Below are 57,671 nucleotides of genomic sequence, written 5' to 3'. Positions count from 1 at the left end.
TACACGAAGAAAACGGGTCTCAATCGACTTTTCCTTCATGCCGCGAATATCAGGTTCACCCATCCGAAGACCGAAGAAGAGATGGAAATTAATGCACCAATGGAGTCTAAGCTACAAAAGGCGATTGAACATTTGCGTAAGAGCAACTGATTCATTCTTTATTGGTGTGAGTTGTTAACCAAGGCGAGGGACTGTGTCTCTCGCCTTTTTTCATACTTGAAATATTGGGTGGGGGTAATGGAGAGGAGTTAAAGAATTTGCACTCCTTGTTTTGCCAGCATTTCCCGTAGGGCAATTAATGGCAATCCTACCAGTGTGTTTGGATCCCGGCCTTCCAGCTTATCGAAAAGAGCGATGCCTAATCCTTCACTTTTAAAGCTGCCTGCGCAGTTCAGCGGTTGCTCTCGCTCAACGTAATTTCGGATTTCGTGTTCCGTGAGTTGCCTGAAGTGGACATGGAAAGGTTCACAAAGCACATCACTCTCGTCTGTCTTGGCGTTATGAAGACAAAGACCTGTATAGAAAGTCACTGTCTGGCCGCTGGCTTCCATCAATTGCTGGCAGGCTCTCTCAACAGTATGTGGTTTACCGATGATTTGCCCGTTGATAACACAAACCTGATCCGAACCAATGATAAGGTGATTTGGATACTGAGCGGCACAAGCCTTCGCTTTCGCCTCAGCTAGTCTTTGGACTAATTGCTCGGCAGTTTCATATGGTAGCGGTGTTTCGTCAGTTTCAGGGCTGGCGGTATCAAACGGGTAATGGAATTTATCCAATAAAGCTTTTCGAAAAGGAGAGGTTGATGCTAACAGCAGAGGTTGTGTCATAGTGTTACACGGATGGTTTTAGGTTGTGTTAGTCTAACGGGCAATTGGTATTGAAGCTATGGTCGGTTTTTATTGTTTTGATGGAATCTGACTCGGTGAAATATCATCGGGTATTTATTCAGTATCCGCCATACTGAAAGTACGCCGTGGCTGAATAGTTGCTGGTCGTATTTTGGTCATTTTTTGTGTGTTATTTGTTCATTGTGATGGTTAAGATCAACTTATTGATTGTCAGGCAGATAATAGACAAAAAGGCGGAAATGTCTCCGATTGACGCAAAGCGCTTTATCGTGAACAGGTGAATTGACTAATTGCTGTTAATTCGCGCACATTTCCTTTGACTCAAACTGATTAGAAGGCTAATATTCGCGCCCTATGCAAAAGGTAAAATTGCCGCTAACGGTTGATCCGGTTCGCGCTGCTCAGAAAAAACTCGACTATGATGGAATCATCAAAGCCGAGCTTCTTGAGCGTCTGGCTGAGTCAACACAGAGCGTAACACGTGATGCAAACGTCACCTTATCATTTGACTTTGACCAACGTCACCTTGCATTTATGCGCGGTTGTGCAGATGTTGAAGTGATGTTGACCTGTCAGCGATGCCAGGAAGAGTTCAAACACGAATACCGTGTTGAGTTCTGTTATAGTCCGCTCCTCAAACCAGAGGAAGCAGATGATTTTCCGGAAGCTTATGAGCCGGCTGACGTCGACGAAAATGGTGAGATCAACCTGATTCAAATCGTTGAAGACGAGTTGATTCTGGAACTACCTCAAGTCGCTATGCATGATGAAGCTGACTGTAAAGCCAGCGGAAACATGACTTTTGGTGAGATCCCCGTTGCTGATGAGCGTCCGAATCCGTTTGCAGTATTGAAAAATCTAAGTAAGTAATTTAACAGGAGTAGGGTTAATGGCCGTACAAAAGAGCAAAAAATCACGTGCAGCACGTGGTATGCGTCGTTCTCACGATGCACTGACAACTGCAGCTGTATCTGTAGATTCTGCAAGTGGTGAAACTCACCTACGTCACCACGTGACAGCTGACGGTTTCTACCGTGGCCGTAAGGTTATCAACAAATAAGGTTGAGCCTTGAGTGGTCTAACCGTTGCACTTGATGCAATGGGAGGGGATTTCGGTCCTCAAGTAACAGTGCCTGCCTCCGTGCAGGCACTGTTACAATACCCGGAGCTAAAAGTTATTCTTTATGGTGATCAGAGTGCGATCACATCTCAGCTGTCTCTTCTAAACCAACTTCACCATCCTCGAATTCGCGTCGTTCATTGCGAACACGTCATCGCTGACGATACACGTCCGTCCCATGCTTTGCGACACAGCAGAGGCTCTTCCATGCGCGCTGCTTTGGATGCCGTTGCGAATAAACAGGCTGATGCCTGTGTAAGCGCAGGGAACACAGGGGCATTAATGGCATTATCCCGCTATACCCTGAAACAGCTTCCCGGCGTAGATCGTCCGGCACTGGTATCTGCTATTCCTACCAAGACCCGGGGAAAGACCTGGCTTTTGGATCTCGGGGCCAATGTATCGTGTGATGCCGATACGCTTTTTCAATTTGCGGTGATGGGAGCTGTGCTGGCCGAACAGAGGAACGGAGTTTCTCCGCGGGTTGCTCTGTTGAACATCGGTCAGGAAGAGATTAAAGGAAATGATTTAGTCAAACGCTGTGCTGAAATGCTGGCAAACTCTCCCGACATTAATTATATCGGCTATCTTGAAGGTGACGAACTTTATAGTGGACGTGCCGATGTTATCGTGTGTGACGGGTTTGTCGGTAACGTGAGCCTGAAGACCAGTGAAGGGGTAGCGAACCTGTTTATAGGCAGTATCAAGCAAGCTGTTACTAACAACCCGCTTAAGCGACTCGTTGCTAAGTGGTTGTTTAATGACCTGTTTGAGAGCTTAAAACAGCTGAACCCCGACCAGTATAATGGTGCAAGTCTGTTAGGATTGCGCGGTATTGTGGTCAAAAGCCATGGAAGTGCTGATATTTCCGCTTTCTCTAATGCTATTGGCGAAGCGGTACACGAGGTCAAACGGCAAATACCGACAAAAATCAGTGACCGTTTGGAAGAAGTCTTACTCGAGAGGCATTATTAGTCTTCATGTATAGCAAAATTTTAGGTACCGGCAGCTACTTGCCTGAACAGATCCGCTCCAATGCCGATCTGGAAAAAATGGTAGATACCAGCGATGAATGGATCGTTGCCCGTACCGGTATTCGTGAGCGTCGCATTGCATCTGCTGATGAAACAGTTGCAGTAATGGGTTATCAGGCTTCTTTGAACGCTATTGAAATGGCGGGTGTTAATAAGGAAGACATTGATCTTATTATTGTAGCGACGACAAGCCAGAGCCATTCATTCCCATCTGCAGCCTGTCAAATCCAGGGAATGCTGGATATTAAAGGTTGTCCGGCCTTTGATATTGCCGCTGCATGTTCTGGTTTCGTTTACGCCCTTGGTATTGCCGACCAACATATCAAAACTGGCATGGCAAAAAATGTGCTGGTTGTCGGTGCTGATGCACTTTCTCATAAGTGTGATCCTGATGATCGCTCTACGATCATTCTGTTTGGCGATGCGGCTGGCGCCGTTGTTGTCGGTGCAAGCGAAGAGCCGGGAATTATTTCAACCCACCTGTATGCCGATGGTCATTTCGGCGGCCTGCTGAGCCTGGCTGTGCCAGATCATGGTAAAGAATTCAGCGCAGATAAGTGGCTGTATATGGCAGGTAATGAGGTATTCAAGGTTGCCGTAACTCAACTTTCCCGTCTGGTTAAAGATACGCTGGCTGCCAATAATATGGACAAGTCTGAACTGGACTGGCTGGTTCCTCACCAGGCCAACTTACGTATTATCTCGGCAACGGCGAAGAAACTGTCGATGCCGATGGATCAGGTGGTTGTGACTCTTGACCGTCACGGCAACACCTCGGCAGCAACCGTACCAACAGCACTTGATGAAGCGGTACGTGATGGCCGCATCAAGCGCGGTCAGACTTTGCTGCTTGAAGCCTTTGGTGGCGGTTTTACCTGGGGCTCTGCTCTGGTTAAGTTCTGATTTTGCTCAAGGGCAGTTAAACTGCGCGCATTATCGGAACTGCTAAAGTTGTAAGTAAAATTAGGTAGCTATCCGCATTGTACTGTCGTCCTTGAGTAAGGTTTTGTCAGTGAAGTTTAAAGCTGCGGGTAGTTCGTTGATATGCTGAATTATCAGTAACAAGAATAAGGATTCTCGAATGTCTAAGTTCGCGATTGTTTTTCCTGGCCAGGGTTCACAGACTGTTGGCATGCTGGCAGAACTGGCTGAGAAGTTTGACGTTGTAAAACAAACGTTTGCTGAAGCATCTGAAGCTCTGGACTATGACCTGTGGGCATTGGTTCAGAATGGTCCGGCTGAAGACCTGAACCAGACTCACCGCACACAGCCTGCACTGCTGACTTCTTCTGTAGCAATCTGGCGTGTATGGCAAGAGCAGGGCGGTGAGCAGCCAGCAGTACTGGCAGGCCACAGCCTTGGTGAATACTCTGCACTAGTTTGTGCTGGTGTTATCGACTTTAAAGAAGCGGTGAAGCTGGTTGAGCTTCGCGGTCAGCTGATGCAAGAAGCTGTTCCGGCTGGCGTTGGTGCAATGTCTGCAATCATTGGCCTGGACAATGATGCGATTGCTAAGGCATGTGAAGAAGCTGCACAAGATCAGGTTTGTTCACCAGTTAACTTTAACTCACCAGGCCAGGTGGTTATTGCCGGTAATAAAGAAGCAGTAGAGCGTGCAAATGTTCTGTGTAAAGAAGCGGGCGCTAAACGCGCGCTTCCGCTTCCTGTTTCTGTGCCTTCTCACTGTGAGCTGATGAAGCCTGCAGCAGAAAAACTAGCTGTTGCGCTTGAGAGCATCGAATTCAATGCACCGGCTATTCCGGTAATTAACAACGCCGACGTTGCGACAGAAACAGATCCTGCCGCTATCAAACTGGCGCTTGTTAAGCAGTTGTACGGTCCGGTTCGCTGGACTGAGTCTGTTGAGCGTATGGCTGAAGAAGGCATTGAGACCCTGCTTGAAATGGGCCCGGGCAAAGTGCTGACTGGTCTGACAAAACGTATTAACCGTGCGCTTGGCGGTTCTGCCGTAAATGATTCGGCAAGCCTGGAAGCAGCCAAGTAAACTTGCAGTCTGTTTTTGTGAGCTTGGTAACTAACCTTCTCCGATAAACAACTGACTGCATGCTATTTTATAAGAGGAATGACAATGAGCCTTGAAGGTAAAATTGCTCTGGTAACCGGTGCGAGCCGTGGTATTGGCCGTGCTATTGCAGAAATTCTTGTTGAGCGTGGCGCAACAGTAATTGGTACTGCGACATCTGAAGGTGGTGCTGAAGCAATTAGCGCATACCTGGGTGACAATGGTAAAGGTATGGCGTTGAACGTAACTTCACCAGAGTCTATCGAAGCAGTATTGAAAGATATCAAAGCACAATATGGTGACATTGATATTCTGGTTAACAACGCTGGTATTACTCGCGATAACCTGCTGATGCGTATGAAAGACGACGAGTGGCAAGACATTCTGGATACTAACTTGACGTCTATTTTCCGTCTGTCTAAAGCTGTATTACGTGCAATGATGAAGAAGCGCTATGGCCGTATCATCAACATCGGTTCTGTTGTGGGTACTATGGGTAATGCTGGTCAGACTAACTACGCAGCAGCAAAAGCAGGTCTGGTAGGCTTTACCAAGTCAATGGCTCGTGAAGTGGCTTCACGTGGTATTACTGTAAACACGGTTGCTCCAGGCTTTATCGAAACTGATATGACAAAAGCCCTGAACGATGAGCAACGTGCTGCTACACTTGCAGGAGTTCCTGCTGGTCGTCTGGGTGACCCACGTGAAATCGCTGCAGCTGTTGCATTCCTGGCATCAAATGATGCTGGTTATGTAACCGGTGAAACCCTGCATGTTAACGGCGGCATGTACATGATTTAACCAAAAAAGTTGCATTACTTGATGATGCAGGTCAAACTCAACTTGTTTTAGCACCAAATCGTGGTTTGACCAGCACCTTATGTATTGCAACTTTTGCAGTAATGAATAAACTACAGCAAATCGCATTAGCGAATTCTTGTTTTAAGGAAATAGATTAGTATGAGCAACATCGAAGAACGCGTAAAAAAAATCATCGTTGAGCAACTGGGTGTAGACGAAGCTGAAGTTAAGAACGAAGCTTCTTTCGTTGACGATCTAGGTGCTGACTCTCTAGATACAGTAGAACTAGTAATGGCTCTTGAAGAAGAATTCGACACTGAGATTCCTGACGAAGAAGCTGAAAAAATTACTACAGTTCAAGCTGCTATCGACTACGTTGTTGGCGCTTCTGAGTAATAAGAACTCCCTCCAGGCGGTCTCCATGACCGCCTGATTTAATTTCTAACTTTTTTATCCTCAATTCCCGGAGAAATAATCGTGTCAAAACGTCGCGTAGTTGTTACTGGCATGGGTATGTTGTCACCTGTTGGCAATAGCGTTGAGTCTTCTTGGAAAGCTCTTCTGGCCGGCACTAGCGGTATCAGCAATATTGAGCACTTTGATGCTAGCGCATTTGCTACTCGTTTTGCTGGTATGGTCAAGGACTTCAACTGTGAAGATTACATGACCAAGAAAGATGCCCGCAAAATGGACTTGTTCATTCAATACGGTATCGCAGCAGGCGTCCAGGCATTAAAAGACTCTGGTATTGAAGTAACTGAAGAAAACGCACCACGTATTGGTGTGGCTATTGGTTCTGGCATTGGTGGTCTGGGTCTTATCGAAGCCAACCATCAGGCACTGATGGAAAAAGGTCCGCGCAAAATTAGCCCGTTCTTTGTTCCTTCAACAATCGTAAACATGATCGCGGGTCACATGTCTATTATGCATGGCCTACGTGGTCCAAACATCGCTATCTCTACGGCATGTACAACTGGCCTTCATAACATTGGCCATGCTGCACGTATGATTGCTTACGGCGATGCTGATGCAATGCTGGCTGGTGGTGCAGAAAAAGCATCTACTCCGCTAGGCATGGGTGGTTTTGCAGCGGCTAAAGCCCTGTCTACCCGTAACGACGATCCACAAGCTGCTTCTCGCCCTTGGGACAAAGACCGTGACGGTTTCGTTCTGGGTGACGGTGCCGGTATGATGGTACTGGAAGAGTATGAACATGCGAAAGCTCGTGGTGCGAAAATTTATGCAGAGCTTGTTGGCTTTGGTATGAGTGGTGACGCTTACCACATGACTTCACCAAGTGCTGACGGCTCTGGCGGTGCGCTTGCTATGGAAGCGGCAATCCGTGATGCTGGCATCAATGCTGAAGAAATTGGTTACGTGAATGCGCACGGTACATCAACACCTGCTGGTGACGTTGCTGAAACTCTGGGCATCAAGCGCGCTATGGGCGCTGCGGCAGACAAAGTACTGGTTTCTTCAACTAAGTCTATGACTGGTCACCTGCTGGGTGCTGCTGGTTCTGTTGAATCCATCATCACAGCTATGACTCTGGTTGATCAGGCTGTACCGCCTACAATCAACCTTGATAACCCTGATGAAGGCTGTGATCTGGATTATGTACCAGGTGAAGCTCGTCAGGTAAACCTTGAGTACGCACTATGTAACTCATTCGGTTTCGGTGGTACTAACGGTTCGTTGCTATTTAAGAAAATTTAACGATAACCTGTTATCATAAGACGGCTCGGTGTTATGCACCGAGCCGTTTTTTTATAGATAATGGGCGTGAAAACAATGATTCTGGTCAACGGCAGAGAGCAAATGCATGTGCCTGTTTCGGATCGGGCCATGCAATATGGTGACGGCTGCTTTACGACTATTTTAGTGGAGCAGGGAAAGCCGAGGCTTTGGGCGTTGCATCTTCAACGACTACAAAAGAATGTGGAAGCGTTCATGATTACGCCTCCTGACTGGTCGTTGCTGGCAGAGATCGTTTTCCAACTGGCTGCACAGTATCCTGAAAAAGGCGGAATTAAGATATTGCTAAGCCGCGGAAGCGGAGGGCGTGGTTATAGTCCTTCCGGTTGTTGTGACACTCAGGTTGTTGTTTCTGATTTTGCATGGCCTGAACATTATATCCGGTGGCAATCAGAAGGTATTGAGCTGGGGGTTTGTCGGCAACGTCTTTCACTTTCTCCTATGCTGTCAGGTTTTAAGCACCTGAACAGGCTGGAGCAGGTGCTGCTCAAACAAGAAGCGGAACAAAGCGGCTGGTTAGACGCTGTTGCTCTGGATGTGAATGGTCACGTTATTGAAGCAACTGCATCTAATATTTTTTGGCGTAAAGGTGATACCATTTTCACGCCTGAGCTTGATATGTCCGGTGTTCACGGGGTGATGCGGGCTCATGTGAACGAGCTTATTGACGATAGCCCGTATTGTCTTGAGTTTGTCAAAAAGCCGCTCGATGTATTGCTTTGTGCTGATGAAGTCTTTATTACTAATGCTCTGATGGCATTAGTTCCAATAACACAAATAAACGGAAATCTGTTTTTGGCGCGAGATGCGCTGACATTGCTAAACAAGAGGTTGTACACGTGCTAAAGAAGTTGTTAATAGCAGTTGTTCTCGTTGGCCTGATTGCCGCTGGTGGAGCCAGCTGGGTATATCAACAGGTGAAAACATTATTAGAACAACCCGTTACCAACCAGACTGAGGTATTGGTTAAGGTACAGCCGGGCACATCTTATCGTGGTTTGGTGAATCAGTTGGTTCGCCAGGACATTATTCCCGCTTCACGCTGGACCCGTTGGGCTGTTCGCTTAGAGCCCGAACTGGCGCACATCAAGACAGGTTCTTACCTAATTCCGAATAACGGTACTTTGAGAGATGTACTGGCACTGATTGCTTCCGGTAAAGAGCACCAGTTCGCGATTACCTTACTTGAAGGTGATCGCTTCGTTGACTGGCTGAAGCAACTGGCTGATGCACCAGAAGTCGTCCATAAAACAGAAGGAATGTCTGAAGCAGAGATCGCTAAGGCAATTGGAGCAGATGTCCGTAAATTAGAAGGATATTTGCTGCCAGAAACGTACCATTACACAGCTGGTACAACAGATCTGGAATTGCTTAAACGTGCCTATAACGAGATGGCTTCTGTGTTAGATAAAGCATGGCAGGATCGTGATGCTTCTATTCCTTTGAAAAACCGTTATGAAGCATTGATCATGGCATCGATTATCGAGAAGGAAACGGCTGTTGATAATGAGCGTGCTACTGTTTCATCGGTTTTTATGAACCGCTTGAATAAGGGAATGCGCTTGCAAACCGATCCAACTGTAATTTACGGGCTGGGCGATAAGTATGACGGCAATATTCGCAGGCGTGACTTACGTACTCCAACGCCGTACAACACTTATACCATCTTCGGTTTGCCGCCGACTCCTATTGCCATGCCAAGCAAAGCTTCGGTGTTGGCTGCGGTCAGACCTGATGATAGCAAGTATTACTATTTTGTGGCTGATGGTAAAGGCGGTCACAAATTCTCTAAAACGCTGAATGAGCACAACCGTGCTGTTCGTGCGTACCTAAGAACACTAAAGAAAAAATAATGACTGGTAAATTTATCGTAATTGAGGGCCTGGAAGGGGCCGGAAAAAGCACGGCCATAAAACAGGTAGCTAAAGTCCTCGCCGAACATGGAATAGACTCTCCTGAACTAACTCGTGAACCGGGCGGTACGCCACTTGCTGAGCAGATGCGTAAGTTGGTTAAAGAAGGGCACCCGGATGAGCCATTGACCGATATGGCTGAACTTCTATTGCTATACGCTGCCCGTATTCAGCTTGTTGATAACGTTATCAAGCCAGCATTGGATTCAGGGCGCTGGGTCGTCGGTGATCGTCATGATATGTCATCGCAGGCTTACCAGGGCGGTGGTCGTGGATTTGACAAGGCATTGATGGAGAATCTTCGTGATACTGTGCTTGGAGATTTCCGCCCGGACTTTACTTTGTACATGGATATCGATCCTGTGCTTGGCCTTGAGCGGGCCAGAGGCCGTGGCGAGCTTGATCGTATTGAACAGATGAATATCGACTTTTTCCACCGTGCCCGTGCTCGTTTCCTTGAGCTTGCTGAAAACGACCCATCGGTCGCTATTATTGATGCGAGCCAGTCGCTTGAGGACGTTACTGCTGATATCACCAGGGCGCTGCAATCCTGGTTGGAGCAAAACTAGTATGCTCTACCCATGGCAACAGACATTATGGCAAAACTGGCAGCTGTTGCTGGGCCAGAAGCGTTTGCATCATGCCGTGTTATTGCTGGCGGAAAAAGGCAGCGGGCGTGAAGTGCTAGCGAAACAGCTTGCCAGGACTGTACTTTGCCAGAACTGTGATACAGAACCTTGTGGAGTGTGTCACAGCTGTAAGCTGTTTGAAGCAGAAACTCACCCGGATTTCCACTATGTCGCACCAGTTGAGGAAGGAAAGCAGATAGGGGTTGATACTATCCGACAGTGTAATCGTTGGGCAGTGGAAACATCGCAGCTTGGTGGCCAGCGTGTAATTCTGATTGATCATGCGGATTCATTAGGTGAAGCGGCAGCAAACGCCTTACTTAAAACGCTTGAAGAGCCGCCTGCAGATTGTCAGTTCATTTTGACGGCGCAGTCACTGGATAACATGCTGCCGACAATTAATAGCCGTTGTAACAAGTGGCGTCTGACAATGCCGAACGAAGATGATACCAAGCGTTGGGTCGAGCAGCAGATGATGCAGTCTATTAAGCTTGAAGCGGTAAGATTAAATAGTGGGGCACCACTAGCGACGCTTCAGTTTGTAGAGCAAGGACAAGATATTCGGCATGGAAACCTTATTGAAGCCTTTACGGCTTTCATTCAGCCACCGTTTACCGGTATCTATGAAGTGGCGGGCCTCTGTACTAGTGAAGGGCGTGCCAGCTTGAAATGGCTGAGTTACTTCCTGGTTGATTGTATTAAGTACCAGCAAGGCGTCAGTAACTGCTTTGTACATAGTGAGTCTTTAAATAAGGTTCAGGCAGTGGCTGCTGCTGTGAATCTGGCTGTATTGTTGAGTCAGGTACGCAAAGTAAATGAACTCCATCGACAGCTTGAAATGCATTCAGGATTAAACGAAGAGTTGCTGATTGTTGAGTGGCTGACTGGTTTTATCAGCCACGGATAAATGAATTAAATTGAGGAAAAAATTGTGTTAGTTGATTCACATTGTCACCTGGACAAACTGGATTATGAGCAACTTCATACAGGAATTGATGATGTGTTAGCCAAGGCAAAGGCACGAGGTGTTGAGTATTTTCTCTCTGTCGGGGTAACGTTGAAAAGTTTTCCGACCATGATGGAAATGATTGCGCCGCATGACAATGTGTTTGCGTCTTGTGGCGTACATCCTTTGGATATTGAAGCTGGATTTGACTTCGATAAGCTGAGGGAATATGCCCAACATGAGCGAGTGGTTGCGATTGGTGAGACCGGCTTGGATTACCACTATCAGCCAGAGCTGGCGGAACAGCAGAAAGAGATTTTCCGTCAGCACGTACGTCTGGCGGTTGAGCTGAAAAAACCGCTGATTATTCACACCCGGATGGCTCGTGAAGATACGATGCAAATTTTGCGTGAAGAAGGTGCTGAGAAATGTGGTGGTGTATTGCACTGTTTCACTGAAAGCCTGGAAATGGCGCAGGAAGCAATTGAGCTTGGTTTCTATATTTCTATTTCTGGTATTGTAACTTTCAATAAGGCCAGTGATCTTAAACATGTGGTCAGTAATTTGCCATTAGAGCGCTTGCTTGTTGAGACAGATTCTCCGTACCTAGCACCAATTCCATATCGCGGGAAACAGAATCAGCCTTCTTATGTTCGTGAAGTCGCTGAATATATTGCATTATTAAAAGGTGTGTCTGTTCAGGATGTGGAAGAAATCACCACGAATAACTTCTTTAGGCTTTTTTCGCAAGCCGAACGTTAATTGAATAAAAAAGGAGCAATCGCTCCTTTTTTATTATCTATCACTTATCTTCCCTACCATGCTTTGTTGCTTAACCATCTGAATAGGGTGATATTTAAGCGATATTGGCTTAATGTAATTTCGTTACGTAAAGAAACTATACTTACAGAAGTGAAATAATGCTACATGCTTAGTGTTTAATGTGATTTGTGTGTTTTTTTAAACAAAAACATGCATTTAACTTAATTTGCGGCTGATATTTAGCGTTTTTGTGATTGTGATCTATATTTTATTTTGAAATTTTATTTCACGGGGCATTGGTATTTTTGATAGTCATCAAGTTATATTTATCAACGCATTTTATACTTAATGCCGTAATAAAAAATAAAAGTGGTGCTAGCATTATGACTACGGGGGTAGGTCTGCTTGCACTGACTTGATATCTAATTAAAACATCTCACTCAGGAGCACAGTATGTTTAAAAACCTTTTTGCTAACCTGCAGAAGGTCGGTAAGGCACTTATGTTGCCTGTATCGGTTCTGCCGGTAGCGGGTATTCTGCTGGGGGTTGGTGCCGCTAATTTTAGTTGGCTTCCAGACGTTGTATCTCACATCATGGAACAAGCCGGTGGTTCGGTATTCGGCCAGATGGCATTGTTATTCGCTGTAGGTGTGGCTCTTGGCTTTACCAACAACGATGGTGTAGCAGGTCTTTCTGCTATCGTTGGTTATGGCATCATGGCGGCAACGCTGTCAGTTATGGCTGGCGTGCTGGGTGTTGAAAAAATCGACACTGGTGTATTGGGCGGTATCCTATCTGGTGGTGTTGCTGCTTGGGCATTTAACCGCTTCTTCCGTATTCAGTTGCCAGAATATCTTGGTTTCTTTGCCGGTAAACGTGCAGTGCCAATCATCACTGGTTTTGTGTCAATTGCACTAGGTATCCTACTTTCTTTCATCTGGCCACCTATTGGTTCTGCAATTGCTGCATTCTCTGATTGGTCTGCAAACCAAAACCCAGTAACAGCATTCGGTATTTACGGTGTTATTGAGCGTTCTCTGATTCCATTTGGTCTTCACCATATCTGGAACGTACCGTTCTTCTATGAAGCAGGTAGCTGTGTGAACAGCGCTGGTGAGCAAGTAAATGGTATCATGACTTGTTTCCTAACTGCTGATGATGCTTCTCGTGCTGCTGGTAATGGTTTTGGTCAGCTAGCGGGTGGTTACCTGTTTAAGATGTTCGGTCTGCCAGCTGCTGCTTTTGCAATTGCTCACGCTGCTAAGCCTGAGAACCGTGCAAAAGTAATGGGTATTATGGCTTCTGCTGCGTTGACATCATTCCTGACTGGTATTACTGAGCCAATCGAATTCTCATTCCTGTTTGTTGCTCCTGTTCTATACGGTATTCACGCAATCCTTGCTGGTCTGGCGTATGTACTGACTAACTCTCTGGGTGTTGTACACGGTCACACGTTCTCTAACGGTTTCATTGACTTCGTTGTACAGTCGCCACGCGCTGATAATATGCTGCTGTTGGTTGCTCTGGGTATTGGTTATGCTGTGCTTTACTACGTTGTATTCACTGCGGTAATCCGTGCTCTGGATCTGAAAACACCAGGTCGTGAAGAAGAGGAAGAGAAGGGTGCGGTTGCTACTGGTTCAGAACTGGCTAAAGAGCTGGTAATGGCATTCGGTGGTAAAGAGAACATCACTGGTCTTGATGCATGTATCACACGTCTGCGTGTTGCAGTAGCAAGCGTTGACAATGTAGATCAGGAACAACTGAAGAAACTGGGTGCAGCTGGTGTTGTTGTTGCCGGTGGTGGTGTTCAGGCAATCTTCGGTACTAAGTCTGACAACCTGAAATCTGACATGGATGAGTGGATCCGTAACAACTAATACGGTTCTGTAAATCACTCTGTTCTAAAGGGAGGCTTCGGCCTGTCTCTTATACACAAGTCCCCCGCCTCATGGCGGGGGACTTTTTTTTGAACTCTTTTTCTTTATTGCGATCCGATCTTACACAATATGAGTAAAGTTCATCATCATGATAGAGAATTCTACTTTAGAATGGGCTCAACAAACCTTTTCGCATGCTTAGATGTACGCTTTGCCCAGATTACGATTAAGGTTCCGGCTAATAAATGTGGTAAGTCACTTTCTCTGTATTATGTTGGTTGTAAAGAGCAAGGTGATAGCAACGAGAAATTGGAGTGCCACTTACTGACCTCAGAGCCAGTGACAACGACAGCGCAAGCCCAAGAGATAATCAGTTACTACGAACAGCGCTGGTTGGTTGAAGAGTTCCACAAGGCGTGGAAAAGCGATGGAATCGACGTTGAAGCACTACAACTTCAGTCAAAGGATAATCTGGAAAGGGTCGCAGTCATTCAAGCGTTTATAGCTATCCGCTTATTACAACTTAGAGCTAATAGCCGAAAGCAAGAAAACAGTAGCTGCGAGTCTGTCTTGCCCGGAATATGCTGGAAATTATTGTGGGTCAAACAAGAAAATAAGCCCTTACCATCGACAGCCCTACAGAGTACACAAAACAAGAATAAAACGAGAGCTGTCGGACTCTCGCTCTAGGTAATGATGAAATTATAGAGAAAGGAAAAATAGGATTAGTACCGGAACCAGCAGGCTGAGAATAAAGCCGCTGACGATGGCTACTGGTACGCAGCGTATACCACCGCAGTTTTGAATGACCGGGAGGGTAAAGTCCATTGCTGTTGCGCCAGCATAGCCAATTGCGGTGCTTGGAAAGCGGCTTATTAGCATAGGGATGATACTCAGTGCGATCAGTTCTCTTAGTAACTCATTTAAAAATGCTGCGCCACCAAAGACAGGGCCTAGGCTGTCGCCAATCAAGATGCCGGTTAGAGAATACCAGCCAAAGCCGGATGCCATTGCCAACCCGTGGGTAAGAGGCAGATCCAGCAGGATAGCTGCAATTACGCCACCAGGTAATGATGTTGCGACAATCAGCAAGGCGATGGTTATTCCTTTGCGGTTTAGCAGGATCTGGCGTAACGTCATTCCGCTGTTACGTAGCTGGATACCGATTAAAAACAACAGAAGGAGTAGAATCACTTCACTGGCCTTATCTACCCAACTTAAGTCTATGCTAGCCATTAGACCGACAATCAACCCTGCAGCGACAACCAGAACAAGCCTTACAGATTCCATCACCATTTTTATGAAAGGAAGTTTACGATGATCCTGACTGGTATCTGTTGGCCAGAGTTTATCAATAATGGGTAATGCGATCAGGTTACAAAGGCTGATTGAGGTGAAAAATACAAAGGTATAAATCAGGATTTGATTGAGGTTTTGTCCCAGGTTATCAAGTCCGGCCAGGCTGAGGCCCATTAGAGAAAGGATAACCAGTACCAGGCGGCTGGTTTGGGTATTTATAAACTCCACTACAGATGGCTTATCGACCTGGATCAGATAGCCAATAACCAATGGCAGAAAGATATAAAGCATTCCCGAAAACATGTGTGTCCTTACGCTTGTTGTGCTGGTACTGTTTAAAGCTGTATGAGTATTGCCGGAGCCTGCTTGGTATCAGACTGGTAAATAGTCAGAAAAAAGCTGCCTCTTGCAATGCAATCGGCAGCTTATCAGTATCAATGAGAAACGGTCAATATCTGTTCAATGATGTTGTAATGAATTAACCCGGATACTTAAAATCCGCTATTTTTGATGATGTTACGAATCTGATAATTAAATTCGTCATCAGGCATGTTGGTCAGCTCGTACATCACTTCGGCTCCCGCAAGATCCATTTCGACGTCGTGATCTTCAATGGCATCATCATTGGTTTTGTAGAGCAGCAGGTGGTTTGCCATACGGGCGATGTCGAGGTAAGAAGTATTCGGACGTGTCCGGTAAGGCATTTCAGTGTTTGATGCGACTTCAAGGTAGTCTTCATCAAATCCCCAGTGTTTCAGAGTCAGAAGGCTGGCTTCCTGGCAGCAGTGCTCAAAAACATATTTGGCAATGTCGAAACTTAGGAAATTGCCACTATCCAAATAATTCTTGTATTCATTAACCAGACTGAACAGACCGATATCAGCGAACAGTCCGGCCAGCAGTGATTTTTCTGGCTCTATATCGATTGGTGTTTCATTGTAGTTGATTAAACCCTGGCTGATTAATGCCATGGTTGCGGCAAGCTGGCGTGAACGGACAGCACTCTGGTGTAGAATTTCATTACAATAAACACCGAAGTTACTCTGGCGTTTCAGTTCCTCAATTGCTCGTGCGGTAACAATATCGCGGACACGAAGAATCCCCAACCGGCTCACCGCAGTTTGAATGTCGTGACACACCACATTGCGGCGATTAAACATCATTGTATTAGAGATTTTTACAATGTAAGCAGCGGTACCGGGATCATCAAGCAAAACATTAGCGACGTCGCGAATGGTTGTCTCTTCTTCCTTACAAAGGGCTTGAAGCTTGGAGAGGACATCCGGAATGGGAGGAAGCGTAAGACGATTCTGTTTTACAGCGTCTTTCACAAGGGAGCAGAATTCAGATTCCAGCCCTTTTATTATTTTGTCATTCTCTGGTTTAAGCCAAAAAAAAGAAACGTGTGCCATTACAATTACTAACTCGAAATCAAGGCGTACATTCTATCTTGTGCCATTGCTGATAAACAGGTTAAAAATGCAAAAAAATGCAAATACTTACTGTGTACGGTTAGATTATATCCTGTGTCGGGAACTCATTGTTATCCAGTAGCTTAAGTAGAAAACGAACCGTCAGTTTCACACTTTCCTGAGTAATTAGCAGCTGCTTGTAGTGTACTTCGAGTGGAAGTATTTCAAGCCATCGCTGACAGACCCAAGTGAGATCATTATAGGCAGGGTCAGGATATAATGCGCCGGTTTCTGGTTGAGAAGAATAGTAAAGTTTAAGCTTTTCTGACAGACATTCGGTTGTGTCGTCAACTAGAGTTGGCTCCCAATGTGGATAGGGGTGGTAATTTGCCATCAGTAGGTCATTATCCGCAATTCTGATCGACAGTAAGCGTACTTTCTGTAGCCCTTCGACAACAATACTCAGCAGGCTGTTTTCATCGGAATCAAAATCGATGATTTTGCATGTGGTCGCGATAGCTGGGAGTTTTTTGATTTCGTTCTGTTCTTCATCTTGGTTTAGCATGCACAGCGCAAAATCCGTTTCTCCTGCCAGCGATTGTTTTACCATCTGGATATATCTATCTTCAGCTATGGTAATAGCGAGTCTCCCTTCCGGAAGGAGATGTCTCGAAAGTGGTAATAGTGAAATCTCTGACATGATATACCCCCCACTTATTAATAATAGCCATAGCACTCACTTACAAGAATAACGATAGGTTGCTGGCGAATTTTTAGTCGTTTTTTGAGAGGTTTCACGCAGAAAGAAATGGTCATTTATTGTCCCTTTTCACTTTTTTTGCAACTCATAATATGCCTCAAATCTCAAATTCTAATGCTATTTGTTTCATATGTGGCTTTTATGCTTTTGATGTGTCAAAGTCAATTTGTTGACGCTTTTTTGTTTGGCGTTACTGGAGAGAAAAACGACCACTAACGTTTAACGGAGGAATGAGTTGTGCGATCGTTAAAGGCTGACTTCTTTAATTATCTTCGCGAATTTGGCAGTTATGATAAACGCTCAATGTTCGGGGGGACGGGCATTTTTATTAATAATGCCATGTATGCAATTCTAACTGATCAGTCGATTTTCCTGCGAGGTGGAGAAGGCCTTGATCAACAGTTAACGGTTCTTGATTGCAGTAAATTTAAGCATATTAAGCGCAGTACTACGGCTGTCGTAAATTACTATGATGTAACTAAACTCTTTTTAGATAATAAAGAGTTATGCAGTGAACTTGTAAAACAATCTATTGAGGTATCGCAAAAGGAAAAGGCTTATAAACAATCAGAACAACACAAGCGATTGCGTGACTTGCCGAATATGCGCCTTACATTAGAGCGTATGGTTAAAAAAGCTGGGGTGCCAGATGTAAACAGCTTTCTTTCGCTCGGGGCTGCGGAGGTTTATCGCAAAGTACGCCACTCACACGGAAAAGATATTGACCTCAAGTTACTATGGATGTTTGCTGGTGCAATTGATGGTTGTCACTGGACACTACTAAAAGAAGACCGTAAACAGGGGCTTTTACGATCTCTTGAAGGTTAAACAGGTTAATTAGCCATCTGAATTAAGGTGGCTTACAGTTTCACTGTTGCCCTGATTTATCTCTGGCCCCTGCATTTAATCTGCAATTAGGTATAAGATGGCGCAGAAATTTGAAATTGAAAACTGACGCCAAATGCGATTACCAAAATTAACCGGCTCTGTACTTTCCGGGTTGCACTGTTTTTTGATTGCTGCTGAACAAATGAGTTTTACTCGTGCGGCTGAGATATTGTGCCTGACTCAAAGTGCCGTTAGTCATAAGATTAAAAACCTTGAGGATAGCCTTGAGGTAAAACTTTTTATTCGTCAGCCACGAAAGTTAGTTCTTACTGAGGAAGGCAAGCGTCTACAAGTTGTAGTGGCTCAAAATTTTGGTGATATTGCTCATGAGATCAGAGATCTCAAGACGTTGGAACTAAGTGGTGATTTTAATGTGGCTGTACCGCCGACATTTGCTCAAAGCTGGCTTTTACCAAGGCTAAAAAGATTTATTGATAAATATCCCGCTCTGCGATTTCATCTTCGTACCCGCAACGAATTGGTGGACTTCCAGACTGAATCTTTTGATTGCGCCATTTATTTTGGTAATGGTAAATATCCAGGCCTTTATTCTGAAAAGCTAATGGGTGAAAGTATGCTGCCGGTTTGCAGTCATGAATACGCGTTAGCTCACGAGTTGTATGAAAATCCTGAAAAACTAATTAGCTGTCTGTTGCTTCATGATGCCGCGCCATGGGCGAGGGCTGGTCGCAATGATGAGTGGCAATATTGGGCTCAACGTTATGATGTAACACTACCCGAAGCTGGCTGTACTTTTGATCGTGCCGATTTGTCTCTGCAAGCAGCAGAACAGGGTATTGGTGTTGCGATGGGGCGTAATTCCTTTATCGTCGAAAAACTTGAATCCGGATGTCTGGTGACGCCATTTGCGATGCCCGTTCAGTCTCCTTTGAATTATTACATTGTGTGCCGACGTGAAATGGCAATGTCACCGAGAATAAAGGCTTTCATTGATTGGCTGACAGTTGAGACTGAAGATATGAAAGACGCTTGAAATCTGAGAATAGAAGCTTAGATATAAGAACGCCCCCTATTTGGGGGCGTTGATATATCTTGAACTCTAAGTTCTTGTGCTTCGAGTACTGGATTACATTTTGAAGCGAGTGGTCAGCATAATCTGATCATCGTAAACATCATTCAGACGGCCCATAATACCGATTGAGAACAGCTCTGTAGCATGGAAGCGAGCATATACATGACCGATTGTTTTTTCATGATCGTCAATGTTCAGGTGTCCTACCTGACCGCCAACTTCTAATTGTGGGCCAAGCCACTGGCGGATACCAATGTTAACTTCCATACCTGTTTTACTGCTTGAGCTTTTCAGTTCTGGCTCATTTTTAGTATTTCGCAGTTTTAGCTCACCGGTAATATCTGCCCAGTTATTTACCGGAGCATGGAACCCAATGCCCAGACCAAGATCCCAATCGTCGTCAAATTCAGTGTCAACATGGCCAATAACATGAGCATTCGGGTGAATCGATTTGCTAATGCCTGCACCATAAGTCAGAGGGCTAATGCCAACACGCGCTTCAGCGTAGTCGTAGCTGAAGTTACTCATGGTTTGAGTGTTAGCATGGGCTGCTGAAATCGACGCCAGAATCAGGCCAGCGGCAAGAAGTGTTTTACGCATGAAAATTAGTCCGTGGAGCCAAAAAATAATGGCCTCATTCTAAAGGACAAAGGGCATCAATCATAGATTTTTGCACCACTATGTTGTTCTTTCGGTTGATATTAGAGTGAAAATGCAGCAAAACTCACAAATAAACGTGATCTGAACCGCGAATGTTGTGCTGCTGGAAGACTGATAGAGATTGGTGGTGTTAGTGATCTGAGAGCTATCAGGCGGGAGTAGACTCCCGCCATCCATAATTATTAAATTAACTCATTACCAGAGATGTCACTTGTACCAAAGAGTGCGATGTTTTTCAGGGTAGTATCGGCGATATTGCCCAGAGCCTCTTCTGTCAAGAATGCCTGGTGACCGGTAAACAGAACGTTGTGGCAGGCAGACAGTCGGCGGAATACGTCATCTTTAATAACGTCGTTAGACTTATCTTCGAAGAAAAGATCCTGTTCATTTTCGTAGACATCAATTCCCAGCGAGCCGATTTTGCCGTTTTTGAGTGCTTCAATGGCATCTTTGGAATTAAGTAGTTCGCCGCGGCTGGTATTGATGAGCATCACTCCGTCACGCATTTTGTCAAAAGCATCAGCATCGAGCATATGATGATTTTCTTCAGTCATCGGGCAGTGCAGTGTGATAACGTCAGCTTGCTGGTAGATTTCATCGAGTGAAGCATAAGTGACGCCTAACTCGACAGCGAGAGGATTTTCATAAGGGTCGTAAGCCATTACGTTCATCCCGAAACCTTTAAGAATGCGAATAGTGGCAATGCCGATTTTACCTGTGCCAATTACGCCAACGGTTTTTCCGTGGAAGTTGAATCCAGTCAGACCTTCAAGGGAGAAGTTGGCATCACGGGTGCGTTGGTAAGCTCGGTGGATTTTACGGTTAAGGCTCATCATCAGGCCTAAGGTATGCTCGGCGATAGCTTCCGGAGAGTAGGCCGGGACACGTACTACCTGAATACCCAGTGATTTCGCCGCATCTAGATCCACTTTGTCGAATCCAGCGCAGCGCATAGCGATAAGGCGAACATTATTTGCGGCCAGTTCTTCAAGCACAGGACGGCTCAAATCATCGTTAACAAACGCACATATGGCATCGAATCCCTGCGCCATCTTTACAGTTTGCTTTGTCAGGCGAAATTCAAAAAAGACCAGCTCGTGCTGATAGCTGTTGTTTATAAGCTCGAATGACTTTTGATCGTACTTTTTGGTGCTGAAGACTGCTACTTTCATGGATCACCTTTTCGGCTGGCTTACATTGTTTATGTGATGAACATAACACTTTCCAAGCTCGCCGAAAAGTTTTGTATGACAAATATCAATAACAGGGCAGATATTACCTGTTAGCTATTAAAGATCAGACAGGGTCAGGCGTCTCTCACTGAGTGCTTTCATTATTCTTGCTGTATCAAGGATTCGTGCCCATGGCATTAGATCTTTTTCATTTTCAATGACGTAGGTGGTCAATTGGTCTATCACTACTTCTTTGAGCTGATTGCCATCCCATGGTTTGGCAATGTAATAATCCAGGCTGGCGTTGTTGACTGCCTGAATGGTTTCTTCCAGCCCGGCTTGTCCGGTCAGTAGAACCCGTCGGCAAAGAGTAGTTTCAGACTGATGTTTCAGCTCAATCAGGAAATCAATGCCGGTTTCACCGGGCATAATATGATCGCAAAGGATCAGGGCTAGGGGGATATGATCCGCAATGGTATCGGCTAGCACTTCCTTGGCCTCATCAACAGACTCCGCCGCTTCAATAATGAAGTGTTCCTCCAGCTCGCTTAAGTCATGCAATACACTGTCGAGCACTTCTCTTTCATCATCAACACATAAGATGAGGTATTTGTTCATACGGCCTCCTTTTAAATTGGTAACGTCACTATCATCCTGGTGAACTGTCCGGGCTCAGATTCAACCCGTATGACACCATCGTGTTGGTGGATGATTTGCTGACAAACAGACAATCCTATGCCTAAGCCGAAGTTGCCTTCTCGTTTGGTGGTGTAATTAAGTTCAAATATTTTCTGTTGTTCCTCGGGTGGGATCCCTTTCCCGTTGTCTTGCACAATAACATCGATTTTTTTCTGGTCAGAGTCCGGGGTAAAACGGGTGCTAATATGAATTTCCCCCGGCTCATCAATAGCATCAAGCGCATTGGAAATTAGGTTAGTCCAGACTTGTTGTAGTGCTATCGGCTGGCAGTTGAGCGACGGCAATTCGGAATACTCTTTAGTAACATGATGGCGCTTTAATCGGTTCTCAAAAATGACCAGGGTATCTTCCAGTCCTTCGTGAAGATCTACACAGTGCACAGTTTCATCATCTTGCCGGGCATAGCTTTTCAGGCTCTTGACCAAATCAGCAATTCGTTGGGCACAGACGTTAATTGACCGCAGGAAATTACCCATTTGATAATAGTTATCCCATTCACCCATCACGGATTTCAGCTGTGACTTTTGCGGTAACAACCAGGATTCAAGATAGTTTTGCTCATCAATACCCATTTGTACCGCTTTGCGGGCAAGCTGGCGATCATTGAGAACAGATTCGAGTTGTTTGGCTCGCTGGCGGGTTTCAGAGGTAGAAAGAGGCCGTGACTGCATTGCTTGTTGCAGGATGAAATTGCCTCTGGTCTGATTTTCGTAACTTAGTTGAGTATCGGTCAGTTTACAGATGGTTTGCTTGAGGGTATCGCTGCCGCGCAAAATTGCGGATACCGGATTGTTCAACTCGTGGGCGACGCCTGCGACCAGTTGTCCCAGCATGGCCATCTTTTCTTTTTCCACCAGCTGGTGGTATGCCTCATCGAGAGTTTTCAGTGTTTGTTGTAACTGCATCTCTGTCTGAATGCTGCCCTGCAGACGACGGTTGAAGTTACGTAGCAGCAAGTTAGTAAACAGGGGTAGCAGCTCACTTCTGGAATTCATCACTTTGTTGAATAGCTGTCGGTCGAGTTTAATGACATTGGTTTTACCTAAAGTGACGCCGGTAGAAAATGAAGGCTCACCAGTAACAAATGACATGCCGCCGACTAAGTGACCTGCACTAACCCGCACCACTTCATGTTTACAGTCATGTTCGTCTTTTTTATAAAGCGCTACTTCTCCCTCTGTGATAAACCACAAGAAGTTGTTCGGCTCACCCTCGACAGTGAGCAGGTGGTTTTCACTGTAAGTCCGACAAGCTCGATCTTCATCGTTGCCGTCGAAGAATTCATACAAGGCATCGGCAACCTGGCGGGCGAGGCTGGCATCATCAAGTTCATTGGTATTTTGGATAAAGCCGGAACGAAAGTTCGACATCTGTCTTTCAATATGAGCGTTGAGGATCCGGCGGTGATCGAGCACCTGGCTGTAGCTCAGCCAGTCTTCTGTCGGGTGTTTGAGCACAAATGTCGTCAGTTCTTTGAGCAGAACCTGATGAAGTTCTTTTCTGTTCCAGGGTTTAGTTAGGCAATAGTGGAGTCGACCTTCATTAACCGCCTGCATGATATCGTCAAGCTGCGGCTTGTCATTGAGTAGGATCGAACGGGCCTGAGCGGAAACTGGATATTGATCGAGTCGAACCAGGAAGTTGACCCCATTATCTTTGCCCAGCTCATTATCGCATATCACCATGGCAACAGATTGGTTGTTCTCTTCAATGAACTGCAAGGTGTCGAGTGCTTCATCAATACTGTACGCATTGCAGATATCAAAGAGCGCAGAAAAGGGCGCCAGATCTTTATTCAGGCGCTCAACAATAATTGGATCGTCATCCAGACAGACAATGACAAAGTTATTCACCCTCGGCTTCCTGTTTTATTGTTGGAGTTATTACTTAGAGTGTATAAGAAACCAACAGAAGAGACTGAGATGCGGCTTACAAAGCTTTATCATTAGTCGTTGATAAATAGAGGTTATGCAGCGTTTGTTTAGCCTGGTGTGTTACACTGTATTTTTCACTCTCGGAGATTGGGATACAGAATGTTAAAACAAGTTGGTGCTGTTGGCGGTGCCGTAGCTATCGCACTGTGTTGGCCGCTAGCAACAGGACAGATTGGTGAGCAGGTTTACCAGGATACAGTTGGTCAGTATGAAAATCCTTATCTGACGATCAGCAACGAAAGTTACGACCGTGGTTACCTGAGTTCTGATGCAGTATCCCGCATCGAGATCAATGAAGAATGGAAGCCGGTTTTTGAAGATGAAGGCCTGCCGACTGTCTGGCATTTACATCATAAAGTCGAGCACGGCATCATGAAGGTGACTTCTTCAAGTGAGCTGGTGCTGGATGAAAATCTTAAGCCGTATGCTGACAGCATGTGGGGCAAAGACGTAGCACCTATCAGCTTTACTTCATCAACCGCTCTGAACGGCAAAACTGATTTCAATATCACGCTCAATCCAATGAACTATAAGAATGATCTTGGAGCTAAGGCTGATATTAAGGCTCTGGTTTTTGAAGGAACGATTGATACCAAAGGTGCTGGTGAGTTCCGCTACAATCTGCCAGAGGCAACCATTATTACCACTGCAGATGAAGCCATGACGCTGACCGGCCTGAAAGGGAGTGGTAAAGGTAAGTTAGACGGTCAGTTCTGGATTGGCAGCCAGGATGTTTCTTTGCAGCATGTGAGCTTCAAAGATCTTAGCAGTGACAAAAGTGTTGAAGTCGATAACGTTGAGCTGGCAATGAATAATGTGCTTGCTCAGTCGGCATCGTCTGAGGAGCCAAAAGCCGATCAGTTGCTGACGAATACCAATATGATGCGCATTGATAAGATCGTGTCGCTGGAAGGCCGAGAGTATCGTGATTTCCGCTTTAATGTGTCATTTGCTGATCTGAACTATCCGGCCATCAGTCGCCTTGGCAATATGGCTGAAGACCTGAATGAGCAGATCACACCTGAACAGGCTGAAGAAGCAGCTCTGGCGCTGGATTTGCTGGTGGCTAAAGGTCTGAAATTCTCTATTGATGATCTTAGTATCGTCACGCCGGAAGGGGATGTGAAGAGCAACCTGAATATGGTTGTGGCTCCGGGTATTGCGCGAGCTTCCCAGAACCTGGCTCAGGTAGCAGAAAAGCTGACCGGGGAAATTAACCTGGTTTTACCGGTTGAACTGGTTGAAGCGGATCCGGCACTGCATCAGAAAGCGACCATGATGGAGCAGAACGACATTATCACAAAGGATAAAGAAAAGTACTCGCTGCATATGAAGATTGAAGGTGACAAGATTATCCTTGCTTCAGGTGACCAACTGCCACTGGCTATGTTGCTGATGCTCTTTATGTAACTAACCAGAGATATTGAATGTTAAAACCCGCTGTCTCGCACAGCGGGTTTTTTGTATCAGAAGTAAAACACGGTTAGTTGATAGAAGATACCTATTGATAAAATTACTTATTTCTATTTAGTAAATTGGGATAAATAGGCGACACTTAATTTAACGGCAACAGGCAGAAGAATATGAAATAGCCTGTTTTTCTAGCATAAACAATGAGTTCAAGGGGGATGCATGGAGTCGTTAAAAGTTAAAGATTACATGAATGCGCGCCCGGTAACATTCGACCCTAAGATGTCGCTATCCCAGGCATTGGACAAGCTACTGACGGCGAAGCAAATCGGTGGGCCGGTAGTTGATGAGAATCGTAAAGTGGTCGGTTTCCTGTCAGAGCAGGACATGATCCATAAGTTACTGAAGGTAGGTTACCACTGTCAGGATACCCACAATGTTGGTGAATGCATGCGCCAGGATGTCCTGACCGTTGCTCCAGATGATTCTATTATTGAACTGGCTGAAACCATGGCGGGTCAAAAGCCAAAAATCTATCCGGTTGTTGATAACGGGCAATTAGTGGGGGTGATCACCCGTCGTGATGTGCTAAGTGCCATCAGTACCCAAATTGGTGACTGCTTTAAACATCCGGTGTAATGCATTTTTACTGAGAACATTTGATTGAGAAAAGGCGCAAACTGCGCCTTTTCTTTATTTACAACAAGCTTTTATCTTCTGTTTAATCAGTGACTTCAAACTGTATTACTGCCTTGCTCATAGCATCACAAATCAGATGAAAACTATTTATAATTCACTTGTTTAGTGATCTGATTCTAAGTTCACGCCTTCATTTTTCTTCACAATGTAACCTGCAAAAGAGCTGTATATCCAAACAATTTCACTAATTCGGATGTGGTATGAGTCCGGCAGTGAGTTCTGAAGTCGTTTGGTTATATATCTGCCAGCAGTAAATCATTTGTTGGCAGTTGCTCATGCTTGAGTGCTATTTCTTCCAATAAGAATTCCCAATAAAAAATAAAGGATGAATACAGGCATGAAGGACAGGTTTTTTTGCTTTAAGGGAATAATCACAACATGCGTCAATATCTGAAGTACATCATACCGATCCTTATACCGCTTCTTATCTTAATTTTGCCTGCATCGGCGTTTCCTGTTGATGGGCTAACCATTATTCAGCAGCGAGTTATTGCTATCTTCCTGTTGGCTGCACTGTGCTGGGTGTTCGAGTCTATTCCTATTTATGCCACGTCTGTTGTGATTATTGTGCTGGAATTGCTGTTGCTGTCGGATAAAGGGCTTTACCTGTTCCGTCGTGCAGAGGGGCAGCCGCATTTCGGTGAACTGCTGAATTACAGCGATATTATGGCTGCCTTTGCCAGCCCAATCATTATGCTATTTCTTGGTGGTTTTTTCCTTGCTATGGCGGCAACCAAATATCGTTTGGATGTAAACCTTGCACGTGTATTGCTCAGGCCGTTTGGTACTCAACCAAAGTATGTGATGTTTGGCCTGATGCTGATCACCGCTGTTTTCTCGATGTTTATGTCTAATACCGCAACTACGGCGATGATGCTGTCGATTCTGGCACCGGTTATCGCTCTGTTTGGTAGTAAAGATCCGGGAAAAATCGCTTTCGCACTTTGTATTCCGGTCGCGGCTAATATCGGCGGTATTGGTACTCCTATCGGTACTCCGCCTAATGCGATTGCTTTGAAATACCTCACAGGTGATAACCTGATCACCTTTGGTGAGTGGATGTTCTTTGGTGTGCCGTTTGTTGCGATATTACTGGTGTTTGCCTGGGGGCTGATAAACCTTCTTTATCCGGCCAAACAGGAAAAAATAGAGTTGACTATCAAAGGTAAGTTTCTCAAAACGCCGAAGGCAATCACGGTTTATGTCACTTTTGCCCTGACGATTATTTTATGGCTGATGGGGTCGGCGCATGGTATGAACGCATACACGGTCGCACTGATCCCGGTAGCGGTCTTCTCATTGACGGGCATCATCAACAAGGAAGATCTCAAGAAGATTTCCTGGGACGTGCTGTGGTTGGTTTCTGGTGGTATCGCACTCGGACTGGCGTTAGATCAGACCGGGCTTGCCCGCCTGATGGTGCACAGTATCCCGTTCGACAGCTATTCGCCATATGTTGTTTTGGGCGGCTCGGCGATTCTGTGTCTGACAATGGCCAATTTCATGTCACATACCGCTACGGCAAACCTCTTAATGCCTATTATGGCGGCGCTAGGAACCTCAATGGTCAGCCTTGTTCCGCTTGGCGGTGAGATCACCTTGATTCTAGTGGTGACCTTTGCTGCTTCATTGGGGATGTCGCTGCCGATCAGTACACCGCCGAATGCGCTGGCGCATGCGACAGGTCATGTTGAAAGCAATCAGATGGCGCGGGTGGGAGTTATTATCGGTGTAGTTGGTATCGTGCTGAGTTTCGTCATGATTTGGTTGCTGCACATGATTGATCATATCTGAGTTCAGAAGAGCCTGGGTTGCAATTAGTTTACGGAGAATACATGTACCAGCCGAAAACACTACAGCGCATCATTGATATTTATTTTACTGATCCTGAACGGGTGATTTCGGTAAAGGCCGGGACGCAGGTGCTGCGCCAGGATGGTTTCAATGACAGGCTGTATTGGGTAAAGCAAGGGGAACTGTGCGGGTATCTGCAAAATGATAATAACAGCCTGACGGCGAGGATATTCCGGGTCCGACAGGGGATGTTTTTTGGTGTTCACAGTTTTTTTTCCCGTACTCTGGTGGCATCAACAACGGTGATTGCAGAAACAGACAGTGAGCTGGCCTGGATCGATCTTGACACCCAGGCCGTTGAACCAGAGGTATACGGTTCACTCAGTGAGCAGTTTATGCCGGTGATGATGCATGAACTTGCACAGCGTCAGGTGCTGGCCGGGATGCAGGCTTTTGAAAAAGAAAAAGCGCTGCAGAAACTTTATGCTGCCGAGCAGATGACCACGCTGGGACAATTGGCAGCGGGTATTGCCCATGAACTCAATAATGCAGTGGGGGTGCTGAGCAGCAAAACCGAAGGTTTGCAGGGCGCAATTTGTCGCTTCTTGCAAGAAAGCAAACCGGAGGTCAGCCACTTCCTTGAACTCGGTATTGATCATGGTCAGCAGGCACCTTCGGCACAAGTGCGTAAAAGAGCTCGTGAGTTACAGGAAATGTACGGGCTAGGACGGGAGCAGGCAAGGCAATTGGCCCGGGCGCAGCCCCAAGGTGAAATCCCTGCTTCCTGGTTAGCAAACCTTGATGAAGCATTGCAGTACTGGGATTTAGGGCGAGATTTGCATGACATGCGCCTGGCATCCAAACACGCTACTTGTATTGTCCGTTCAGTGAAGCAGTTGGGCGGAACTGATAATGTTCGCCAGCCAGATATCGATCTTAACGACACCATCAATAAATCATTGTCATTGCTCCAAAGTAACCTGCGTCGGGTCAATGTCTTGCTTCGGCCCGGTGAGTTGCCATCAATGTCGGCCAGTTCCACCGAACTGGTGCAGATTTGGGTCAATATCATTAAGAACGCCTGTGATGCAATGGAAGGGACACCTGAGCCCCAGCTGGAAATTACAACCCGGCATTCAAGGAATCGTCTGCTTGTCACTATCAGCAATAACGGGCCTATGATAGATGAAGCAACCCGAAGAAAAATATTCCAGCCAAATTTCACCACTAAAAAGGGTGGTCTTTCATTTGGTTTAGGTCTGGGTCTGGCGATAGTCCAGCGAATTGTGCACAGCTACGGTGGCACGATTGCGCTTAAAAGTGACCCGGAGACAACAAGATTTCGGATTAAACTACCAATCACGTAAGGGATGGTCATGGAAAAACTTAATATCATCTGTGTAGATGATCAGAGGGAAGTGCTAAGTGCCGTTTTAAAGGATTTAGCGCCGCTGAATGACTTCTTCAATGTTGAGGATTGTGAATCAGCGGATGAGGCACTTGAGTTGATCGACGAGCTTGATGCAGAAGGGGAGTTTATTGCACTGGTGATTTCGGATCATGTGATGCCGGGAAAAACCGGGGTAGAGCTGTTAACTGAAATATCTCAGGACATGCGGTTTACTCAGACTAAGAAAGTGCTGCTAACAGGTCAGGCAACGCATCAGGATACGATTGAGGCGATTAACCGTGCCCGCATTGAAAGTTATTTTGAAAAGCCCTGGAAGGCCGAGGCATTGCTGACCACAGCCCGCAGCCTGATCACTGAATACATTTTTGACATGGGGCTGGATTATCAGCGCTGGGCTGACATTTTAGATAACAGTGTTGTTTTCAGGCGACTGCGTTAAGAACTTATGCTCTGCCTGCGATGGCTTTGTTGTTATTAGCGATTAATATCCAAACATAACCCAAGCACCGAGGAACGCCTATGTGTCAGGATTATCTGGATATTCATCCGGAAGTAAACAAGGCATTGCAGTCGGGGAGACCAGTTGTCGCTCTGGAATCGACCATTATCTGCCACGGTATGCCGTATCCGCAAAATGCTGAAACGGCTTTAAAAGTGGAACAGATTGTCAGAACTAGTGGTGCGATACCGGCGACTATTGCGATCTTGAACGGGCGACTGAAAATAGGCCTTACCCATGACGAAATCGAATATCTCGCTAAATCCGGAAGGGGCGTTGTTAAGGTCAGCAGGCGGGATATTCCGTATATTGTCAGTTCTAAATCAGATGGTGCGACAACAGTAGCATCGACCATGATCCTGGCAAATATGGCCGGGATTCGTGTATTTGCGACCGGTGGTATTGGTGGCGTTCACCGTGGTGCCTCCGAGACATTTGATATTTCCGCTGATTTGCAAGAGTTGGCTAATACGGATGTGGCAGTGATTTGCGCGGGGATAAAGTCCGTGCTCGATATCGGCCTGACACTGGAATATCTGGAAACGCAGGGCGTGCCGGTTGTCGGTTACCAAACTCAGCAACTTCCTGCTTTCTATTGTCGAGAAAGCGGATTTGATGTTGATTGTCAGTTGGACTCGCCGGAGCAGGTTGCTCGGTTACTGAACACTAAGTGGGATATGGGAATAAAAGGCGGTGTTGTGGTTGCCAATCCTATTCCTGAAGATTACGCCATGGAAAAGTCCCGAATGGACAGCGTAATTACTGGTGCCATTACTGAAATGAATAAGGCTGGTATCAGGGGGAAAGACACTACGCCGTTTTTACTGGCAAAAGTTGCTAATAAAACGTCAGGAGAAAGCCTGAATGCCAATATCGCATTGGTTTTCAATAACGCCATGCTGGCTGCTCAGATTGCGATAAGTTTAGAGAAACTGAAAAAGTGAGCCGCAACCTATTTTGTTCTTGACCTTTGAGTCGACTCCAAGGTTTATAGTTATTGCAAATGGGAAATAATCGCATATAGGAGTAAAACCATGTGTGCTCAATGCAATAACAAAAAAACACATATTCATACCGTTCAGCAAGCAGCAGCAAATGCCAGCTCTGTTCGCGTAGAACATGGGGTGACTGAGTCGTGCTGCTGTTCTGCTGGTACAGCAACCATCTGCTATGCAGATTCAGAAAGCAGCGGCGATCCTGGCTCCGATGATGATCCTGCCGGGCGAAAACCGTCCTTTATTATTAATTCCATCTCGAAAATTATCGGTAATTCTTTCACATTTTCTATTTTCCAAACAGACAGTTCCGCTCCGTCAGAGTCAGTATCACCTTCATCTTGTCGTTCCGATTGCTGCTCTGATCATGTTAATGACGTTGATGAGCAGGAGCTGGAAAAAGAGCTGCTCAAATCATCAAATGGCCAAACCCTGAGCTGGAAAATCCAGAATATGGATTGTCCTAGCTGTGCCCGTAAGCTTGAAAAAGCGTTATCTGTCGTTGATGGATTGCAGAGTGCTAAAGTTTTATTTGCCACCCAAAAGCTTGTGGTAAGCGGTGTTGGTGCTAGTCTGGCAATAGCTGTCGAAGAAAAAGCAAAGGAAACGGGTTTCCCATTGGTTTCTGCCCGCGGTAATAAAGAAGAAACAGAAAATCATAATACCATCAGGCCGTATATACCTGTTTTAACCATTGCTGTCATGATGGCGGTGTCGGTTCTGATTAATCGCAGCTCGGAAACATACGGCCTGATAGCTTTCACGCTGACCACACTAATCGGTCTGATCTCGATTGTTAAACAAGCTATCAATTTAGCAAAGGGCGGAACACCGTTTTCGATTGAGACCCTGATGACAGTGGCAGCAGTCGGTGCATTGTATTTAGGTGAAACTGCGGAAGCCGCAATGGTTCTGTTGCTGTTTTTGATTGGTGAACAGCTTGAAGGTTACGCATCCGCCCGCGCTCGAAGTGGTGTTAAAGCTTTGATGGATCTTGTTCCTGAAAAAGCTTTGGTTATCTGCCCGGACGGCACCAGAGAAAAAGTTGCAGCAGAAGAGCTTAAAAAAGGTGATGTGATTGAAGTGGCACCGGGTGGACGTCTGCCTGCTGATGCCGTTTTAACAGAAACTTCAGCAAGCTTCGATGAAAGTGCGCTGACCGGGGAGTCAGTTCCGGTTGAACGCCTGCGTGGTGAAAAGGTGATGGCTGGCTGTCTGGTTTCAGATAAGCAGGTTCAGCTGAGAATTGTTTCTGAACAGGGTGATAATGCCATCGACCGTATCCTTCACCTGATTGAAGATGCCGAATCCCGAAAAGCACCGCTGGAGCGTTTTATTGATCGCTTTAGTCGTTTGTATACTCCGGCCATGATTGCGTTGGCGGCATTAGTCATCGTGATTCCGCCGTTGTTGTTCGGTCAGGGCTGGAGTGAGTGGATTTATAAAGGCCTAACTCTGTTACTAATTGCTTGTCCTTGTGCTTTGGTTATTTCGATTCCGGCTGCGATTACTTCGGGCCTGGCGGCAGCAGCACAACGTGGTGCCCTGATTAAAGGTGGTGCTGCATTGGAGCAGTTAGGGCATATCGAAACCGTTGCTTTTGATAAAACGGGTACCCTGACTCAGGGTAAGCCAGTTGTGACTGATGTTGTAAGTTGGGATGGTGATGAGGACAAACTGCTTTATCAGGCCGCAGCTGTTGAGGACGGTTCGTTGCACCCGCTGGCACAGGCTGTGGTTAATGCGGCTCAGGCGCGAGGATTAAAGCTGGATGTAGCCGATGAACGAGAAGCTTTGCCGGGTAAGGGCATTCAGGGGGTAATTGGTGGTGATACCTTATTGCTGGCTGCAGCGGATCGCTTGCCTGCATCAGTACAGTTAACAGCAGGACAGAAAACAGAGGCTGAATTGCTGGAAGGTGAAGGCAAAACCCTGGTAGTCGCGGTTCGTAACGATGAACCTGTTGGCTTGATTGCATGGCGAGACAATCTGCGTAATGACACCCGTGAAGCGATTAAAATCCTTAAGGCGATGGGGATTCATTCAGTCATGCTAACCGGTGATAATCCGCGTGCTGCTGCGGCTATCGCCAGAGAGATCGATATTGATTATCGTGCTGGCCTGTTACCCGCAGATAAAGTAACTGAGGTTGAACTTGCTAATAAAAATGCCAAAGTGGCGATGGTCGGGGATGGTATTAATGATGCGCCAGCAATGAAAACCGCATCCATTGGTATCGCAATGGGTGGAGGTACTGATGTGGCGCTGGAAACCGCAGATGCAGCCCTGACTCATAACAGAATTTCAGAGTTGCCGGAAATGATAGCGTTGTCCCGCGCGACACTGAGCAATATTCGCCAAAATATTTTTATTGCCCTGGGGCTGAAAGGGGTCTTCCTTGTAACGACCTTACTTGGCTTGACTGGTCTGTGGGTCGCAGTTCTGGCTGACAGTGGAGCGACTGCTTTGGTGACATTGAATGCATTGAGGTTGTTACGCTTTGAGTCAAAAGTGAAACGTACTTAATGCTCTGATGGAAAAACATTCAAAAGCATCGCCTTGTGCGATGCTTTTTTATTGAGATTAATTTTGTGATAAAGCGCAAAGGTAACCGTTTTTATGTGATCTAGCTCTCTCTGGGGTGAAAAATGAAATTCATACTATTTCTCTTAATGTGACTACAATCACTAAAAACTAAAAATCTATCGGCTATCTTTAGCCTTGTGTTTTGTTAATGCTTTTTTTGAAAGCATTGTCAAAACAACAACTTTTTTAGTTTTTTTAATTATTTGATTCATAGCCGCAGGCCTCGAGCGACCCCCCTTAATTTCGCGGTAAAGTATAAAAAGGATATGACTATGTCTGACAACGCTGTATTCCACCTAGGTGTAACAAAAGAAGATCTGAATGGTGCTGAACTGGCTATTATTCCAGGTGATCCGGCCCGTGTTGAAAAGATTGCAAACCTGATGGAAAACCCAGAATTTCTGGCCAGTGCTCGTGAATATACTGTTTACCGCGCGAAGCTAGACGGCAAATCTGTTGTTGTTTGTTCAACTGGTATCGGTGGCCCATCTACTTCTATCGCAGTTGAAGAATTGGCACAGCTGGGTGTTCGTACTTTCCTACGTGTAGGTACAACTGGTGCGATCCAGCCACACATCAACGTTGGTGACATGATTGTAACTACAGGTTCAGTACGTCTTGACGGTGCTAGCCTGCACTTCGCTCCAATGGAATTCCCAGCAGTAGCAGATTTCAGCGTTGCTACAGCAATGAAAGCAGCCTGTGATGCAGACGGCGCAACAGTACACACAGGTGTAACAGCATCAAGTGATACTTTCTACCCAGGCCAAGAGCGTTACGATACATTCTCAGGTCGTGTAGTTCGTCGCTTCCAAGGTTCTATGGACGAGTGGCAGCAAATGGGCGTGCTTAACTTCGAAATGGAATCAGCAACTCTGCTAACCATGTGTGCAAGCTCTGGCCTACGTGCAGGTTGTGTAGCAGGTGTTATCATCAACCGTACTCAGAAAGAAATCCCTGATCACGCGACTCTGAAAGAAACTGAAAAGCGTTCTATCAAGGTGGTAGTTGAAGCTGCTCGCCGTATGCTGGCTGAGTAATCCCAATCCCTTGTTATTTAATACGATAACTGTGTTGGAAGTGCTCATTGATAGTCTCATCAACTGCGCGCTTCCGCCTTGTTCTCGAATTAAATTCCTACGGGCTTGAGTGTAACAGATTCCAGAGAACCGGCGCATTGCGTCGGTTTTTTTATTATCTCAATTTCTTTATCGGGAATGCTCATTTATGTATATAAACTCCGCGTTCCCTCTTCGACCTTGAGGTAAATTCCTGCGTGCTAGTAAGTTAGCAGTAATGATTATAAAACCGATGCTTAGGCATCGGTTTTTTCGTATGAAGACTTTGTTGGAAGTGCTCATTGATAATCATCAACTGTGCGCTTCCGCCTTGTTCTCGAATTAAATTCCTACGGGCTTGAGTGTAATAGATTACAGAGAACCGGCGCGCTGCGTCGGTTTTTTTATTATCTCAATTTCTTTATTGGGGATGCTCATTTATGTATATAAACTCCGCGTTCCCTCTTCGACCTTGAGGCAAATTCCTGCGTGCTAGTCGTTAGCAGTAATGATTATAAAACCGATGCTTAGGCATCGGTTTTTTCGTATGAAGACTTTGTTGGAAGTGCTCATTGATGGTCATCAACTGTGCGCTTCCGCCTTGTTATCGAATTAATTCCTACGGGCTTGAGTGTAATAGATTACAGATAACCGGCGTATCGCGTCGTTTTTTATGGTTCTAATTTATTTCGCTTATTAGCTGGCACTGTTTAATTCACACTTCTTTATTTGTTTATTGACTAAATCTCCAACCGGATTGTCGGCCTTACTTCTTCTGTCTATATATTAATTACATAGCTCAGGTTTTTACCGGGCATTTTGAATCTTCGGGTTTAACAACCGGTTATTTCGGGACCATCATGACAAGGAATAGCTTATGCGTGCGTTCTTTTTAATGCTGTTGTGTTTGATTGGACTTGGATCCGGTTGTGTATACGCGCAGCCAGCATCGGAAATTGTCCGGCAGTCCGATTTACAAATGCGTGGTGATTCCAGTTACTCTGAAGCAACGATGAGGATTATCCGTCCGAACTGGACGCGCTCAATGAGTATGAAAAGCTGGACTAAAGGGTTGGACTTGTCTTTGGTGCTGGTAACGGCACCGGCAAAAGATAAAGGCAGTGCTTCGCTTAAGCGCCAGCGTGAAATGTGGAACTGGATCCCCAGCATTGAGCGGGTGATCAAAATTGCTCCTTCGATGCTGAGTCAGTCATGGATGGGATCGGATTTCACCAATGATGATCTGATTAACCAGTCTTCCATTGTGGTGGACTATCGTCACAAGATGGTCAGGGATGATGTGTTTGATAAAGATCCTTCATGGGTTATTGATGCCTTTGCTAAACCGGATGCGCCAGTGGTCTGGAATAAGGTGAGGTTATGGATTTCCAAAAATAGTTATTTGCAGCGGAAAGTTGAGTTCTATGATGAATTCGATGAGCTGGTTAATACCATGAATACCTACGATGTCCGAAACCTCGGGGGCCGTCAGGTGGCGACCCGGATGGAAATGTTACCGGCGGATAAACCGGGTAATAAAACGGAAATCATCATTCATCAGGCGCAGTTTAACTTTCCGCTCAAAGACGGGTTTTTCTCCCTGAGTCAGATGAAGGCATTGCGCGACTAACGCTACAGGAGCCTTTATGTTACTAAAACTGGCCTGGCGTAATTTATGGCGGCAAAAACGGCGCACAATTCTGACCGCATCAGCACTCGCTTTAGCTCTGGCGTTATCCCTTTTCATGCGTTGCCTGCAGGAAGGCACCTATGCCAATAACATAGAGAATGCCGCTCGCTTTTATACTGGTTTAATACAAATACAGCATCCAGAGTTCTCTGAAAGTCAGAGTATTGATGACCTGCTTCCTGCTAGCAACGCATTTATCACTCCAGTCAGAAACCATCGAAATATCAATCAAATATTGCCGCGCATTGAGTCTTTTGCCCTTGCAGCGGCGGGAGAAAAATCAAAGGGGGTGATGGTATTGGGTGTAGCCCCTGAAAAGGAAGATGCGTATTCCGGAATTGCAAACAAGGTAAGCTCCGGTGAATTTCTCCGTGCGGATGATGACCAGCTCTTAATCGGTGAAGGATTGGCGAAGTTTTTCGGACTTGAAGTAGGGGGTGAGCTGATCCTTTATGGGATGGGCTATCGGGGACAAACAGCCGCGGGGCTATATACCATCAAAGGATTACTCGATTTTCCGATGCCACAGCTTGATAACCAGTTGGTTTATATGCCTTTAGCTTTGGCACAATCACTCTACAGTACAGAGCAGCAGGTAACCTCCTGGGTGCTGCATACCAAAGACTTAGCTGAACTGCCCCAAACCGTTACTGATTTGACCCGTGAATATGGCGGGCAGGCGCAGGTTCGTGATTGGGAAGATCTGTCGCCGGAAATGTCGCAGCAAATTGTGATGGATAAAGTCAGCGGGATCATCATGATGTACTTGCTTTATGGGGTCGTCGGTTTTGGCTTGTTTGCCACATTGCTGATGATGACGCTGGAGCGCCAGCGTGAATTTGGGGTGATGCTGGCAACCGGTCTGCTCAGAAGAAAGCTGATTCTGTTGATATGTATTGAGTCTCTGTTTATCGCCATCATTGGCGTCGTTATCGGTTTGTTGGTGGCAACACCGGTTCTCATTTGGTTCTACTACAACCCAATCACGCTGACCGGTGAAGTTGCAGAAATGATCCTTGAGATGGGCTGGGAGCCTGTTATGCCTGTTATGCTGGCTCCCTGGCTTTTCATTGATCAGGTCGTCACTGTACTGGTGTTACTGGCGCTTTGTATGTTGTACCCGATCTGGCGGATCTATCGCTTGGATCTGGTAAGTGCACTTAAGGGAGGCGGTTATGCTGGTTAAACTGGCCTGGCGCAATCTTTGGCGCAATAAAATTCGTACCGGCATTATGCTCAGTGCCATGGTGTTTGGTCTGATTGGCGCAGTGAGCATGATGGGGTTTGTGACTGGTATGTATGCCAGCATGATCCATAACGCCATCGCCTGGCAGACCAGCCACATCCAGGTTCATAACAGCCGCTATCTTAATGATCCCGACATTAATGCAACCATTGTCGATGCATCTCAACTGCAACAAGCGATTGCCGAATTGACGGATGTGAAGGCATGGTCAGCTCGCTTTGTCGCAGATGGGATGGTTGCGTCTGCTCGCAGTGCCCGCGGAGTGAGGATTACCGGTGTTGAACCGGATGCTGAAGCGCAGGTGACACCAATTGTGGAAAGTATTGAGCAAGGGGAATGGCTATCCGACGAGGGGCGAAATCCGGTATTGGTCTCGGTCAAAATGGCGGAGCGCCTGAGGTTGAAGTTGGGATCGAAAGTTGTCTTGACGCTGACCAGTGCCAGCGGTGAGGTTACCGGTGGCGCTTTTCGTGTTCGCGGAATATTTAAAACCCCGTCATCGGCTTTTGATGACGGAAATGTATTTGTCCGGCGAACAGATTTAAGTGCTCTGGCTGGCATCGATGGCGTTCATGAAGTCGCAATTCTGCTGGGAAATGATAATGATGCTTTTGCTTTCAAAGATGAATTGCAGGCTCAGATATCATCGCAGAATACGGTTCGCGACTGGCAAGAAGTTCAGCCAATGCTGGCCTCCATTATTAAGCAGATGGGGCCGAGCAATGCCATCATGTTGGGGATTTACGTTGTGGCGTTGGCATTCGGTATCGTCAATATCATGCTTATGTCGGTATTCGAGCGTACCCGGGAGTTCGGAGTTTTGATGGCCGTCGGAATGCAAAAGCACAAGGTGTTCATGCTTATCATGCTGGAAACAACCTGCTTGGGTGTCTCCGGTGCTGTGTTGGGGATACTGGGTAGTATCGGCTTAGTTGCTGTTTTTCAGCAGACCGGAATCCCATTGGGAAAAATGGCTGAAGGACTGGGGGCATTCGGGGTCGATACCACACTTTACCCTCAGGTATCTGTGAGTGATTACCAGATGGTTTTTATAACGGTCGTTGCAGCCAGCTTGCTGGCTGCGTTGTACCCGGCGCACCAGATCCTCAAAAAGCGCCCGGTTGATGCAATGGCGGAGAAGCATTAATGACAATTCGAACAAGCCAGCTTTGCAAAACATATAACGAAGAATCTGATTTTCCGGTTCATGCTGTGAAAAGTCTCGATTTGACCATTGAGCAAGGAGAGTTCGTTGCCGTTATGGGGCCGTCGGGTTCAGGCAAAACCACTTTGCTCAATATGCTTGGCGGAATTGATAAGCCGTCATCGGGCAGGGTGCTGATTGATGACTGTGACATTAGTGAATTACCGGAAAAGTCGTTAATTGCTTTTCGACGGGACCACATTGGCTTTATTTTTCAGGATTACAGTTTGCTGCCTGTTTTGACGGCATTGGAGAATGTCGAATTTGTCATGCAACTTCAGGGACATAGTGAAAAGGAATGTCGTAAGCGCGCCTGCGCATTATTGGAGCAGGTCGGCTTGTCAGAGCAGCAAAATAAAATCCCGGCTAAGTTGTCCGGTGGGCAGCAGCAGCGGGTAGCAGTTGCTCGGGCTTTAGCGCCAAGCCCTCGCTTTGTGATGGCCGATGAGCCGACAGCAAATCTTGATGCTCAAAGTACAGCAGAGCTTTTAGATATCATGCAGCAGCTCAATGAGAAAGAAGGCACAACGTTTATTTTTTCTACCCATGATCCCAGGGTGATCAAACGTGCCCGGCGGGTGATTGTGTTTGAGGACGGGCAACTGACAGAGGATCGCTGCCAGTGAAGAGAATTTGTCGGCTTATCTGCTTGCTAATTGTTGTGTGGAATATGGGTACTGCGCAAGCGCAAATACCCGGATTGGAACCTGAGCAGGACTGGGATTTAACTGGTTATGTGAAGTATATGGCTACCGGTAACTTTCCGGATCAACAGAGCAACGGGTTAGACCACCTTATTCATCAGCGATTTAATTTGGAATATCGCGTTACTCCGGATTTTAGATTAAATGCAGGAATGCGAAATCGTCTGCTTTGGGGGGATACTGCTGAAACCCCGGAATTTGGCCGGTTGGTTGAGCTGGACTTGGGGTACTTTGACTTGTCGACCAATTGGCTGGATAAGAACGGCATCGTCGGGAACTCTCAGTTTGATCGGCTCTATGTTAACTGGGACAAGGACGACTGGCAGTTAAGGGGCGGTCGTTTTCGTATTAACTGGGCAATGACAGCGCTTTGGAATCCTAACGATATCTTTAATTCCTATTCAATTTATGATTTTGATTACGAGGAACGTTCAGGTACTGATGCGCTTATGGTCAGTCGCAAGCTTGATTTTGCCAGCTCGGCTGAAGTGGTTTACAGCCCGAGTGAAGATAACAAATTGGAAAGCTATGCCGCCCGTTACCTGTTCAACTATCAGGGCTGGGATATTCAGTTTATTGCTGGAAAAGCAAATCTTGACAGAGTGATAGGTGCCGGTTTCGCCGGGGATATCAAAGGGGCTGGCTTCAGGGGAGAAGTCACCTGGTTTAGCCCGACTCGTGATGAATGGCGGGGAGAACCATTGGATTCAACTTCGGTATCAACACTGGAGTTGGATTACAGTTTCGGCGGTAGACGTAACTGGATGGCGCGAGCTTCAGTGATGTATATTTCAGAACCATTGGCTCCTGATAATGCGCTGCTATTTTTGAATTTACCCTTGACGGCAAGAACACTGAGCTTTACTGAGTGGAGTTGGTATACAGATGCCGGGTTTGATATCACTCCGTTAAGTCGCTTGACTTTTTCCGGCACTTACTATAATGATGATTCGTTTTTTCTCGGAGCCAGTAATACTTATTCCTTAGCTGATGATTGGCAGTTGCTGGCAGTGGTCCAACGATTTGACGGCAGTAACGAAAGCCTTTTCGGTCAGACGGCAAGTACTCTGTTGTTTATGCAGGTAAGGTGGAGTTTTTGATTGAAAGCGTTCTGGTGGGAAGCGATGGCTCGAAATTAATCTTTAAGGGAAGGGAAATGTGAGGTACGAGAATCTGAATCATCTCGCACCTCATGATAGAATCAGTTAAGGATATGGCTCTGTCCACCGGCATCTTTGAGCCAGTTGTGCAGGTGGGTATGCAGATCACCCAACTGGTCCGGGCCGATAATCGCCAGACCCAGATCCTGTGCGCGAACCAGATCGTGGTGGCGTAGCGGACGGAAACTTACCAGCATGGCACGAGCCTGCAGGCCGCCAAGCAGATCGCGCAGTGATTCCAGCTTGTACAGGGTGTCATCACCGTCGTCGCGCATGCCTTTGGTCTTACACTCGATAATATGGAGTTTGTTGTTTACCACCGTTGCAACATCAAGTTCATTGCGAACTTCACGCTCACCAATCTTGCGGTAGACCTGTACACCCAGCGAGTGGTCCTGAATTGTCGGTAGTTCATTCTGAATAGCTCGAACCGTACTGTAGACCAGGTTTTCTAACCACTCCCCGTTAGCAAATCGGCGTGCTTCTTCATGTTTGAACGTCAGCACTCCATCTTTGTAGGTGGCCAGTCCGGTTTCTTCCAGATCGGACAACAACATCCCCAGCTCTTTATAACCTTGTTGTTTTACGCTCAGTTCAACATCCAGGCGTTGTTCTTTTCGGCAGGTTGTTGCAAGGTAGTTCAGAGTCGCCAGACCCGGACCAAGTTCCAATGCGGAGCTTGCCCAACGCTGGCCAAGTTCCCAAAGCTGGTCATTCAGTGCTTCCGGCACACTGTTTTCCGGCAGTTCGCAGCGCGCGCCGAAGATTGTCAGGTAATCAGTCAGCTGAATACGGTCTTCAACCTGTTGTTGCTCACGACCGGCAGGGTAAAGCCAGCACATTTCATCACTGTAAGGTTCGATTACGTAAATTGGCCAGTGGTAAGTGCGGAAAACTTCATAAGCTGAAAGCAGACGGTGACGAAGACCGCAGCTTGCATTGAACCAGATCTCTGAGTCTTGCTGCTTCAGTTGCTCTGCCAGTTCATTAAGTCGACCGCGAATTGACGTGACATTAATTGAGTCTGGGATAATAAAGAATTCAGACTGAATGTTACGGGGAATAAGAATGGTGGTCAGGCGTTCAAATTGTTCTTGCTGAGATTCTGTACCGATAAAAATCATTTTATCGGCAGGAATGGCGTGATCGAGTAAGGGAGTGATAAGTCTTACCGGATCCTGATCGATAATGCCAACGTGAGTAATCATAAAATTCCTTATGCTTTAACTCGTGCGGGCTTATTAAAAAGGGAAAACAAAAGAACAGGCCGACACACGACTTCTAGCAATTTATTGCTTTAACTATCATTTAATACCAAACAAACATCGTTCAGTTTGATATAGATATGGGGATGGCTGAACGGAATTTCAAGTAAATACCGCCACCCGACCAAACATATCCGATTCTGCTCCATGTTATGTCCGTATACTGTAAGTATTTGTCATAAATCGAGACTTTGGTATTTCTTCGACATCATAAATAAAAATTACTCTCATTTGTTCTGAATATAAGGAAATTTAAGTTTGCGTTAAGGAAAAGGATTGAAATCCTTGTCCTGACAGTGACAATAGAGGGCGTTGTCCCTGTTTGTACTGACTTATGACTCAAAAGCTTACTATTTTAGATATCGCGAAATTGGCCGGTGTTGGTAAATCAACGGTTTCGCGTGTACTTACCAATGATCCGAAAGTAAAGCCGGAAACCCGTGAAAAGGTGGAGCAGGTGATCCGTGAGTCGGGTTACGTGCCGTCAAAATCGGCTCAGGCGATGCGCGGCGGCAGTGCGAAAGTTGTCGGTATTATCTTGTCTCGTCTGGATTCCACATCGGAAAACAAAGCGGTACGCGGAATTCTGGAAGTGATCTACCAGGCTGGCTACGACGCTGTGATCATGGAAAGTCAGTTCAGCGCGGAAAAAACGAATGAACACCTTGCAGTACTGCAGAAACGTAATGTAGACGGGGTGATTGTGTTTGGTTTTTCTGACTGTGATTTGTCATCAATTGAGAAGCTCAAGCACAAGGCGGTTGTGATCGCGGTAGATACCGACAGTATTTCATCTGTTGGTTATGATAATCAGGGTGTTATTGAGCTGGCGATGAACCATTTCATTGAACAGGGTAAGCAGAATATCAGTTATGTTGGTGTTGATCCGAGTGATAAGACCACAGGTCTGATGCGTCTTAATGCTTATCTGGAGTGTTGTCAGCGCTTTGGTATTGAGTCGTGTTATCAGACTGGACAACTGAGTCATGAAAGTGCGTATCAACTGGCCGATGATGTGATCAAGACGAAAACTCAGGCTATAGTTTGTGCCAGTGATACCCTAGCCATGGGCGTTGCCAAGCGACTTCAGGAACTGAACCGTACCGATATTCAGGTTTCCGGTGTGGGGGCGACAGATCTTCTCTCCTTTATTTATCCTAATACCTTCAGTATTGACCCCGGTTATCATCAGGCCGGACAATCCTCTGCTAACTTGTTGATTAAACAGCTTAACGGCCAGCATGAGGTGACTCATTTGACTCAGCAGGCAAGCTTGTAGCAGGCATTCTAAGATCATTTTATAGAGTGTGATCGTGGTTGCAGAATAGCGCTACATTGTGAACTGATTCACGCTATGGGAATGTTCCCATTTTATTTTTCCGATAGGTTTGTCATTATTCTTATCAATTGGTGGGAACATTCCCATTGGGCGAAACACAACTACGACATTCCTATTAAACCAAAGATGGATATCGGCATGAGTAAGATTAATCGACAGCAAATCGAGCGTCTGGTGACCTTGATTGGGGGCAGTGAAAACATTGCCAGTGTCAGCCACTGCCTGACACGCCTGCGTTTCGTGCTAAGCGATACTGACAAGGCTAGCGTTAAGGACATTGAACAGATCCCTATGGTGAAAGGTTGTTTCACCAATGCGGGGCAATTTCAGGTAGTAATTGGTACAGAAGTCGACCAGGTTTACAAAGTACTGACTGAGCTGACAGGTAGTGCTGGCGCAAGTAAGGAAGAAGCCAAAGTGGCCGCTCGCCAGAACATGAGTTTGTTGGAACGTGGGATCTCACACCTTGCCGAAATCTTTGTTCCATTGTTGCCAGCGATTATCACCGGTGGTCTGATTCTTGGCTTCCGTAATGTGATCGGCGATATCCGCATGTTCGACGGTCAGACACTGACACAAATCAGTCAGTTCTGGGCGACGGTACACTCCTTCCTGTGGTTGATCGGTGAAGCTATCTTCTTCTTCCTGCCGGTTGGCGTTTGCTGGTCTACGGTGAAAAAACTGGGTGGTACGCCGATTCTGGGTATCGTACTGGGTGTCACACTGGTTTCACCTCAGCTGATGAATGCTTACCTCATTGGTCAGCAGGTTCCTGAAAGCTGGGATTTTGGCTTGTTTGTGATTGAAAAGGTCGGGTATCAGGCCCAAGTTATCCCGGCGATGCTGGCCGGTATTGCTCTGGCAGTTATTGAAACCAACTTGAAGCGTATTATTCCAGCGTATCTGTACCTGGTTATCGTACCGTTCGTTTCTATCATCTTGGCGGTGGTTCTGGCTCACGCATTCATCGGTCCGTTCGGTCGTATGCTGGGTGATGGTGTCGGCTATGCGGCTAAAGTTGCGATGACAGGTGACTTTGCAGTTCTGGGCTCCATGATCTTCGGCTTCTTTTATGCGCCGCTGGTGATTACCGGTGTTCACCACACAACAAACGCTATTGACCTTCAACTGATGCAGGATATGGGCGGTACGCCAATCTGGCCTTTGATTGCTCTGTCTAACATTGCTCAGGCATCTGCGGTGGTGGGTATCATCTGGATTAGCAAAAAACACAATGAACGCGAAATTTCAGTACCGGCAGCAATCTCTGCTTACCTAGGTGTTACAGAGCCGGCGATGTACGGTATCAACCTGAAATACAAGTTTCCGATGCTGAGCGCCATGATTGGTTCAGCGATTGCCGCCGCTATCTGTGGTAGTGCTGGTGTGATGGCAAATGGTATCGGTGTTGGTGGTCTGCCTGGCATTCTGTCAATTCAGCCTCAGTACTGGATGGTTTATCTGGTAGCAATGCTGGTGGCCGTTATTGTTCCGATTGCCCTGACATTGGTGATGTACAAACGTGCACAAGCTAAAGGTCAGTTGGAGCAGTCTCCCCAAACTGCGTAACAAACACTTCTCTCGGGTCGCCGGTTATACCGGCGGCCACATCTTCGAAAAGAAATTAACGATCAGGCAATACACGATGAAAGAGCAATTCGAATGGTGGCGTACGGCTACTATTTACCAGATTTATCCTAAAAGCTTTTGTGACAGTGGCAGTCAGGGTACGGGCGATATTCAAGGGATTATTTCAAAGCTCGATTATCTGAATACATTGGGTGTGGATGCGATTTGGCTGACCCCCGTCTATTGTTCGCCGATGGTCGACAATGGTTACGATATCTCTGATTACTACAACATTAATCCAGATTTCGGCACCATGGCTGATTTTGATCACCTGCTTGAAGAAGCTCATCAGCGCGACATCCGAATCGTGATGGATATTGTGGTTAACCACACTTCGACTGAACATGCCTGGTTTAAGTCGGCATTGGGCGATAAAAACAGTCCGTACCGTGATTACTACATCTGGAAAGATCCGGTTGAAGGCCAAGAACCAAACAATTGGCAATCGAAATTCGGCGGTAACGCTTGGGAGCTGGATGAAGCAACCGGTCAGTATTACTTGCATCTGTTTGCGAAAGAGCAGGCTGATTTGAACTGGGAAAACCCGAAGGTTCGTGAAGAAGTGAAAGACATCATCAGCTTTTGGGCTGAAAAAGGCGTTGATGGTTTCCGCCTTGATGTGATTAACCTTATTTCCAAACAGCAGGACTTCCCGAGTGATGACATCGGTGATGGCCGTCGATTTTATACTGATGGTCCTCGTGTTCATGAATACCTTCAGGAAATCAGTGAGGCCGTTTTCCAGAAGTATGGTTCTGTAACTGTCGGTGAAATGTCGTCAACAACGCTGGAGCACTGTCAGCAGTATTCATCGCTTGACGGAAAAGAGCTGTCTATGGTGTTCAACTTCCATCACCTGAAGGTTGATTATCCTAACGGTGATAAGTGGACCAAAGCACCGTTTGATTTCCATCAGTTGAAACAAATTTTCAATCACTGGCAACTTGGCCTGAACGCAAAAGGTTGGGGCGCATTGTTTTGGTGTAACCATGACCAGCCACGCGTCGTGAGTCGCCTGGGGAATGATCAGCAATACAGAGTGGAATCTGCCAAGATGCTGGCTGCATCGGTACATATGATGCAGGGAACTCCATATGTTTATCAGGGCGAAGAAATCGGCATGACTAACCCTGGCTACACTTCAATTGAGCAGTACCGTGATGTAGAAAGTACGAATATGTATGACATCATGGTGAACGAGCAGGGTGTTAGCGAGGACGATATGCTGGCGATTTTGGCTCAAAAGTCGCGCGATAACTCTCGCACCCCGATGCAGTGGAATGATAGCCAGTACGCAGGTTTTTCGAAGGGACAACCATGGCTGGAAGTAGCTGCAAATTATCCGGAAATTAACGCAGATAAAGCAGTAGCCGATGAAAACTCCGTCTTCCATTTCTACCGTAAGCTGATTGCGATGCGTAAGGAAATCGAGGTGATTACGACCGGTGACTATACCGATCTGATGCCGGAAGGTGACCGAGTATTCTGTTACAAACGTGAGTCTGAATCTCAAATTCTGGTTTGTATTAACAACTACTACGGTGAAGTAGCAGAGTGCTTCCTGCCGCAAGAGATTGAAGCTGAAAAAGGTGAGTACGTACTGTCAAACTATGGAGAGGTGATGGAGCAGACTCCGAGTAACTGTTTTGCACTACGGCCTTATGAAACTCGTATTTTGCTAATCAATAAGCAGTAAAGAGTTTAAAGCAGTCAGAAAAACAAGATCAGTTGGTTAAATAAAAAGAGCGCTTGCAAAACTTGCGGGCGCTCTTTTTTATGTGATTCGGAAAGCAAGGTTATGGCGTCGGAATTTGAGATGCCAGCAGCCAAATAGCCAGAATGAAGAAAATCAGCCCCATAAACTTATGCTGGTTAGTTCGGAATTTGTCATTCTTCAGCAGTGATTGTCCTAGGCTACCGACCATAGTGACCAGAAACAGGTTAAACAGCAGTCCTAGTACATTCAGCAGCAGGCCAAGCACCAGCATCTGTTCACCAGATGTAGCTGTTATCTGAGAGGAAACAAATTGTGGCAGAAAAAGAACAAAGAAAATCAGAGCTTTAGGGTTTAACAGGTTGCTGATCACAGCGCGGCGGTACAGAGTCATCGCCAGGCCAGACTGTTGCTCAACTTCCGGAGCATCGGCTGCCTGGGTGCGCATACAGTCCCAGCCCATTTTCAGCAGGTAAGCACCGCCCAGTACACGAAGTACTTCCAGCGCAAACGGGTTCATCGCAATCAGGGCTGAAACGCCCATAGCCGCCAAAAGGGTCAGCATTACGCCAGATGTGGCATTACCAAGGCTGGCAAAGACACCAACTTTTTTGCCATAGCTCAGGCTGGAGCTGGCAATCAATAACATATCCGGTCCCGGGATCAGCAGAAGTGCAATTACCGCAGTCAGGTACACCGGCAAAATGGAGAAATCAATCATGGTTACAGCGTTGTTCGGAAAGGAAGGCTGGATTCTACCGTTAAACCTAGTTTGATTGAACACTAAATAAGTAATTAATGGTTAAAATATCCTCAAGTTGGTCTGTTGGTGGTTTTCTGTACTGTATTGGTTCTGTAGTTGGGAAAAACCAGAGCAAACCGAAATAATGGGTATGTATTTTTTTATTCGATCAGAACACATGTGAATTTAGCCGCAATTATTTTTTTAGGACAAAACTTACATCGTTGGTGTGTGTTAGATTGCATATGGTGCTTTGGTGGATGATGCCTATTAATAAAGAATAAATTACGAACAGTATTATTTTTCCTTCCGATAAATCATTGGCTGATGATTTCTACTTTTTCAAAATCGATGGCAGATGTTTCCTAATTACAGTGAAGAAGGAACCTTATGACACAAGAATCATCAATAGCTGTTGAAGTGCGGTTGAGTGACACCGAAAAACAGCGGGCAGAGGCATTAGCTGAACAGCTTAATCCTTTTGATACGGTTTCAACATTGGTTTTCGGCAAAGAGGCGTTGCAAAGCATCACCGCATTTTCTGACCGGGTTCTGTCTGATGTCAGGGCTAGAGATACCGGGGATGCGGGTGAAATTTTGCAGGCTATGGTTAGCAATATGAGCAGCTCTTACTTTGATGAGCTGGGTAAGGGCAGCTTTTTGTCGCGCTTACCGCTGATTGGCGAGCTGTTCTACTCTTTTGGTAAGTTTGTCAAAGGCTTCGATAGCATTAAAGGTCAGCTGGATGAGCTGGCCGATAAACTGGAAGCTCTGGAAGTAAAGTTAGCCAGTGATATTCAACAACTGGACGGGCTTTACAAGGAAAACCTGTCACTTTTACATCAGTTGGATATTTATATTCATGCCGGACAAATCCGTGTCGAAAAGCTGAAAAATGTTGAGTTGGTTGAGCTTAAAAATAAAGCAGATCAGAGTGGAGATGCGCTGGACAGCCAGGCTTATCGTGATGCGCTCCAGGTGATGTCTCGGCTTGAGAAGCGGGTGCACAATCTTTGTCTCACTAGGATGGCAGCGATTCAGACCGCACCGCAAATTCGCCTTTCGCAGGAAGGTAATAAGATGCTCATGGAAGATATCCAGGACATCATTCATAACACCCTTCCGCTGTGGAAACGTCAGTTCCTGATTGCTATCTCGAATTTTGAAAAAGAGAAAGCATTGAAGGTAACGCGCTCAATTAAGGACTACACCAATAAGCAGTACATTCAAAATGCTGAAAAAATGAAAGCCTTGGAAGAGCAGATATCGGAAAACTACCAGCGTGGTATTCTGGATATTGAGTCGCTTCAGAAGGTGAATGAACTGACTATTGAGACGCTGAAAAATACCCTAAACCATGTGAAGGAAGGTAGGGTTAAGCGCCAGCAGGCCGGTAAGGCCCTGGCACAAGCTGAAAATGATCTGAAGTTTGCTTTACAGGAAACTTTTGATGAATCCCAAGCCTGATTGCTTTTTGCTTATCAGTTAAATCTTAAGGCCGTGGCAATAGTCACGGCTTTCTTATCTTTGTCATTGGCAATATCGCAGCTTTCATCTCGTTTCATTAATTCCTTGATTTAGCTCCAATGATAAAAAACAATGTAAATTTTAATTGAACATTGTTCGATTGGGTTGTATTGTAACTACATCAACTCACAAAGACAGATGATTTCAACGAGGAAAAGTTATGAATCAGTTTTCGTTACTGGGGAAAAAGCGGTTTTTGCCTTTTTTTATGACTCAGGCTTTGGGTGCATTTAATGACAATCTGTTTAAGAATGTGCTGCTGTTATTCATTGCTTTTTCAGGGCTGTACAGCCAGGAATCCAGTACCGCACTGATTAATCTGGCCGCTGGGCTGTTTATTCTTCCATTTTTCCTGCTTTCACCCATTGGTGGCCAGTTGGCGGATAAATACGAGAAATCGTCGTTAATTCGTAAGATTAAACTTACAGAGATAGTGATTATGTCCGGTGGTGCGCTGGCTGTGTGGTTTCAGTTTGTGCCGGGGATGCTGGTGGCGCTATTCCTGATGGGGGCACAGTCTGCACTTTTTGGTCCGGTGAAGTTCGCTTTGATGCCACAACACCTCAATGGTAAAGAACTGGTTGGTGGTAATGCCGTTGTTGAAATGGGAACATTTACCGCTATTTTGGGCGGAACTGTATGTGCGGGACTTCTGTTTGATTCTGAGTTTTCAACAATGTTAGTTGTGATATCAGTACTTTTGCTGTCTGTGTTTGGATACTTGGCCAGTCGCTCGATCCCTTATGCGAAAGCCAATGATCCTGAGCTTTCGGTGAACTGGAATCCCGCTTCTCAATTAATTCGCACCGTTCGTCACGCAAAAGAAAACCGTACTGTATTCCTGTCTATTTTGGCAATAAGTTGGTTTTGGTTTATCGGTGCAACTTACCTGACTCAGTTACCTAACTTTGCCAAAGAATTCTTGGGTGGTAATCCTCAGTTGGTGACTTTATTACTGACCGTTTTTTCTGTGGGGATTGCAGCAGGTTCCCTGATTTGTGAAAAAATGTCTGGTGGAAAAATAGAGTTGGGTATTATTCCTATTGGCGCTCTTGGCATCAGCATCTTTGGTTTTGATCTGTATTTTGCCTGCCAACAGCTGGTCACAGAAAAAGGTATGACGGTTACGGCTTTTCTGAACCATGGTGAGAACATAAGGTTACTTGCAGATCTGGCTTTGGTGAGTGCAAGTGGTGGTATTTTTGTCGTGCCATTGAATGCGCTTATTCAACAACGTAGCGAAGAAAAAAGTCGGGCACAGACTATCGCCGCCAATAATGTCATGAATGCTTTGTTCATGGTGCTAAGTGCGGTGGTTGCTGTGCTGGTGCTGAATGTTCTTGGCCTTTCGATATTGCAGTTATTTCTGATGATTTCTGTGCTGAATGTGTTGGTTTCACTGTATGTGTTTTCTCAGGTTCATGAGTTCTTGCTCCGCTTTGTTATTTGGGTATTGAGTCATACCATCTATCGTGTCAGCCATAAGGATCTGGAAAATATTCCTGAGCAGGGAGCGGCGGTATTAGTGTGTAATCATGTCAGTTATGTGGATGCTTTACTGATTGCCGGTTCCTGTCCTCGTCCGGTACGTTTCGTTATGGACAAAGACATTGCAAATATCCCAGTGGTTAAGTATTTCTTTAAATGGGCAAAAACTATTCCGATTTGTGCTCGTGGCAAGTCACCGAAAACTTATCAGCAGGCATTTGACAAAGTGAGTGAGGAGCTGGCTGCCGGAGAGATTGTTTGTATTTTCCCTGAAGGAAAATTGACTAAAACAGGTGAGTTGAACGAGTTTAAGAAAGGGATAGAAAAGATCATCAGCCGAAATCCTGTGCCGGTTATTCCGCTTGGGTTGAAAGGTGTCTGGGGATCGTTCTTCAGTCATTGTAACGGTCGGGCATTTACAACGTTGCCATCTCGTTTCTGGTCAAAAGTGGAAGTTGTAGCCGACAAAGCTGTCGCCCCGGCTGATGTCTCTGCGGGTGGACTGCAGGAGAAAGTGCAGGCTCTGATCGCCAGTTAATTAATAGCTATCTAGGGTAAATAAAAGCCAGCAGCTGAAAAGTTGCTGGCTTTATTTTTACTGATGATTTCAATTTTTAAGGTAATAAATGACTGCTGAAAAGGATAAATATTAGTCATAAAAACAGTCTCATCACCTAAATCAGCACAAAAAAATCGTCAAATAGCTATTTGGTGGAACAAAGTTCAAAAAAACAAAACTTGGCATGAACCTATAAATAAATCAAGTGATGTCTGTCTCAAATATATTGTAGAGTGATTAATATAATTTCTTGGTAAAAGAAATTTCACAACAGAAATCAGAAATGATCTTAATCATGACTCAGTTCGTGAGGGTTAGATCTACTCGAAAAATAATAATCAAGAAAAGGAATCAGTATGGCTATTACCAAAAAAGGATTATCAATATTGATAACTTCCTTATTAGCTAGCAGTCCGGTTTTCGCAAATAATGCTGAGAATCATCAACCATTACCACCATCTGGCGTAATTAATTTTGAGCAGGATATTTCAGTGCAGGAAGTTCAGTCTCCAGCTGAAATTATGGCTCCGATTACCATTCCTGCGCCAACACAGGTTGAACTTCGCGAGAAAACACCAATTGAAACTCGCTCTTTGATGGAATTTGCCGATTCCAATACTTGCCCTGATTATAATAAGTTTGCATCACTATCTGGTGAGGCGTTATTTAACTTTATTCGGGAAACTTCGGGTGAATGTATCGGCCAGCTTTATCGTCGTAATGATTCAGTTGCTGTAAATACTTATCAGCCATCTAAAGTTATTGATGTTGCAAGAAGGGCTGCTCAGATCGCTCAAACATATGATTCGTCAACTGGCGATGATATGTATAACTTGTTCTATTATCTGCGTGGTGCATTCTACGTAGAATATAATAACAATCAGCTCACTTATCAGAATAACCAACCACATCAGGCTATGCTTCCGTTGTTAGAAGCATATAGTCGTAACCCTCATATTTCTGAACTGACTGAAGATCAGGGACGCACTCTGGGTGAATTCTTTACAACATGGGATAGCAGCAAAAATTATCTCCAGAGTGTTGATGTTGTTACCCGTTATTTAAACGAATTCAGTCCTGAGCATTTACAAAGCTGGGCACACCGTAATGCACTGACCAGCGCATTAACCGTGCTGTACCGTGCTAGCTGGGATGCGACCTATACCAAGGCTGCTGAACAGCATACCGCGCTTCGTCAGGCTTTGTTGAAAGTTGCGAACTCAGAGTATATCTATAACTCTGAATACAGCTATGAAGCGACTGATGCGCTGAGAGAGTATGCTCGCTTCCTTGAATATCAGCGCTACTGGAAGTTGCCAGAAGAATTTAAAACTGAAATCAATAATGGCATCGTAGACTTTATGTCTCACTTTGATCGTTATTCAAACCCATGGGCAATTGCTGCCGGACAGTTGGAATCGTACAACCCAGGTGAGTGTGAAAAATTCAACATCTGCGGTTGGAAAGAAGGTTTGGCTAATCAGGTGTTGAGCATTCATTACTCATGTAGTGATACCATCAAAATCCGTGCTCAGAATATGACGCAGTCTGAGCTTCAGCAGTCTTGTGATCTGTTAGCGGCTGAAGAAACTTTGTTCCACAAAGTACTGAAAACAGACAACCAGCCAGTGGCTGATGATTTCAATACCAACCTGGAAGTGAATATCTTCGATTCTGCTGATGAATACCGTAACTATGCTGGTACGTTATTTGGCATCAGCACAGATAACGGTGGTATGTATCTGGAAGGTGATCCTTCTGTAGAAGGTAATCAGGCTCGCTTTATTGCTCACGAAGCAACCTGGCGTGACGACATTCTGGTGTGGAACCTGCGCCATGAATACATCCACTACCTGGACGGCCGCTTCAATATGTATGGTCCGTTCAATCACTTCCGTACAGATACCGGTAAGTCTGTTTGGTGGTCAGAAGGTCTGGCTGAGTACATCTCTCACCAAAACCGTTATGACGAAGCGATCGATTTTGCCCGTCAGCGCAGCTATCGCCTGAGTGAAATCATGAACAACAATTACTCTAGCGGTCAGGAACGTATCTATCGTTGGGGCTACCTGGCTGTTCGCTTCATGTTTGAAGAAGCACCAGAGATGGTTGATCAGTTGATGGGATATGCTCGTGCAGGTGATGCAGAGGGCTGGTTGAATTACATCAATACATCAATCGGTTATTCATTGGATCAAAGATGGTACAACTGGCTGCTGACTGTTCAGAGCGATGACACTTCGCTAAGTGGTAACACTCCAACACCGAGCGTTGTGCCGGACAGCTGTAAGTACCAGGGACCATATGGCTACGGTCAGGTCAACTACGGCGAGACTGTTTGTGTAAGTAACCGAGGCGGTAAAGCTTACTACTACTTCTTTGTGAACGATGATGTTGAAAGCATCAATATCAACACAGCTCACGGTGAAGGTAATATTGATCTTTACTACAGCCCTTACACATGGGCAGAAACAAATTACTTCTCTGCTAAGTCAACTAATGAAGGCAATCAGGAATCTCTGACAATCAACAACCCACAAAGCGGTTGGCAGTATGTCACTGTAGTTAGCGATCCTTCAAGTGAGGGTGCAAGCCTGAAACTGGATGTGACAACCAAATAACAGTTAGCCTATACAAAAGGAAGTTAAAAGCCCGTCATGGTTTTCATGGCGGGCTTTATTTTTGTGGTCAACTTTTCTGGAGGTAGTTTTGATAATGGCTTAACTATTAAAAGTTATCTCATATAACCCCAAAGCAGGCTCACCTTCAGGTTCTTCAATATTGCGGACAAAATTCAGCCCCAGCCGTTTAATTAATCGGATACTGGAATCATTGTCTGATGTTGTGATGGCGACAATTTTATCGATTTTCAGCTCATTTCGGCCAAAATCCATCATCGCTTTAGCGGATTCGTAGCCATATCCCTGATTAAAATACTCTGGCAGGAAACCGTAGCCGATATCGATATCATCCAATGTATCTCGTTTGATCAGTCCGCAGATACCCACGGGTGTACCACATTCTTTTATTTCGACAAGGCTAAGTCCGATACCGTGTGACTGATACATACTGATTGGGCCATTTAGTAAGTACTGACGGGCATCATCTGCCGTTTTCAGTGATTTATCTCCGACGAAACGCAGGAAAGGCTCTGTTGTGTAGAGTTTGAGTGCGAATGTGGCATCTTGCTCAGTCAGATGCCGAATACGAAGTCGTTCTGTTTCTAAAATCATGACAAACCCTTATTGGTTCTGGCTGCCAGCTTGTTTGCCAGTGAGTGTAATTCAGGCAGCATTCGTTGTATCAGGTGCAATTGTTGCAGCACCATACGGACGGAAGCGCAGTCCTCATCCTGCCATTGGGCCAGACGTTGCTCCAGCTCCAGATCGGAATCCGGTGCATTACAACATTGGTTGCCATCCAGTTGTTCTGCAAGGCACTCAAGGTGGGCATGGATTTGACGGTAGGCCTGTGATACCAGCTGGATCTGATGAGTACTTTCATCGCCCAGTCGGGTGCGGTGTGCGCCCAGTGCTGAAATATAACTCAACATGGCATGGTTTAGTGTCAGGAAGCGGAAGCACTCATCGGTGGCCATTCGGTAGCGGCCCGGCTCGGCCAGCATATTGCTGATTGCCGTACTCAGCTGAGCATCCGTATTGTGTGCATTACGACGGGCAATACGGTAGTGCAGGCTGTCTTTTTTACCAATCCGGTACTGGCCGATAATCTGTCCCAGATAATCTCGGTTGGTGGTGATAGCCGATGCCATCACTTTGTGCAGGCGTCTTGCTTCCCAGTCCGGCAGAATAAAGCTCACAGCCAGTACTGCCAGTAAACATCCCAGCAAGGTATCACCCAGACGAGGCAGGATCACGGCATAGCCCTCGCCCAATTGATTAAAGCAGAACAGTACCAGCAGGGTTATGAATGCTGTAGCCAGCCCGTAACGTGCTGTGCGGAAGCTGAAGAAAAGCACTCCGGCAAGCACCATCAGAACCAGCTGTCCTTCCTGGCCAGGGAACAGGTATAGCAATGGAATACCTGCCAGCAGACCGCCTAAAGTTCCCAGCACTCGTTGCACCAACTTTTGTCGGGTCGCACTGTAGTTTGGTTGACAGACAAACAGCGTCGTCAGCAGTATCCAGTAACCTCGCTCAAGTTCCAATGCCTGGATGCAGCCGTAACCGACTGTCAGGGCGATAGCCATTCGCAGGGCATGGCGAAACAGCATAGAGTCGGGTTTGAACTGACTGGTGATCCGCTGCCAGCGCTCTTGCATGCTGCGGGCTTCGGTGTCGGCCAGTTCAGTGTCTGTTCCGGTCTGAGCCACATCCGGGTTACTGACGTTAGACAGCTGCCGCTCTACCGTAGCAAGGTTATTGAACAGATAATCCAGTTGGTTTATCAGGCTTCGCCACTGAGGCTGCTGCTGGCTTTTCAGGTACAGCAGTGACTCCTGGAGTTCATCGAGTGCTCTGACACTGTCGGCACCGTGACGATAGGGTTTACCCATAGCCAGAGCATGAGCTATCTCCCGGCAGGCGACGGCCTGGTTTTCCAGCAAGCGTTGAAAACGAAACAGGACATCACTGCGACGAAATGTGTCAGCCAGATCCTGGTAGCGATAGTGTGATGAGCTGGCACGTTCATGGATATCCTGAGCAAGAAAATAAATCTTCAGGAATTTGTCGCCAGTTTCATTAGGGTGTCCGCGGCGGGCGCGGTGCAGCAGAGTCGCTTTGGCGGTATTTAAGGCAGCAACCACTCTTGCATTCTGGCTGGCCGCTTCAAGGCGTAAAGGTTGCGGTTGCAAGTTGGTGACGGGCTCAAACAGCTTACTTTTACTGTCGAGATAACAGGCCAGCTCACTGAATACTGCTGACAAACCTTGTTGCACCGGATGGTTAGGCCACAGCAACTGCCAGCCTAGTGACAACAGACCATACCATGACGCGCCGGCAAGCAGCAGCATTGGCTGGTACCATAAGTTCGGGCTGTGCTCCGCACCCAGCATGGTATAGACCGCCAGTAGCAAAGAAGCGAAGGCGATGCTGGCATAACGGGCTCCCATCGCGCCAAGCATGATGAAGCCGAAGGTGGACGTAAACAGCCCGATCGCAAAGAGAACGGGATAATCAAATAGAATCTCGATCGAAAACGCCGCAAACATGAAACAGGCGAGGGTCATCAGCAGAGCTTTGATTCGTCCGCTGAGGTTATCGTCAGTCTCGGCCAGCGCTGACGCGATGATACCCAGTACCAGAGGGGTTACTTCATTGTTAGCATTGAAATACCAGCAAGGCAGTGCAACGCCGACCAACGCAATTAAAACCCTAATACTGTAATTGATTCTGTCATTTGCCCAATAACGGCGCAAAGCAAGTTTCAAGCGGCTGTTTTGCATGTTAGTTCAGTCAGTTAGGAGGTGCGCATAAGATAACAAAGTTCCTGTCTCAAGGGGTATAAGTGGCGATAAAAAAATAATAACTAATAAATTTATTAGCAGAAATTTTACGCAAATAGCGGTTCTGGCGCTATGGCCTTACCGCAGTTCTTGTTACTCTTACTTGTTCCTGAATATTCAATAAACTCCACTATGAATTCAGGTGTATATAGTGTTAATGAGGAAGCTTTGGTGACGGCATGCGTTTGACAGCTGGTTGGCTAGCACAATGGTTAGTTCAGGGGGATTTTTGCAGTATCGAACTGGGTGAGAACTGCCTGATTCTTGACAGTTATACTGGAACAGAAGAGATACCATTCGATGATTGGGACGGAGCAATTACTGTTCATCGCGGAGTAGTATGGGGAAGTCTGGAAATCACTTCTTCTGATCAGGAATATTGCTGGACGGTTCATGGCCTGCCATGGGAACAATGCAAGCAATTTGCCGGGTTTCTTCTGGACGCTTATCGTAATTGGGCTCAGGGTCGGGTTGAAAAGCTCGATCTGGCTTTACCTGAAATGCTGAATCGCATAGACGATTTCGTCGGTCAGTCGATCTATTTACGTCACTCCGAACATCATGAGCTGACGCAGTTTCTTGAGCAGTCACTTTCTTCAACCGGCCTGACTTATGAACTGGCTGCTTCTTTCCGCCCGATGGCATTTGAAAAATTGGATCCATGGTTGGACGACGAAGCTAATGCTGACTGGGTGGCGAACAGCAATAAGCAGTGGCTTCACAATCAATCAGAGAAATGGTCATCATGGTTTGATTCATTTGAATCTTCTCCGCTGAATGAATCTCAGCGAGAATCTGTACTTATTAATCAGGATCACAACCTGGTACTGGCCGGAGCCGGAACCGGTAAAACCAGTGTTTTGGTTGCTCGTGCCGGGTATCTGGTGGCTAACCAGCAGGCTCAGCCGGAAGAAATCCTGATGCTGGCATTCGGGCGTAAAGCTGCAGAAGAAATGGCTGAGCGTCTTGGGCAGAAAGTTAGTGACAGAATTAAAGTGGCAACTTTCCACAGCTTGGGGACTCAGATCATTAAGGCTGTAGAAGGTGAGGTGCCGAACGTCACCCCTCTGGCTCTTGATGATAAAGCGCGTGCCGACTGGATTGCAGAGTTATTGACCGAGCAATGGCAGCATGATGCTTCGGCTAAAAGGTGGCAGAAGCACCTGACACAGTGGCGTATCCCCGGGTTCAAAGCTGATAATTCAATGGAAAAGCAGGCCCGAAGCGAGCAGCTGGCTGCCTGGGTCTGGCGGCATATTGAATTACTTGGCCAGCGCGGTGCGAGTAAATCTGATTTAAGCAAAGCCATTGAAGAGAGCGGTAGCCATTCAACTGCACGAATGAAAAGTGAGTTGGCTTTGCTGTGGCCATGCTATCGTGCTTATCAGCAGCATCTGAAAAACAATAAGCAGATCGACTTCAACTCCATGATCCAAAAAGCGACTGAGTATGTCGGCAAGGGTAAATTTGTACCTGAGTGGCGATTTATTATGGTCGATGAGTATCAGGATATTTCACCTCACCGCTTAGCCCTGATTGAAGCCTTATGTAATGTCGATCGAGAACAGTCGGAGCGGGAACGCCCGACTTTGTTTGCGGTTGGTGACGACTGGCAGGCGATTTACCGTTTTGCCGGTGCTGATGTCAACTTGACTACTGGCTTTGAGCAACGCTTCGGAGCAAGTCATGTCACGCAACTGAACACCACTTATCGCTTTAATAACATGATTGGTGAAGTGGCTAACCGATTTATTCAGCAGAACCCGCAGCAACTGCAGAAAGACTTATCTAGCTTTAAGAAGCAGAAGCGAAAAGCCGTGACATTACTGTGTCAGGATCTGTTGGAGCAGGAATTGGTTCAACTGGCTTCCAAGAATAGTGAGCAGACATCTGTCTTGCTGTTGGGGCGCAAT

At 46.1% G+C, this 57,671-nt stretch carries 49 protein-coding genes and 1 pseudogene (2 of these 50 only partly in view); 38 read left to right on the top strand and 12 right to left on the bottom strand.

Annotated features, from left to right (window positions below):
- Positions 1–150, top strand: the final stretch of a protein-coding gene (gene rluC / locus C942_RS15305) for a 23S rRNA pseudouridine(955/2504/2580) synthase RluC (RefSeq protein WP_007467204.1). Its footprint begins 798 nt before the window's first position; the window shows 150 of its 948 coding nt (coding positions 799–948); its start codon lies beyond the left edge, outside the window; it ends in the stop codon at positions 148–150.
- A gap of 98 nt (positions 151–248) precedes the next feature.
- Here the strand turns inward: rluC and C942_RS15300 are convergent, their stop codons facing one another.
- A complete protein-coding gene (locus tag C942_RS15300; RefSeq protein ID WP_007467202.1) occupies positions 249–830 on the bottom strand; it encodes a Maf family protein in 582 nt (193 codons plus the stop codon).
- 375 nt (positions 831–1,205) lie between these two features.
- Here C942_RS15300 and yceD point away from each other — a divergent pair, with 375 nt between their 5' ends.
- From yceD to C942_RS15225, 15 genes and pseudogenes are all read left to right on the top strand, one after another.
- The gene (gene yceD / locus C942_RS15295; protein WP_007467200.1) at positions 1,206–1,721 is read left to right on the top strand and encodes a 23S rRNA accumulation protein YceD; all 516 of its coding nucleotides are present in this window, start codon (positions 1,206–1,208) and stop codon (positions 1,719–1,721) included.
- 19 nt (positions 1,722–1,740) lie between these two features.
- A complete protein-coding gene (gene rpmF / locus C942_RS15290) occupies positions 1,741–1,911 on the top strand; it encodes a 50S ribosomal protein L32 (RefSeq protein WP_006231206.1) in 171 nt (56 codons plus the stop codon).
- A gap of 9 nt (positions 1,912–1,920) precedes the next feature.
- Positions 1,921–2,946: a phosphate acyltransferase PlsX gene (gene plsX / locus C942_RS15285; RefSeq protein ID WP_083882356.1), complete on the top strand. Its 1,026-nt coding sequence runs from the start codon at positions 1,921–1,923 to the stop codon at positions 2,944–2,946.
- 5 nt (positions 2,947–2,951) lie between these two features.
- Complete coding sequence (locus tag C942_RS15280; protein WP_007467190.1) at positions 2,952–3,908, top strand: beta-ketoacyl-ACP synthase III; 957 nt, start codon at positions 2,952–2,954, stop codon at positions 3,906–3,908.
- Between the two features lie 178 nt (positions 3,909–4,086).
- On the top strand, positions 4,087–5,010 hold the full coding sequence (gene fabD / locus C942_RS15275) for an ACP S-malonyltransferase (protein WP_007467188.1): 924 nt from the start codon (positions 4,087–4,089) through the stop codon (positions 5,008–5,010).
- Between the two features lie 84 nt (positions 5,011–5,094).
- Positions 5,095–5,829 (top strand): 3-oxoacyl-ACP reductase FabG, encoded by a 735-nt coding sequence (gene fabG / locus C942_RS15270; protein ID WP_007467186.1) that lies wholly within the window; start codon positions 5,095–5,097, stop codon positions 5,827–5,829.
- Between the two features lie 159 nt (positions 5,830–5,988).
- Positions 5,989–6,225, top strand: coding sequence for an acyl carrier protein (gene acpP / locus C942_RS15265; RefSeq protein WP_007467184.1), 237 nt, complete (start codon positions 5,989–5,991; stop codon positions 6,223–6,225).
- A gap of 81 nt (positions 6,226–6,306) precedes the next feature.
- Positions 6,307–7,545 (top strand): beta-ketoacyl-ACP synthase II, encoded by a 1,239-nt coding sequence (gene fabF, locus C942_RS15260; protein WP_007467181.1) that lies wholly within the window; start codon positions 6,307–6,309, stop codon positions 7,543–7,545.
- 75 nt (positions 7,546–7,620) lie between these two features.
- Positions 7,621–8,430: an aminodeoxychorismate lyase gene (pabC, locus tag C942_RS15255; protein ID WP_007467179.1), complete on the top strand. Its 810-nt coding sequence runs from the start codon at positions 7,621–7,623 to the stop codon at positions 8,428–8,430.
- The gene (gene mltG, locus C942_RS15250) at positions 8,424–9,437 is read left to right on the top strand and encodes an endolytic transglycosylase MltG (protein ID WP_007467178.1); all 1,014 of its coding nucleotides are present in this window, start codon (positions 8,424–8,426) and stop codon (positions 9,435–9,437) included. The genes pabC and mltG overlap by 7 nt, the downstream gene beginning before the upstream one ends.
- Positions 9,437–10,066 (top strand): dTMP kinase, encoded by a 630-nt coding sequence (tmk, locus tag C942_RS15245; RefSeq protein ID WP_007467176.1) that lies wholly within the window; start codon positions 9,437–9,439, stop codon positions 10,064–10,066. The genes mltG and tmk overlap by 1 nt, the downstream gene beginning before the upstream one ends.
- Before the next feature lies 1 nt (position 10,067).
- Positions 10,068–11,033, top strand: a complete 966-nt coding sequence (holB, locus tag C942_RS15240; protein ID WP_007467174.1) for a DNA polymerase III subunit delta' — start codon at positions 10,068–10,070, stop codon at positions 11,031–11,033.
- Between the two features lie 24 nt (positions 11,034–11,057).
- Positions 11,058–11,834, top strand: coding sequence for a TatD family hydrolase (locus C942_RS15235; RefSeq protein ID WP_007467171.1), 777 nt, complete (start codon positions 11,058–11,060; stop codon positions 11,832–11,834).
- A 453-nt stretch (positions 11,835–12,287) separates the two neighbouring features.
- The gene (gene ptsG / locus C942_RS15230; protein WP_007467169.1) at positions 12,288–13,715 is read left to right on the top strand and encodes a PTS glucose transporter subunit IIBC; all 1,428 of its coding nucleotides are present in this window, start codon (positions 12,288–12,290) and stop codon (positions 13,713–13,715) included.
- Between the two features lie 198 nt (positions 13,716–13,913).
- A pseudogene (locus C942_RS15225) lies at positions 13,914–14,345 on the top strand (transposase); the annotation flags it as partial.
- A 72-nt stretch (positions 14,346–14,417) separates the two neighbouring features.
- Here C942_RS15225 and C942_RS15220 read toward each other — a convergent pair.
- The 3 genes from C942_RS15220 to C942_RS15210 form a co-directional block, all read right to left on the bottom strand.
- A complete protein-coding gene (locus C942_RS15220; RefSeq protein ID WP_007467167.1) occupies positions 14,418–15,317 on the bottom strand; it encodes a lysine exporter LysO family protein in 900 nt (299 codons plus the stop codon).
- Between the two features lie 188 nt (positions 15,318–15,505).
- Entirely contained in the window at positions 15,506–16,426 is a 921-nt protein-coding gene (locus tag C942_RS15215; protein ID WP_007467163.1) for an HDOD domain-containing protein, read from the bottom strand.
- A 100-nt stretch (positions 16,427–16,526) separates the two neighbouring features.
- The gene (locus tag C942_RS15210) at positions 16,527–17,126 is read right to left on the bottom strand and encodes an LON peptidase substrate-binding domain-containing protein (RefSeq protein ID WP_036800382.1); all 600 of its coding nucleotides are present in this window, start codon (positions 17,124–17,126) and stop codon (positions 16,527–16,529) included.
- A 297-nt stretch (positions 17,127–17,423) separates the two neighbouring features.
- On the opposite strand from C942_RS15210, the gene C942_RS15205 reads away from it, so the two are divergent.
- Together C942_RS15205 and dsdC are read left to right on the top strand one after the other, a co-directional pair.
- The gene (locus C942_RS15205) at positions 17,424–18,014 is read left to right on the top strand and encodes a TfoX/Sxy family DNA transformation protein (RefSeq protein WP_007467159.1); all 591 of its coding nucleotides are present in this window, start codon (positions 17,424–17,426) and stop codon (positions 18,012–18,014) included.
- Positions 18,015–18,147: 133 nt separating this feature from the next.
- Positions 18,148–19,068, top strand: a complete 921-nt coding sequence (gene dsdC, locus C942_RS15200) for a DNA-binding transcriptional regulator DsdC (protein WP_007467157.1) — start codon at positions 18,148–18,150, stop codon at positions 19,066–19,068.
- A 93-nt stretch (positions 19,069–19,161) separates the two neighbouring features.
- Here the strand turns inward: dsdC and C942_RS15195 are convergent, their stop codons facing one another.
- The 4 genes from C942_RS15195 to C942_RS15180 all read right to left on the bottom strand — a co-directional run bounded on the left by C942_RS15195 (position 19,162) and on the right by C942_RS15180 (position 23,491).
- The gene (locus C942_RS15195; protein WP_007467155.1) at positions 19,162–19,707 is read right to left on the bottom strand and encodes a hypothetical protein; all 546 of its coding nucleotides are present in this window, start codon (positions 19,705–19,707) and stop codon (positions 19,162–19,164) included.
- 242 nt (positions 19,708–19,949) lie between these two features.
- Positions 19,950–20,939, bottom strand: a complete 990-nt coding sequence (locus tag C942_RS15190; RefSeq protein ID WP_007467153.1) for a 2-hydroxyacid dehydrogenase — start codon at positions 20,937–20,939, stop codon at positions 19,950–19,952.
- A gap of 117 nt (positions 20,940–21,056) precedes the next feature.
- Positions 21,057–21,557 carry a response regulator gene (locus C942_RS15185; protein WP_007467152.1) on the bottom strand — a complete coding sequence of 167 codons (501 nt, stop codon included), beginning with the start codon at positions 21,555–21,557 and terminating at the stop codon, positions 21,057–21,059.
- Between the two features lie 11 nt (positions 21,558–21,568).
- Positions 21,569–23,491, bottom strand: coding sequence for an ATP-binding protein (locus C942_RS15180; RefSeq protein WP_036800379.1), 1,923 nt, complete (start codon positions 23,489–23,491; stop codon positions 21,569–21,571).
- A 180-nt stretch (positions 23,492–23,671) separates the two neighbouring features.
- On the opposite strand from C942_RS15180, the gene C942_RS15175 reads away from it, so the two are divergent.
- The 13 genes from C942_RS15175 to C942_RS15115 all read left to right on the top strand — a co-directional run bounded on the left by C942_RS15175 (position 23,672) and on the right by C942_RS15115 (position 39,968).
- Positions 23,672–24,982: a DUF945 family protein gene (locus C942_RS15175; protein WP_007467150.1), complete on the top strand. Its 1,311-nt coding sequence runs from the start codon at positions 23,672–23,674 to the stop codon at positions 24,980–24,982.
- A 222-nt stretch (positions 24,983–25,204) separates the two neighbouring features.
- Positions 25,205–25,621 (top strand): CBS domain-containing protein, encoded by a 417-nt coding sequence (locus C942_RS15170; RefSeq protein ID WP_007467148.1) that lies wholly within the window; start codon positions 25,205–25,207, stop codon positions 25,619–25,621.
- A 438-nt stretch (positions 25,622–26,059) separates the two neighbouring features.
- A complete protein-coding gene (locus C942_RS15165; RefSeq protein ID WP_007467146.1) occupies positions 26,060–27,475 on the top strand; it encodes an SLC13 family permease in 1,416 nt (471 codons plus the stop codon).
- A 41-nt stretch (positions 27,476–27,516) separates the two neighbouring features.
- A complete protein-coding gene (locus tag C942_RS15160; RefSeq protein WP_007467144.1) occupies positions 27,517–28,842 on the top strand; it encodes a sensor histidine kinase in 1,326 nt (441 codons plus the stop codon).
- Between the two features lie 9 nt (positions 28,843–28,851).
- Positions 28,852–29,325, top strand: a complete 474-nt coding sequence (locus tag C942_RS15155; protein ID WP_007467142.1) for a response regulator — start codon at positions 28,852–28,854, stop codon at positions 29,323–29,325.
- Between the two features lie 80 nt (positions 29,326–29,405).
- Positions 29,406–30,329, top strand: coding sequence for a pseudouridine-5'-phosphate glycosidase (locus C942_RS15150; RefSeq protein ID WP_007467140.1), 924 nt, complete (start codon positions 29,406–29,408; stop codon positions 30,327–30,329).
- A gap of 90 nt (positions 30,330–30,419) precedes the next feature.
- Positions 30,420–32,906, top strand: a complete 2,487-nt coding sequence (locus C942_RS15145) for a zinc/cadmium/mercury/lead-transporting ATPase (protein WP_007467139.1) — start codon at positions 30,420–30,422, stop codon at positions 32,904–32,906.
- 332 nt (positions 32,907–33,238) lie between these two features.
- Positions 33,239–34,006, top strand: a complete 768-nt coding sequence (udp, locus tag C942_RS15140) for a uridine phosphorylase (protein WP_007467136.1) — start codon at positions 33,239–33,241, stop codon at positions 34,004–34,006.
- Positions 34,007–34,901: 895 nt separating this feature from the next.
- Positions 34,902–35,654, top strand: a complete 753-nt coding sequence (locus C942_RS15135; protein WP_007467134.1) for an outer membrane lipoprotein-sorting protein — start codon at positions 34,902–34,904, stop codon at positions 35,652–35,654.
- A 16-nt stretch (positions 35,655–35,670) separates the two neighbouring features.
- On the top strand, positions 35,671–36,900 hold the full coding sequence (locus tag C942_RS15130; protein ID WP_007467132.1) for an ABC transporter permease: 1,230 nt from the start codon (positions 35,671–35,673) through the stop codon (positions 36,898–36,900).
- Complete coding sequence (locus C942_RS15125; protein WP_007467130.1) at positions 36,890–38,107, top strand: ABC transporter permease; 1,218 nt, start codon at positions 36,890–36,892, stop codon at positions 38,105–38,107. The genes C942_RS15130 and C942_RS15125 overlap by 11 nt, the downstream gene beginning before the upstream one ends.
- Entirely contained in the window at positions 38,107–38,790 is a 684-nt protein-coding gene (locus C942_RS15120) for an ABC transporter ATP-binding protein (protein WP_036800374.1), read from the top strand. The genes C942_RS15125 and C942_RS15120 overlap by 1 nt, the downstream gene beginning before the upstream one ends.
- A 44-nt stretch (positions 38,791–38,834) precedes the next feature.
- The gene (locus C942_RS15115) at positions 38,835–39,968 is read left to right on the top strand and encodes a hypothetical protein (RefSeq protein ID WP_007467128.1); all 1,134 of its coding nucleotides are present in this window, start codon (positions 38,835–38,837) and stop codon (positions 39,966–39,968) included.
- 101 nt (positions 39,969–40,069) lie between these two features.
- On the opposite strand, the gene C942_RS15110 is transcribed toward C942_RS15115, so the two are convergent.
- Entirely contained in the window at positions 40,070–41,236 is a 1,167-nt protein-coding gene (locus C942_RS15110; RefSeq protein ID WP_007467126.1) for a Card1-like endonuclease domain-containing protein, read from the bottom strand.
- Positions 41,237–41,627: 391 nt separating this feature from the next.
- Here C942_RS15110 and treR point away from each other — a divergent pair, with 391 nt between their 5' ends.
- From treR to treC, 3 genes are all read left to right on the top strand, one after another.
- Positions 41,628–42,572 carry a trehalose operon repressor TreR gene (gene treR, locus C942_RS15105; protein ID WP_007467124.1) on the top strand — a complete coding sequence of 315 codons (945 nt, stop codon included), beginning with the start codon at positions 41,628–41,630 and terminating at the stop codon, positions 42,570–42,572.
- Positions 42,573–42,770: 198 nt separating this feature from the next.
- Positions 42,771–44,201 (top strand): PTS trehalose transporter subunit IIBC, encoded by a 1,431-nt coding sequence (gene treB / locus C942_RS15100; protein WP_007467122.1) that lies wholly within the window; start codon positions 42,771–42,773, stop codon positions 44,199–44,201.
- A gap of 76 nt (positions 44,202–44,277) precedes the next feature.
- On the top strand, positions 44,278–45,957 hold the full coding sequence (treC, locus tag C942_RS15095; protein WP_007467120.1) for an alpha,alpha-phosphotrehalase: 1,680 nt from the start codon (positions 44,278–44,280) through the stop codon (positions 45,955–45,957).
- Between the two features lie 100 nt (positions 45,958–46,057).
- Here the strand turns inward: treC and C942_RS15090 are convergent, their stop codons facing one another.
- Positions 46,058–46,696, bottom strand: coding sequence for a LysE family translocator (locus C942_RS15090; RefSeq protein WP_007467119.1), 639 nt, complete (start codon positions 46,694–46,696; stop codon positions 46,058–46,060).
- A gap of 411 nt (positions 46,697–47,107) precedes the next feature.
- Here C942_RS15090 and C942_RS15085 point away from each other — a divergent pair, with 411 nt between their 5' ends.
- The 3 genes from C942_RS15085 (at position 47,108) to C942_RS15075 (ending at position 52,912) form a co-directional block, all read left to right on the top strand.
- The gene (locus tag C942_RS15085; protein WP_007467116.1) at positions 47,108–48,184 is read left to right on the top strand and encodes a toxic anion resistance protein; all 1,077 of its coding nucleotides are present in this window, start codon (positions 47,108–47,110) and stop codon (positions 48,182–48,184) included.
- A gap of 220 nt (positions 48,185–48,404) precedes the next feature.
- Positions 48,405–50,270, top strand: a complete 1,866-nt coding sequence (locus C942_RS15080; protein ID WP_007467114.1) for an MFS transporter — start codon at positions 48,405–48,407, stop codon at positions 50,268–50,270.
- A 377-nt stretch (positions 50,271–50,647) separates the two neighbouring features.
- Positions 50,648–52,912 (top strand): M9 family metallopeptidase, encoded by a 2,265-nt coding sequence (locus C942_RS15075; RefSeq protein WP_007467113.1) that lies wholly within the window; start codon positions 50,648–50,650, stop codon positions 52,910–52,912.
- Positions 52,913–53,011: 99 nt separating this feature from the next.
- Here C942_RS15075 and C942_RS15070 read toward each other — a convergent pair whose 3' ends face one another.
- Both C942_RS15070 and yccS read right to left on the bottom strand, forming a co-directional pair.
- A complete protein-coding gene (locus C942_RS15070; protein WP_007467111.1) occupies positions 53,012–53,524 on the bottom strand; it encodes a GNAT family N-acetyltransferase in 513 nt (170 codons plus the stop codon).
- The gene (yccS, locus tag C942_RS15065; RefSeq protein WP_036800368.1) at positions 53,521–55,698 is read right to left on the bottom strand and encodes a YccS family putative transporter; all 2,178 of its coding nucleotides are present in this window, start codon (positions 55,696–55,698) and stop codon (positions 53,521–53,523) included. The genes C942_RS15070 and yccS overlap by 4 nt, the downstream gene beginning before the upstream one ends.
- Before the next feature lie 239 nt (positions 55,699–55,937).
- Between yccS and helD the strand changes: the two genes are divergently transcribed.
- Positions 55,938–57,671, top strand: the 5' portion of a protein-coding gene (gene helD / locus C942_RS15060) for a DNA helicase IV (RefSeq protein ID WP_007467106.1). 363 nt of this gene lie beyond the right edge of the window; the window shows 1,734 of its 2,097 coding nt (coding positions 1–1,734); its start codon is at positions 55,938–55,940; the stop codon falls past the right edge of the window.

This window comes from Photobacterium marinum (genome assembly GCF_000331515.1).
Lineage (GTDB): Bacteria > Pseudomonadota > Gammaproteobacteria > Enterobacterales > Vibrionaceae > Photobacterium > Photobacterium marinum.
Note: the sequence above shows the minus strand (reverse complement) of the source record. Positions and strands in the feature narration are given on the sequence as shown.

Bases quoted from the DNA above. Each gene is read 5' to 3' on its own strand.
- yccS (WP_036800368.1), bottom strand. From the start codon at position 55,698: ATGCAAAACAGCCGCTTGAAACTTGCTTTGCGCCGTTATTGGGCAAAT.
- C942_RS15115 (WP_007467128.1), top strand. From the start codon at position 38,835: ATGGGTACTGCGCAAGCGCAAATACCCGGATTGGAACCTGAGCAGGAC.
- C942_RS15280 (WP_007467190.1), top strand. From the start codon at position 2,952: ATGTATAGCAAAATTTTAGGTACCGGCAGCTACTTGCCTGAACAGATC.
- C942_RS15080 (WP_007467114.1), top strand. From the start codon at position 48,405: ATGAATCAGTTTTCGTTACTGGGGAAAAAGCGGTTTTTGCCTTTTTTT.
- fabD (WP_007467188.1), top strand. From the start codon at position 4,087: ATGTCTAAGTTCGCGATTGTTTTTCCTGGCCAGGGTTCACAGACTGTT.
- C942_RS15155 (WP_007467142.1), top strand. From the start codon at position 28,852: ATGGAAAAACTTAATATCATCTGTGTAGATGATCAGAGGGAAGTGCTA.
- C942_RS15090 (WP_007467119.1), bottom strand. From the start codon at position 46,696: ATGATTGATTTCTCCATTTTGCCGGTGTACCTGACTGCGGTAATTGCA.
- C942_RS15125 (WP_007467130.1), top strand. From the start codon at position 36,890: ATGCTGGTTAAACTGGCCTGGCGCAATCTTTGGCGCAATAAAATTCGT.
- C942_RS15110 (WP_007467126.1), bottom strand. From the start codon at position 41,236: ATGATTACTCACGTTGGCATTATCGATCAGGATCCGGTAAGACTTATC.
- tmk (WP_007467176.1), top strand. From the start codon at position 9,437: ATGACTGGTAAATTTATCGTAATTGAGGGCCTGGAAGGGGCCGGAAAA.
- treR (WP_007467124.1), top strand. From the start codon at position 41,628: ATGACTCAAAAGCTTACTATTTTAGATATCGCGAAATTGGCCGGTGTT.
- C942_RS15075 (WP_007467113.1), top strand. From the start codon at position 50,648: ATGGCTATTACCAAAAAAGGATTATCAATATTGATAACTTCCTTATTA.
- ptsG (WP_007467169.1), top strand. From the start codon at position 12,288: ATGTTTAAAAACCTTTTTGCTAACCTGCAGAAGGTCGGTAAGGCACTT.
- holB (WP_007467174.1), top strand. From the start codon at position 10,068: ATGCTCTACCCATGGCAACAGACATTATGGCAAAACTGGCAGCTGTTG.
- acpP (WP_007467184.1), top strand. From the start codon at position 5,989: ATGAGCAACATCGAAGAACGCGTAAAAAAAATCATCGTTGAGCAACTG.
- fabG (WP_007467186.1), top strand. From the start codon at position 5,095: ATGAGCCTTGAAGGTAAAATTGCTCTGGTAACCGGTGCGAGCCGTGGT.
- C942_RS15120 (WP_036800374.1), top strand. From the start codon at position 38,107: ATGACAATTCGAACAAGCCAGCTTTGCAAAACATATAACGAAGAATCT.
- C942_RS15160 (WP_007467144.1), top strand. From the start codon at position 27,517: ATGTACCAGCCGAAAACACTACAGCGCATCATTGATATTTATTTTACT.
- C942_RS15165 (WP_007467146.1), top strand. From the start codon at position 26,060: ATGCGTCAATATCTGAAGTACATCATACCGATCCTTATACCGCTTCTT.
- pabC (WP_007467179.1), top strand. From the start codon at position 7,621: ATGATTCTGGTCAACGGCAGAGAGCAAATGCATGTGCCTGTTTCGGAT.
- C942_RS15135 (WP_007467134.1), top strand. From the start codon at position 34,902: ATGCGTGCGTTCTTTTTAATGCTGTTGTGTTTGATTGGACTTGGATCC.
- treC (WP_007467120.1), top strand. From the start codon at position 44,278: ATGAAAGAGCAATTCGAATGGTGGCGTACGGCTACTATTTACCAGATT.
- C942_RS15185 (WP_007467152.1), bottom strand. From the start codon at position 21,557: ATGAACAAATACCTCATCTTATGTGTTGATGATGAAAGAGAAGTGCTC.
- C942_RS15150 (WP_007467140.1), top strand. From the start codon at position 29,406: ATGTGTCAGGATTATCTGGATATTCATCCGGAAGTAAACAAGGCATTG.
- C942_RS15195 (WP_007467155.1), bottom strand. From the start codon at position 19,707: ATGCGTAAAACACTTCTTGCCGCTGGCCTGATTCTGGCGTCGATTTCA.
- C942_RS15215 (WP_007467163.1), bottom strand. From the start codon at position 16,426: ATGGCACACGTTTCTTTTTTTTGGCTTAAACCAGAGAATGACAAAATA.
- C942_RS15190 (WP_007467153.1), bottom strand. From the start codon at position 20,939: ATGAAAGTAGCAGTCTTCAGCACCAAAAAGTACGATCAAAAGTCATTC.
- C942_RS15170 (WP_007467148.1), top strand. From the start codon at position 25,205: ATGGAGTCGTTAAAAGTTAAAGATTACATGAATGCGCGCCCGGTAACA.
- C942_RS15220 (WP_007467167.1), bottom strand. From the start codon at position 15,317: ATGTTTTCGGGAATGCTTTATATCTTTCTGCCATTGGTTATTGGCTAT.
- yceD (WP_007467200.1), top strand. From the start codon at position 1,206: ATGCAAAAGGTAAAATTGCCGCTAACGGTTGATCCGGTTCGCGCTGCT.
- C942_RS15130 (WP_007467132.1), top strand. From the start codon at position 35,671: ATGTTACTAAAACTGGCCTGGCGTAATTTATGGCGGCAAAAACGGCGC.
- udp (WP_007467136.1), top strand. From the start codon at position 33,239: ATGTCTGACAACGCTGTATTCCACCTAGGTGTAACAAAAGAAGATCTG.
- dsdC (WP_007467157.1), top strand. From the start codon at position 18,148: ATGCGATTACCAAAATTAACCGGCTCTGTACTTTCCGGGTTGCACTGT.
- rpmF (WP_006231206.1), top strand. From the start codon at position 1,741: ATGGCCGTACAAAAGAGCAAAAAATCACGTGCAGCACGTGGTATGCGT.
- C942_RS15070 (WP_007467111.1), bottom strand. From the start codon at position 53,524: ATGATTTTAGAAACAGAACGACTTCGTATTCGGCATCTGACTGAGCAA.
- C942_RS15145 (WP_007467139.1), top strand. From the start codon at position 30,420: ATGTGTGCTCAATGCAATAACAAAAAAACACATATTCATACCGTTCAG.
- treB (WP_007467122.1), top strand. From the start codon at position 42,771: ATGAGTAAGATTAATCGACAGCAAATCGAGCGTCTGGTGACCTTGATT.
- C942_RS15210 (WP_036800382.1), bottom strand. From the start codon at position 17,126: ATGTCAGAGATTTCACTATTACCACTTTCGAGACATCTCCTTCCGGAA.
- C942_RS15300 (WP_007467202.1), bottom strand. From the start codon at position 830: ATGACACAACCTCTGCTGTTAGCATCAACCTCTCCTTTTCGAAAAGCT.
- C942_RS15085 (WP_007467116.1), top strand. From the start codon at position 47,108: ATGACACAAGAATCATCAATAGCTGTTGAAGTGCGGTTGAGTGACACC.
- C942_RS15175 (WP_007467150.1), top strand. From the start codon at position 23,672: ATGTTAAAACAAGTTGGTGCTGTTGGCGGTGCCGTAGCTATCGCACTG.